51 protein-coding genes, 1 tRNA gene, 6 CRISPR repeat arrays and 1 riboswitch (1 of these 59 running past the window's edge) are annotated in these 56677 nt (G+C 70.2%); of the genes, 31 read left to right on the top strand and 21 right to left on the bottom strand.

Going from position 1 to position 56677, the window contains the following annotated elements:
- A protein-coding gene (locus ACH4S7_RS06535; protein WP_398519914.1) for an NACHT domain-containing protein crosses the window boundary here: on the top strand, positions 1-623 show its final stretch. Its footprint begins 2476 nt before the window's first position; 623 of the gene's 3099 nt are visible here — the last part of the coding sequence; its start codon lies beyond the left edge, outside the window; it ends in the stop codon at positions 621-623.
- 77 nt (positions 624-700) lie between these two features.
- Here the strand turns inward: ACH4S7_RS06535 and ACH4S7_RS06530 are convergent.
- Positions 701-772 (bottom strand) — tRNA-Cys (locus ACH4S7_RS06530).
- A gap of 172 nt (positions 773-944) precedes the next feature.
- On the opposite strand from ACH4S7_RS06530, the gene ACH4S7_RS06525 reads away from it, so the two are divergent.
- The 4 genes from ACH4S7_RS06525 to ACH4S7_RS06510 all read left to right on the top strand — a co-directional run bounded on the left by ACH4S7_RS06525 (position 945) and on the right by ACH4S7_RS06510 (position 6538).
- Entirely contained in the window at positions 945-2429 is a 1485-nt protein-coding gene (locus ACH4S7_RS06525) for an MFS transporter (RefSeq protein ID WP_398519913.1), read from the top strand.
- 230 nt (positions 2430-2659) lie between these two features.
- Positions 2660-4450 (top strand): DEAD/DEAH box helicase, encoded by a 1791-nt coding sequence (locus tag ACH4S7_RS06520; RefSeq protein ID WP_398519912.1) that lies wholly within the window; start codon positions 2660-2662, stop codon positions 4448-4450.
- Between the two features lie 574 nt (positions 4451-5024).
- A complete protein-coding gene (locus tag ACH4S7_RS06515; RefSeq protein ID WP_398519911.1) occupies positions 5025-5666 on the top strand; it encodes an IclR family transcriptional regulator in 642 nt (213 codons plus the stop codon).
- Positions 5667-5749: 83 nt separating this feature from the next.
- On the top strand, positions 5750-6538 hold the full coding sequence (locus ACH4S7_RS06510) for a S16 family serine protease (protein WP_398519910.1): 789 nt from the start codon (positions 5750-5752) through the stop codon (positions 6536-6538).
- Positions 6539-6800: 262 nt separating this feature from the next.
- Here the strand turns inward: ACH4S7_RS06510 and ACH4S7_RS06505 are convergent, their stop codons facing one another.
- The 7 genes from ACH4S7_RS06505 to ACH4S7_RS06475 form a co-directional block, all read right to left on the bottom strand.
- Positions 6801-8060: an MFS transporter gene (locus ACH4S7_RS06505; RefSeq protein WP_398520057.1), complete on the bottom strand. Its 1260-nt coding sequence runs from the start codon at positions 8058-8060 to the stop codon at positions 6801-6803.
- Between the two features lie 288 nt (positions 8061-8348).
- Complete coding sequence (locus tag ACH4S7_RS06500) at positions 8349-9035, bottom strand: ArsR/SmtB family transcription factor (RefSeq protein ID WP_398519909.1); 687 nt, start codon at positions 9033-9035, stop codon at positions 8349-8351.
- Between the two features lie 79 nt (positions 9036-9114).
- A complete protein-coding gene (locus ACH4S7_RS06495; protein ID WP_398519908.1) occupies positions 9115-10143 on the bottom strand; it encodes a glycine betaine ABC transporter substrate-binding protein in 1029 nt (342 codons plus the stop codon).
- A gap of 11 nt (positions 10144-10154) precedes the next feature.
- Complete coding sequence (locus ACH4S7_RS06490; RefSeq protein ID WP_398520056.1) at positions 10155-10952, bottom strand: ABC transporter permease; 798 nt, start codon at positions 10950-10952, stop codon at positions 10155-10157.
- A gap of 56 nt (positions 10953-11008) precedes the next feature.
- Positions 11009-12202, bottom strand: a complete 1194-nt coding sequence (locus tag ACH4S7_RS06485) for a betaine/proline/choline family ABC transporter ATP-binding protein (protein WP_398520055.1) — start codon at positions 12200-12202, stop codon at positions 11009-11011.
- Between the two features lie 169 nt (positions 12203-12371).
- Positions 12372-13019 (bottom strand): ABC transporter permease, encoded by a 648-nt coding sequence (locus ACH4S7_RS06480; protein WP_398519907.1) that lies wholly within the window; start codon positions 13017-13019, stop codon positions 12372-12374.
- 82 nt (positions 13020-13101) lie between these two features.
- Positions 13102-13578, bottom strand: coding sequence for an Lrp/AsnC family transcriptional regulator (locus tag ACH4S7_RS06475; RefSeq protein ID WP_398519906.1), 477 nt, complete (start codon positions 13576-13578; stop codon positions 13102-13104).
- A gap of 122 nt (positions 13579-13700) precedes the next feature.
- Here ACH4S7_RS06475 and hppD point away from each other — a divergent pair, with 122 nt between their 5' ends.
- The 5 genes from hppD to ACH4S7_RS06450 all read left to right on the top strand — a co-directional run bounded on the left by hppD (position 13701) and on the right by ACH4S7_RS06450 (position 19518).
- Positions 13701-14846: a 4-hydroxyphenylpyruvate dioxygenase gene (gene hppD / locus ACH4S7_RS06470; protein WP_398519905.1), complete on the top strand. Its 1146-nt coding sequence runs from the start codon at positions 13701-13703 to the stop codon at positions 14844-14846.
- Positions 14847-15070: 224 nt separating this feature from the next.
- Positions 15071-15811 (top strand): response regulator transcription factor, encoded by a 741-nt coding sequence (locus ACH4S7_RS06465; RefSeq protein ID WP_398520054.1) that lies wholly within the window; start codon positions 15071-15073, stop codon positions 15809-15811.
- 203 nt (positions 15812-16014) lie between these two features.
- Positions 16015-17937, top strand: a complete 1923-nt coding sequence (locus ACH4S7_RS06460) for a sensor histidine kinase (protein WP_398519904.1) — start codon at positions 16015-16017, stop codon at positions 17935-17937.
- Between the two features lie 123 nt (positions 17938-18060).
- Complete coding sequence (locus tag ACH4S7_RS06455) at positions 18061-18657, top strand: hypothetical protein (RefSeq protein WP_398519903.1); 597 nt, start codon at positions 18061-18063, stop codon at positions 18655-18657.
- A 189-nt stretch (positions 18658-18846) separates the two neighbouring features.
- A complete protein-coding gene (locus tag ACH4S7_RS06450; protein WP_398519902.1) occupies positions 18847-19518 on the top strand; it encodes a class F sortase in 672 nt (223 codons plus the stop codon).
- A 108-nt stretch (positions 19519-19626) separates the two neighbouring features.
- On the opposite strand, the gene ACH4S7_RS06445 is transcribed toward ACH4S7_RS06450, so the two are convergent.
- The gene (locus tag ACH4S7_RS06445) at positions 19627-21129 is read right to left on the bottom strand and encodes a tetratricopeptide repeat protein (RefSeq protein ID WP_398519901.1); all 1503 of its coding nucleotides are present in this window, start codon (positions 21127-21129) and stop codon (positions 19627-19629) included.
- Positions 21130-21237: 108 nt separating this feature from the next.
- Here ACH4S7_RS06445 and ACH4S7_RS06440 point away from each other — a divergent pair, with 108 nt between their 5' ends.
- Entirely contained in the window at positions 21238-22605 is a 1368-nt protein-coding gene (locus ACH4S7_RS06440) for an FAD-binding oxidoreductase (protein WP_398519900.1), read from the top strand.
- Positions 22606-22773: 168 nt separating this feature from the next.
- Positions 22774-23160: a VOC family protein gene (locus ACH4S7_RS06435; RefSeq protein WP_398519899.1), complete on the top strand. Its 387-nt coding sequence runs from the start codon at positions 22774-22776 to the stop codon at positions 23158-23160.
- Positions 23161-23173: 13 nt separating this feature from the next.
- Here the strand turns inward: ACH4S7_RS06435 and ACH4S7_RS06430 are convergent, their stop codons facing one another.
- A complete protein-coding gene (locus ACH4S7_RS06430) occupies positions 23174-23677 on the bottom strand; it encodes an SsgA family sporulation/cell division regulator (protein WP_398519898.1) in 504 nt (167 codons plus the stop codon).
- A gap of 157 nt (positions 23678-23834) precedes the next feature.
- Entirely contained in the window at positions 23835-24251 is a 417-nt protein-coding gene (locus ACH4S7_RS06425) for a hypothetical protein (protein WP_398519897.1), read from the bottom strand.
- Between the two features lie 61 nt (positions 24252-24312).
- A CRISPR array of direct repeats spans positions 24313-24829; the repeat unit is 28 nt; unit sequence GGACCAACCCCGCGCGTGCGGGGACCAC.
- Positions 24830-25215: 386 nt separating this feature from the next.
- Here ACH4S7_RS06425 and ACH4S7_RS06420 point away from each other — a divergent pair.
- Positions 25216-26733: an FG-GAP-like repeat-containing protein gene (locus tag ACH4S7_RS06420; protein ID WP_398519896.1), complete on the top strand. Its 1518-nt coding sequence runs from the start codon at positions 25216-25218 to the stop codon at positions 26731-26733.
- 150 nt (positions 26734-26883) lie between these two features.
- Positions 26884-27765: a CRISPR direct-repeat array (repeat unit 29 nt; unit sequence GGGAACACCCCCGCGTGCGCGGGGACCAC).
- Between the two features lie 322 nt (positions 27766-28087).
- On the opposite strand, the gene ACH4S7_RS06415 is transcribed toward ACH4S7_RS06420, so the two are convergent.
- Both ACH4S7_RS06415 and ACH4S7_RS06410 read right to left on the bottom strand, forming a co-directional pair.
- A complete protein-coding gene (locus ACH4S7_RS06415; RefSeq protein WP_398519895.1) occupies positions 28088-28612 on the bottom strand; it encodes a GNAT family N-acetyltransferase in 525 nt (174 codons plus the stop codon).
- Entirely contained in the window at positions 28609-29844 is a 1236-nt protein-coding gene (locus ACH4S7_RS06410; RefSeq protein WP_398519894.1) for an XRE family transcriptional regulator, read from the bottom strand. Before ACH4S7_RS06410 ends, ACH4S7_RS06415 begins: the two co-directional genes overlap by 4 nt.
- A 510-nt stretch (positions 29845-30354) precedes the next feature.
- Here ACH4S7_RS06410 and ACH4S7_RS06405 point away from each other — a divergent pair.
- From ACH4S7_RS06405 to ACH4S7_RS06390, 4 genes are all read left to right on the top strand, one after another.
- A complete protein-coding gene (locus ACH4S7_RS06405) occupies positions 30355-30540 on the top strand; it encodes a hypothetical protein (RefSeq protein ID WP_398519893.1) in 186 nt (61 codons plus the stop codon).
- Positions 30540-30770 (top strand): hypothetical protein, encoded by a 231-nt coding sequence (locus tag ACH4S7_RS06400; RefSeq protein WP_398519892.1) that lies wholly within the window; start codon positions 30540-30542, stop codon positions 30768-30770. Before ACH4S7_RS06405 ends, ACH4S7_RS06400 begins: the two co-directional genes overlap by 1 nt.
- A gap of 20 nt (positions 30771-30790) precedes the next feature.
- Positions 30791-31187: a CRISPR direct-repeat array (repeat unit 29 nt; unit sequence GGGAACATCCCCGCGTGCGCGGGGACCAC).
- 858 nt (positions 31188-32045) lie between these two features.
- A complete protein-coding gene (locus ACH4S7_RS06395; protein ID WP_398519891.1) occupies positions 32046-32270 on the top strand; it encodes a hypothetical protein in 225 nt (74 codons plus the stop codon).
- Positions 32176-32583: a hypothetical protein gene (locus ACH4S7_RS06390; protein ID WP_398519890.1), complete on the top strand. Its 408-nt coding sequence runs from the start codon at positions 32176-32178 to the stop codon at positions 32581-32583. The genes ACH4S7_RS06395 and ACH4S7_RS06390 overlap by 95 nt, the downstream gene beginning before the upstream one ends.
- A 161-nt stretch (positions 32584-32744) precedes the next feature.
- Positions 32745-33017: direct repeats of the CRISPR family, unit length 28 nt; unit sequence GGACCACCCCCGCGTGCGCGGGGACCAC.
- Positions 33018-33321: 304 nt separating this feature from the next.
- On the opposite strand, the gene ACH4S7_RS06385 is transcribed toward ACH4S7_RS06390, so the two are convergent.
- The 4 genes from ACH4S7_RS06385 to ACH4S7_RS06370 form a co-directional block, all read right to left on the bottom strand.
- A complete protein-coding gene (locus tag ACH4S7_RS06385; RefSeq protein ID WP_398520053.1) occupies positions 33322-34458 on the bottom strand; it encodes a methyltransferase domain-containing protein in 1137 nt (378 codons plus the stop codon).
- A gap of 69 nt (positions 34459-34527) precedes the next feature.
- The gene (locus tag ACH4S7_RS06380) at positions 34528-35370 is read right to left on the bottom strand and encodes a hypothetical protein (RefSeq protein WP_398519889.1); all 843 of its coding nucleotides are present in this window, start codon (positions 35368-35370) and stop codon (positions 34528-34530) included.
- Complete coding sequence (locus ACH4S7_RS06375) at positions 35271-35855, bottom strand: hypothetical protein (protein WP_398519888.1); 585 nt, start codon at positions 35853-35855, stop codon at positions 35271-35273. Before ACH4S7_RS06375 ends, ACH4S7_RS06380 begins: the two co-directional genes overlap by 100 nt.
- Positions 35852-36052, bottom strand: coding sequence for a hypothetical protein (locus ACH4S7_RS06370; protein ID WP_398519887.1), 201 nt, complete (start codon positions 36050-36052; stop codon positions 35852-35854). Before ACH4S7_RS06370 ends, ACH4S7_RS06375 begins: the two co-directional genes overlap by 4 nt.
- Positions 36053-36145: 93 nt before the next feature.
- Between ACH4S7_RS06370 and ACH4S7_RS06365 the strand changes: the two genes are divergently transcribed.
- Together ACH4S7_RS06365 and ACH4S7_RS06360 are read left to right on the top strand one after the other, a co-directional pair.
- Positions 36146-36985, top strand: coding sequence for a helix-turn-helix domain-containing protein (locus tag ACH4S7_RS06365; RefSeq protein ID WP_398520052.1), 840 nt, complete (start codon positions 36146-36148; stop codon positions 36983-36985).
- Positions 36982-37185: a DUF397 domain-containing protein gene (locus ACH4S7_RS06360; protein ID WP_398519886.1), complete on the top strand. Its 204-nt coding sequence runs from the start codon at positions 36982-36984 to the stop codon at positions 37183-37185. Before ACH4S7_RS06365 ends, ACH4S7_RS06360 begins: the two co-directional genes overlap by 4 nt.
- 167 nt (positions 37186-37352) lie before the next feature.
- Positions 37353-38296: direct repeats of the CRISPR family, unit length 28 nt; unit sequence GGAACACCCCCGCGTGCGCGGGGACCAC.
- Between the two features lie 349 nt (positions 38297-38645).
- Here ACH4S7_RS06360 and ACH4S7_RS06355 read toward each other — a convergent pair.
- Positions 38646-39446 (bottom strand): aminoglycoside phosphotransferase, encoded by an 801-nt coding sequence (locus ACH4S7_RS06355; RefSeq protein WP_398519885.1) that lies wholly within the window; start codon positions 39444-39446, stop codon positions 38646-38648.
- 238 nt (positions 39447-39684) lie between these two features.
- Positions 39685-40753: a CRISPR direct-repeat array (repeat unit 29 nt; unit sequence GGGAACACCCCCGCGTGCGCGGGGACCAC).
- Positions 40754-41214: 461 nt separating this feature from the next.
- Here ACH4S7_RS06355 and ACH4S7_RS06350 point away from each other — a divergent pair.
- Both ACH4S7_RS06350 and ACH4S7_RS06345 read left to right on the top strand, forming a co-directional pair.
- Positions 41215-42576, top strand: a complete 1362-nt coding sequence (locus ACH4S7_RS06350; RefSeq protein ID WP_398519884.1) for an RDD family protein — start codon at positions 41215-41217, stop codon at positions 42574-42576.
- A 200-nt stretch (positions 42577-42776) separates the two neighbouring features.
- The gene (locus tag ACH4S7_RS06345) at positions 42777-43514 is read left to right on the top strand and encodes an RDD family protein (RefSeq protein ID WP_398519883.1); all 738 of its coding nucleotides are present in this window, start codon (positions 42777-42779) and stop codon (positions 43512-43514) included.
- 89 nt (positions 43515-43603) lie between these two features.
- Here the strand turns inward: ACH4S7_RS06345 and ACH4S7_RS06340 are convergent, their stop codons facing one another.
- Positions 43604-43855 (bottom strand): hypothetical protein, encoded by a 252-nt coding sequence (locus ACH4S7_RS06340; RefSeq protein ID WP_398519882.1) that lies wholly within the window; start codon positions 43853-43855, stop codon positions 43604-43606.
- A gap of 485 nt (positions 43856-44340) precedes the next feature.
- Between ACH4S7_RS06340 and ACH4S7_RS06335 the strand changes: the two genes are divergently transcribed.
- Positions 44341-46758: an immune inhibitor A domain-containing protein gene (locus tag ACH4S7_RS06335; protein WP_398519881.1), complete on the top strand. Its 2418-nt coding sequence runs from the start codon at positions 44341-44343 to the stop codon at positions 46756-46758.
- Between the two features lie 123 nt (positions 46759-46881).
- Positions 46882-47199: a hypothetical protein gene (locus ACH4S7_RS06330; protein WP_398519880.1), complete on the top strand. Its 318-nt coding sequence runs from the start codon at positions 46882-46884 to the stop codon at positions 47197-47199.
- 15 nt (positions 47200-47214) lie between these two features.
- Here the strand turns inward: ACH4S7_RS06330 and ACH4S7_RS06325 are convergent, their stop codons facing one another.
- Both ACH4S7_RS06325 and ACH4S7_RS06320 read right to left on the bottom strand, forming a co-directional pair.
- Positions 47215-47802, bottom strand: coding sequence for a nicotinamidase (locus tag ACH4S7_RS06325; RefSeq protein ID WP_398519879.1), 588 nt, complete (start codon positions 47800-47802; stop codon positions 47215-47217).
- A 365-nt stretch (positions 47803-48167) separates the two neighbouring features.
- Positions 48168-49496, bottom strand: a complete 1329-nt coding sequence (locus tag ACH4S7_RS06320) for a nicotinate phosphoribosyltransferase (RefSeq protein ID WP_398519878.1) — start codon at positions 49494-49496, stop codon at positions 48168-48170.
- Between the two features lie 146 nt (positions 49497-49642).
- Here ACH4S7_RS06320 and clpS point away from each other — a divergent pair, with 146 nt between their 5' ends.
- The 8 genes from clpS (at position 49643) to ACH4S7_RS06280 (ending at position 56598) form a co-directional block, all read left to right on the top strand.
- The gene (gene clpS, locus ACH4S7_RS06315; RefSeq protein WP_190125735.1) at positions 49643-49957 is read left to right on the top strand and encodes an ATP-dependent Clp protease adapter ClpS; all 315 of its coding nucleotides are present in this window, start codon (positions 49643-49645) and stop codon (positions 49955-49957) included.
- Entirely contained in the window at positions 49957-50553 is a 597-nt protein-coding gene (locus ACH4S7_RS06310) for a DUF2017 domain-containing protein (RefSeq protein WP_398519877.1), read from the top strand. The genes clpS and ACH4S7_RS06310 overlap by 1 nt, the downstream gene beginning before the upstream one ends.
- Positions 50554-51201: 648 nt before the next feature.
- A complete protein-coding gene (locus ACH4S7_RS06305) occupies positions 51202-52644 on the top strand; it encodes an amino acid permease (RefSeq protein WP_398519876.1) in 1443 nt (480 codons plus the stop codon).
- A gap of 102 nt (positions 52645-52746) precedes the next feature.
- Entirely contained in the window at positions 52747-53178 is a 432-nt protein-coding gene (locus ACH4S7_RS06300) for a Mov34/MPN/PAD-1 family protein (protein ID WP_398519875.1), read from the top strand.
- Positions 53179-53292: 114 nt separating this feature from the next.
- A riboswitch (cobalamin riboswitch) is annotated at positions 53293-53452 on the top strand.
- Between the two features lie 43 nt (positions 53453-53495).
- Positions 53496-54482 (top strand): ABC transporter substrate-binding protein, encoded by a 987-nt coding sequence (locus tag ACH4S7_RS06295; protein ID WP_398519874.1) that lies wholly within the window; start codon positions 53496-53498, stop codon positions 54480-54482.
- Positions 54479-55495 (top strand): FecCD family ABC transporter permease, encoded by a 1017-nt coding sequence (locus ACH4S7_RS06290; RefSeq protein ID WP_398519873.1) that lies wholly within the window; start codon positions 54479-54481, stop codon positions 55493-55495. The genes ACH4S7_RS06295 and ACH4S7_RS06290 overlap by 4 nt, the downstream gene beginning before the upstream one ends.
- A gap of 167 nt (positions 55496-55662) precedes the next feature.
- Positions 55663-56427 carry an ABC transporter ATP-binding protein gene (locus ACH4S7_RS06285; RefSeq protein WP_398520051.1) on the top strand — a complete coding sequence of 255 codons (765 nt, stop codon included), beginning with the start codon at positions 55663-55665 and terminating at the stop codon, positions 56425-56427.
- A gap of 66 nt (positions 56428-56493) precedes the next feature.
- Positions 56494-56598: a putative leader peptide gene (locus tag ACH4S7_RS06280; protein WP_398519872.1), complete on the top strand. Its 105-nt coding sequence runs from the start codon at positions 56494-56496 to the stop codon at positions 56596-56598.
- Positions 56599-56677 lie beyond the last annotated feature (79 nt).

The raw sequence follows: 56677 nt of genomic DNA, 5'->3' as shown, positions 1-56677 counted from the left end.
ACCCCGTAAGGGAACTCGGTTTTCTCGCCGAGCTGCCGCCCCTGCGAATTCTGTGGGTGACCACGCTGCGCGAAGGCGTCGACCTGTCCGTCCTTCGGGGGCATCTCGGTCTGGAACACCTCGTCCTCTTCGGCGGCGTGCCCGTGAGAGGCGCCTCAATTCTCGGTGACCTCACAGAACTGCGCTTTCTGGAAATTCCTTGCTCTGAAGACCTTGACCTGGACGCCTTGCATCTTCTTCCCCAGTTGGAATACTTCATCCTGGATTGCGTCCGGGCGGAGACTGATCTGAGCCCACTGACCTCCCTCCCCGGCCTGCGGATTTTGCACCTGGAGGGGACAGGAAGTTCTGCGGCCCTGGGCTTCGATGAGCTCGCGGGAATGACCCGCCTCTCCGCCCTGCATCTCTACGGCTACGACGCGAACGCCTGGCTCGCGGCACTCAAAAGCGCCCCACCCTCGTTGATAGGGCTGCATCTGTATGAATGTGTCGTGCCGCTCGATCATCGCGCCTTCGCCGAGTTCGACAACCTTGCACTGGTGAGGCTTGCCGAGTGTCGTACCCCAGACGGTACGAGCATCACCGCCCTCGACATCCCGGGTGTGCGAACCGTGGTCATCTGACCACAGGAAGCCCGGCTCCCGAACGGGGCGGGTCATCCACACGCCGAGAAGCAAAAGCGGGGCTCACGCGATCAAAGAGGCCGTGACCGGAATCGAACCGGCGTAACTCGCTTTGCAGGCGAGTCCCTCAACCACTCGGGCACACGGCCGTGTGCTTGCTACTGAGGAAACCGTAGGCCGCCTCACCCCCCACCACCAAGGGAATCGGGCACCCCGCAATACGACTGCCACACCCCGTTCACAGACGTACGACCAAGGGACCACACCAGGTCCCGCCCATCGACAGGGTTCAAGCGGGTCTATGCCCCTTACCCTTGGCCCATGACCGCCCCTGATTCGCGTGACACCGATGTCACGCCGCCGCCCCCTGTCCCCGGCCCCCACCTCGGAGTCGAGCTCCCCGAGCTGGAGCCTCTGGGCGGGGTTCTTGATCGGACATATCGGGCGCTGAGTATCGGCATCATCGCGGTCGTCCTGCTCATCGCCTTCGAGGCGACCGCCGTCGGTACCGCGATGCCGGTCGCCGCCCGGGAGCTGGACGGTGTCGGCCTGTACGCCTTCGCCTTCTCCTCGTACTTCACCACCAGCCTCTTCGCCATGGTGCTCTCCGGCCAGTGGGCCGACCGGGACGGGCCGCTGCGCCCCCTCGCCACCGGCATCTTCGCCTTCGCGGTCGGACTGATGCTCTCCGGCACCGCCAGCACCATGTGGCTGTTCATCGCGGGCCGGGCCGTCCAGGGGTTCGGCGGCGGGCTGGTCATCGTCGCGCTGTACGTGGTCATCGGGCGCGCCTACCCGGAGCGGCTGCGGCCCGCCATCCTGGCCGCCTTCGCCGCGAGCTGGGTGATCCCGTCCGTCGTCGGACCGCTCGCCTCCGGCACGGTCACCGAGCAGCTCGGCTGGCGCTGGGTGTTCGTCGGCATCCCCGCCCTCGTCGTCTTCCCGCTGGCCCTCGCCCTGCCCGCGATCCGGCGCATGGCGTCGGGACCGGCCGATCCGTCCGCCACCCGGCCGACGTTCGACGCCCGGCGGATCCGGCTGGCGCTGGGCATCTCGATCGGTGCCGGTCTGGTCCAGTTCGCGGCCCAGGACCTGAGCTGGCTCTCGCTGCTGCCCGGCGCGCTGGGCGCCGCGCTGGTGGTGCCCGCGGTGCTGGGGCTGCTGCCGAAGGGGACCTACCGGGCGGCGCGCGGGCTGCCCTCCGTGATCCTGCTCCGGGGTCTGGCCGCCGGTTCCTTCATCGCCGCCGAGTCCTTCATCCCGCTGATGCTGGTCACCCAGCGCGGTCTCTCCCCCACCATGGCCGGGCTCTCCCTGGCGGTCGGGGGCCTGACCTGGGCGACGGGTTCCTTCATCCAGTCCCGCCCGCGGCTGGAGCCCTACCGCGAGCGGCTGATGGTGCTCGGCATGGTCCTCGCGGCGGCGGCGATAGCGGCGGCACCGAGTGTGCTGATCGACTCGGTGCCGGTCTGGGTCGTGGCTGTGGCCTGGGGCTTCGGCTGCCTGGGCATGGGCATGGTGATCTCCCCGTCGAGCGTGCTGCTGCTGAAGCTCTCCGCTCCGGAGGAGGCGGGCGCGAACTCGGCCTCGCTCCAGATCTCGGACGGGCTCTCGAACGTCGTGCTGCTCGCGACGGGCGGCGCCGCCTTCGCCGCGCTGGGCGGCGGCTCGATCGCGGGCCACACGGCCACGGCGGCGGGCGAGTCGCATCCGGCGGCCTTCGCGGCGGTCTTCCTGCCGATGGCGCTGGTTGCGCTGGCGGGGGCGTGGGTGGCGACGAGGCTGCGGGTTCCCGAAGCAACCTGACCCCGACTGGTACGGAACGCTTTGTGTTCGACGTCTGCCAGGGGGCTCTCGACGTGCCCAAGATCGCCGCGAGGTTGCCCGAGTTCGCCCGTCTGTGAGGCACATCTCAACCGCCGCCCCACCGGGCCCGCCCGGCTCGGGGCGGCGTCGGCGCACCGGTAGGGTGGCCCGGTTGTCATACCCGTGAGTGCCCTACCCGTGCCCCTGGACGAGCGTCGAACCCGGAGACCGTGACTACTACAGCCTCCCCCTCCCACCACCTTTCCCCCGCCTTCCCCGGCCGCGCCCCCTGGGGCACCGCCAACAAGCTGCGCGCCTGGCAGCAGGCGGCCATGGAGAGATACCTCCAGGAGCAGCCGCGCGACTTCCTCGCGGTCGCCACCCCCGGCGCCGGCAAGACGACCTTCGCGCTCACCCTCGCCTCCTGGCTGCTGCACCACCACGTGGTCCAGCAGGTGACCGTCGTCGCGCCCACCGAGCATCTGAAGAAGCAGTGGGCCGCCGCCGCCGCGCGCGTGGGGATCAAGCTCGATCCCGACTACAGCGCCGGGCCGCTCAGCAAGGAGTACCACGGCGTCGCGGTGACCTACGCGGGCGTCGGGGTCCGGCCCATGCTGCACCGCAACCGCTGTGAGCAGCGCAAGACGCTGGTCATCCTCGACGAGATCCACCACGCCGGTGACTCCAAGTCGTGGGGTGAGGCATGTCAGGAGGCGTTCGACCCGGCGACCCGTCGGCTGACGCTGACCGGGACGCCCTTCCGGTCGGACACCAACCCCATCCCCTTCGTGGCGTACGAGGAGGGCAACGACGGCATCCGGCGTTCGTCCGCCGACTACACCTACGGCTACGGGAACGCCCTCGCCGACGGCGTCGTCCGGCCGGTCATATTCCTCAGCTACAGCGGCAACATGCGCTGGCGCACCAAGGCCGGTGACGAGATCGCCGCCCGGCTCGGCGAGCCGATGACCAAGGACGCCATCTCGCAGGCGTGGCGCACCGCGCTCGACGCCCGCGGCGAGTGGATGCCGAACGTACTGCGCGCCGCCGATCAGCGACTCGGTGAGGTCCGTAAGTCGATTCCGGACGCGGGCGGACTGGTCATCGCGTCGGACCAGGACTCGGCCCGCGCGTACGCCAAGCTCATCCGTGAGATCACCGGCACGAAGGCGACCGTCGTCCTCTCCGACGACACTGGTGCGTCCAAGCGCATCGACGAGTTCAGCGAGAGCGAAGACCGCTGGATGGTCGCCGTCCGGATGGTGTCCGAAGGTGTCGATGTGCCGCGTCTCGCCGTCGGCGTCTACGCCACGACGATCTCCACACCGCTGTTCTTCGCGCAGGCCGTGGGCCGTTTCGTGCGGTCGCGGCGGCGCGGCGAGACCGCGTCGGTCTTCCTGCCCACCATCCCCATGCTGCTCTCCTTCGCCAATGAGATGGAGGTCGAGCGCGATCATGTGCTCGACCGGCCGAAGAAGGAGAACGAGGACGACCCGTACGCCGAGTCCGAGCAGGAGATGGACGAGGCCAACAAGGAGCAGGACGAGGACACCGGCGAACAGGACAGTCTGCCGTTCGAGGCGCTGGAGTCGGACGCCGTCTTCGACCGGGTCATGTACAACGGCGCCGAGTTCGGGATGCAGGCCCACCCGGGGAGTGAGGAGGAGCAGGACTACCTCGGCATCCCCGGGCTGCTCGAACCCGATCAGGTGCAGATGCTGCTGCAGAAGCGGCAGGCCCGGCAGATCGCCCACAGCCGGAAGAAGCCGGACACCGAGGCCGATCTGCTGGAGCTGCCCGCCGAGCGCCGGCCCGTCGTCTCCCACAAGGAACTCCTGGAACTGCGGAAGCAGTTGAACACCATGGTCGGCGCGTACGTCCATCAGAGCGGTAAGCCGCATGGAGTGATCCACACGGAGCTGCGGCGCGTCTGCGGCGGCCCGCCGAGCGCGGAGGCCACGGCCGGACAGCTCCGGGAGCGGATCAAGAAGGTGCAGGAGTGGGCCACTCGGATGCGCTGAGGCCCCGTACCGCGGTGGGAGTGGTGTGAGTGGCGGGAGTGGTGTGAGCGGTACGGGTGGCGAGACACCCGTGTGCCCCGGTGGGTGACCCGGCGTGTGCCCCGGTGCGGCGGCGGGGCACCGGCGCGCGGCCCGTACGGAGCGCCCCGCCCGCCCCCGGGGCCCGGTTCCGCCCCGGGGCCTGGGACCGCCGCTCGGACCGGTTCCGCCCCGGGACCGCCTCCGGGCCCGCCCGGCCCCACCCCACCTCCCCCACGCGCGCCGTTCAGGCACGACGCCCGGTTCACGCCATCACGCCCGCCCGAATTCCGTGATCGATGGCCTGAACTCCCATGATCCCGGCCGATATCACGCCCGCCCGCCCGGATTCTGGACGAGGTCTTCCGCTGAGCGGACCGGCTCGCTACTGTCCCCGACAATGCAAACGCCCCGTGGCAGTGCGGCCGCGGAGCCAAGCCGGTGTGCCATGGCCTGCCGACGGGGGGCTTCTGGGCGTGGCACCGATGGGACCGGGGCCACGCTGCCGGCCATGGGTCCGCCGTCACTCACTCCGAACTCCGAAGGAGAGGGCGTCGTGACCGCGGAGACCTCCCAGACGCTCGACCGGGGACTACGTGTCCTCAAGCTGCTCGCCGACACCGACCACGGGCTGACCGTCACCGAGCTGTCCAACAGACTCGGCGTCAACCGAACCGTTGTCTACCGCCTGCTCGCCACCCTGGAGCAGCATGCCCTCGTCCGCCGTGATCTCGGCGGCCGGGCCCGAGTGGGACTCGGTGTGCTGCGGCTCGGCCGCCAGGTGCACCCACTCGTACGGGAGGCCGCGATGCCCGCGCTGCGCGCCCTCGCCGAGGACATAGGCGCCACGGCCCACCTCACCCTGGTCGACGGGGCCGAGGCGCTCGCCGTCGCCGTGGTCGAGCCGACCTGGACGGACTATCACGTGGCCTACCGGGCGGGGTTCCGGCATCCGCTGGACCGTGGCGCGGCGGGCCGGGCGATACTCGCCGCCCGCCAGGGCAACGCCGACGACCCCGGCTACACCCTGACCCACGGCGAGCTGGAGGCGGGCGCCTGCGGGGCCGCCGCACCCCTGGTGGGGGTGACCGGGATAGAGGGCAGCGTGGGTGTGGTGATGCTCGCGGACTCCGTTCCGGAGCGGGTCGGCCCCCGAGTGGTGGACGCCGCCCGGGAGGTCGCGGACGCGCTCCGCTGACGTCCGCGCGCCCCGGCCCCCGAACAGGGTGGCCGGGGGTGGGCCGGGCGATCCGGGGGCGTCCGCCCCGCTAGATTGGCACCGTGCTTTCCAGTCTCTCGCGTACCCGTGCCCTGCTCCTCAGTGCCGTCCCCGTCGCCGCGCTCCTCGCCGTGGCCGCGTTCGCGCCGCTGCCGTATGTCATCGCGAGGCCCGGCGAGACCGCTGACGTGCTGGGGGAGTACCAGGGCAGCCCGGTCATCTCCATCACCGGAGCGCCCGTCCGCCCGTCGACCGGGGCGCTGCGGATGACCACCATCGTCGCGACCGGGCCCTCCGCCGACGTGGACCTGTCGGATGTCTCGGATAGCTGGTTCCGGGACGACCGGGCGGTGCTGCCGCGCGACTCCGTTTACCCGGCCGGCAAATCGGACGACGAGGTCAGCGAGCACAACCTCAAGGACATGGCCGACTCCCAGCACGAGGCGACCCGGGCCGCCCTCGGCTATCTCGGCGAGGACCCGGCGAAGGTGAAGGTCACCCTGCGGCTGGGCACCATCGGCGGCCCCAGCGCCGGACTGCTGCTCTCCCTCGGCATCGTCGACAAGCTCGAAGGGAACGGCTCCGGCGGCGATCTGACCGGTGGCCGCAGCATCGCGGGTACGGGGACGATCGACGCGGCCGGCAAGGTCGGCTCGGTCGGCGGGGTCGCGCTCAAGACGCAGGCGGCCAAGCGGGACGGGGCGACCGTGTTCCTCGTGCCGAAGGCGGAGTGCTCGGACGCCCGCGCCGGAGTGTCCGACGGGCTCCGGCTGATCCCCGTCACGACACTGAAGGGCACGGTGGAATCGCTCCGGGCGCTGGAGAAGGGCGGCGACGTACCGTCCTGCTGATCGCGCAGGTGTACGGACAGATGTACGGGCAGGTGTACGGGAGCCTCCCGGCCGGCCGGGACGGCCACTCGCCCGGCCGCCGCAACTGGAGCCCGATCGCTCAGTTCCGGAGCCCGACCGCTCAGCCCGGAGCCCGGCCGCCGCAACTGGAGCCCGGCCGCTCAGTTCCGGAGCCCGACCGCTCAGCCCGGAGCCCGGCCGCCGCAACTGGAGCCCGGCCGCTCAGCCCGGAGCCCGGCCGCCGCAACTGGAGCCCGGCCGCTCAGCCCGGCGCCGGCTGCTCCGCACGGTCCGCACGGGCCGCGCCCGCCACGCCACCCGGCGTCACATTCAGCTCCCGCCAGCAGGGGAACACCATGGCCGGCACCAGCGCCGCGGCGTAGAGCCCGCCCACGACCAGCAGCGCCGTCCCCAGCCCCACCCCTTCGATCAGCAGCCCCGCCGCCAGACCGCCCAGAGGCGTCGTCATCAGGGCGCCCGCCGTCCCCACACCCGCGACCCGGCTGCGCAGCTCGTCCGGGACGCGTTCGAACATCACCGTCGTCAGGATCGGGTTCAGCATCCCCGCCGCGAGTCCGCCCGCCGCCAAGGTCACCGCCAGCGGCGCCGTGCCGTCCGTCAGGGCCGCCACCACGAACCGGGGCGCCCCGCAGAGCAGGAACGCCACCGTGAACACCACCCGGCGCGGGAACCGGTGCCCGACCGCCCCGTACAACACCGCCCCCAGCAGCGCGAACCCGGCGAACAGGGCGACCAGCAGGCCCAGTTCGCCCGCGCCGCCGAGGTTGTCCTTGGCGTGCACCGGCAGCAGGACCGCGCTCCAGCCCTGGTCCAGGCCGTTGGTGAACATCACCGTCAGCAGCACGGCCAGCAGCATCCGCTGACGCAGGAGGAAGGCGTACCCCTCGCGCAGTTCGGCCCGGTACCCGGCGAACGAGACGGGCGCGGCGGACCTGCGTGGTTCGGTCGCGCGCACTCTCCGTACGCCGAGGAAGACCAGCAGCGCCGAGATGGCGAAGGTCGCCGCGTCCAGCAGCAGGACCACCTCGGCGCCGGTCAGCGCGATCAGGACGCCGGCGAGTGCGGCCCCGGCCATCCGGGCGGCGCGCGAGACCGCGTCGAAGGCGCTGGCCGCCCGGGGGAGCGGGGTACCCGCCGCCACCGCGAGGTCCGGCAGCATGACATGGCGCGCGGTCTCGCCGGGGGCGTGGAACAGTCCGGTGACGCCCATCAGCGCGCACAGCGCCCAGAAGGGCAGCGCGCCCGCGAAATGCAGCAGCGGGATGGCGAGGACGGCGAGGGCACAGATGAGGTCGGACGCGATGCTGACCCGGCGCCGGCCGACGCGGTCGATGACCGGGCCGCCCGCGATGGCCGAGACCACCACGGGGAGGGTGGCGCAGAAGGCGACCAGACCGGCCTTGGCGGGGCTGCCGGTGGTCTCCAGGGCGAACCAGGGGACTCCGACGAGGGTCAGTGAATTACCCGTGATGGAGACGGCGTTGGCGGCCAGCGCATGGATGAGCGGCCCCCGCCTCTGCCCCGGTTCCGCCCCCGAGCGGTCCCCGGAGCCCGCCCCCTCCTCCGGTCCCGGCCCAGCCGCCACCGCACGGGGTACGGGCAACGATCCGTCCGGTGCGGGCGCCGATCCTTGCGGTTGCCGTTGCGGTGCGGGCGCCGATCCTTGCGGTAAGGGCTCCGATCCGTGGGGTACGGGCAACGGTTCGGGTGGCCCGGGCATTGGCTCGGGTGGTCCGGGTATTGGCTCGGGCCCGGGTATGCCGGTGGCAGCCATGGCCGGGGGACCTCCTCAGTCGGCCGAGCGGGGGAAGGCGTGCAGATGCATCCGGACCTGGGCCGCCTCCGGTGTCCCCGGCGCCGGCTCCAGCTCCCGGTAGCTCTCGATGACCGCGTGGACCTTCTTGTTCAGCTCATTCGCCTGGGCCGGGGTGAGCCGGAGCGTGAAGTCGCTGAGGTCCGAGCTGCGCCGCCAGCTCTCGGGCCATTCGCGCGAGGTGCCGAGCCAGGTGCCGACCTCCTCGGTGTGCTGGTTCGCGACCTCGTGCAGGAAGAGGTTCGCGGCACCGCGCACCGCCGGATCGGGATCGTCGAACAGCGTGTGGTCGATGCTCGACCCATCGGCGGTGGCCTGCCACCAGCGCTCGCGCCCCTTGCCGCGCCCGGGGTCGTCCGTGACGAATCCGTACGCGGCGAGCTGGCGCAGGTGGTAGCTGGTGGAGCCGCTGGACTCGCCCAGCCGCTCGGCGAGCCGGGACGCGGTCGCGGGCCCGTCGTGCCGCAGGATCGACAGCAGCCGCATCCGCAGGGGGTGCGCCAGACCGCGCAGGGACCGCGGGTCGAGCGGCCGATAGCGGGGCTCGTCCGGGGCGTCGTGCCGGACCTCTCGCCGCCCCTCTTCCGCTGCCCCTGCTGCTCCCGCCGCTTCAGGTGTTCCAGGTGCTTCAGGTGCTTCTTCTGGGGGGTTCTTCGGGCGCATACTCCAAAGGTAGCTTTGCAAAGAAAGTGTTGCAACGGTTTCTTTGCAAGTTACGGCCTTCGCCCCTGGTAGCTCCCGCTCACCCCTCCCGGATGAACCCCGCCCCGATCAGCCAGTCCTTCGCCACCTCGTGCGGATCCTCGCCCCCCACATCCACCTTCGCGTTCAGCTCCTGCGCCACCGCCGTCGTGAGCCGCGCGCTCAGCGGGTTCAGCAGCCCCGCGATGGCCGGCCACTTCTCGATCGTCGCGCTGTGGATCGCGGGCGCCGCGTTGTAGTTGGGGAAGAAGTGCCGGTCATCGGCGAGGGTGTCGAGATCGAGCGACGCGATCCGGCCGTCCGTGGTGAACGCCTCGCCCAGCAGGCACGAGTTGGACTTCGACACCTGCGTGTAGATGATCCCGGCGTCCATCTTCTTGATGTTCCCCGGAGGGATGCTCATCCCGTACGCCCGCTCCATGCCCGGCAGCCCGTCCTCGCGGGACGCGAACTCGTTCTCCACGCAGATCGTCACCGCCGAGGGGTCCTTCTTCGCCAGCGCCGCCACATCGGACAGGGTCCGGAGCCGGTACTTCGCGTTGTTCTTCTTGCTGATCGCCAGCGTGTAGGTGTTGTTGAGCGACGACTGCGGCAGCCAGGTGACCCCGTGCCGCAGATCCTCGTCGTGCACCGCCCGCCACTGCTCCTCCGGGTCCACGATCGGCTTCTGGTGACCCAGGTAGGTGATCCAGGCGGTGCCGGTGTACTCGTACATCGCGTCCGCGTCCCCGTTGATGATCGCCTCGCGGGCGCTGATCGACCCGGGCAGGTTCGTCCGGTCCAGCACCTCCGCGCCCGCCGCCTTGAAGATCAGGCCGATCATCTGGCCCAGGATGATGTTCTCGCTGAAGTTCTTGGACGTGACGGTGAGGGAGGCGCCCTTGAGGGGCTCGCCCGCGCCGACCGACCCCGGCTTGACGTCGTCCACCAGCGGCGAACCGCTCTTGAGCCCGCAGCCGGACACCAAGGCCGATACGGCGACGAGCGACACCACCACCGCCCGCGCACCCCGTACCCGTACCCGTACGCCTCCCACCCGCGCACCCCGCGCCCGTCCATGATTAGCCACCCCACCACCCATCAGTCCGTCTCCAGTCCGCGCGGTGTCAGCACGAGTTCCGCCAGCGAGGCGAGCCAGTCCACCAGCAGCGCCAGGACCACCGTGAGCACCGAGCCGATGATCAGGACCGGCATCCGCTGGGTCTGGATGCCCGAGGTGATCAGGTCGCCGAGACCACCGCCGCCGCCGAAGGTCGCCAGCGTCGCCGTGCCCACGTTCAGCACGAGGGCGGTCCGCACCCCCGCCAGGATCAGCGGCACCGCCAGTGGCAGTTCCACTTTGCGCAGCGTCCCGGCCGCCGACATCCCGATCCCGCGTGACGCCTCCACCAGTTGGGGATCGATCGCCTTCAGACCGGCCACGGTGTTGGAGAGCACCGGCAGCACCGCGTAGATCACCATGCCGGTGATCGCGGTCGACGGGCCGATCCCCAGCCAGATCACCAGCAGCGCCAGCAGACCGATCGCCGGAGTCGCCTGACCGATGTTGGCGACCGTGGTGACCAGCGGGGCCGCGCCGCTGAGTCGGCGCCGGGTGAGCGCGATGCCCAGCGGGATGGCGATGATCAGCACCCAGAAGGTGGAGATCGCGGTGAGCTGTACATGCTGCCAGAGCCGCAGCCGGACATTTCCCCCGGTGAGGGAGTTCTCGGCGATGGTGTCGAGCGGGATGTTGGTGATCCAGAGGTAGGTGGCCAGCAGCACCAGGGCCATGGCCGAGGGCAGGAACACCAGCTTCTGCCAGGTGATCCGTCGGGCGGGCGGCCGGTTCCGCGAATCCGACGCCGAATTCGACTCCGGATCCGGGCCCGCTGCCATGGCTTCGTCGGCGTCGAGGGGCCCGAGCTCCTCCGGCGACCGCCCCGGGGCCGTACTCACGCCCCGCCCTCCAGCTCCACCTCGGTCTGATGCGTCCGCAGCTCCTCCAGGTCGTGCTGGTGCTCGATCGCCGCCAGCCGGTCGGCCTCCAGGAGTTCCTGTACGGAGTTCATCAGGGTCTCCATGTCGACAACGCCGATGAACTCGCCCCGCCGCCCCGTCACCGCGACCCTGCCGCCGGAGTCGATGAGCACCGCCTCCAGCGCGTCCCGCAGTGTCGCGTCCCGGGTCACCGTGTCGTGCACGAGTTGTCCGGCGCGGGCCAGCGAGCCCTTGGCGCGCATCAGATCGCCGCGCCGCAGCCATTTGTACGGACGGCCGCGCCGGTCCAGCATCAGCAGTTCGTTCTGGGACTCGGTGCGCAGCTTGTTGAAGATCGATTGGAGCGGGTCGTCCACCGTGACGGTCGGGAAGTCGGCCATCTGCACATCCCGTACGCGGGTGAGGTTGAGCCGCTTCAGGGCCGCGCCCGCGCCGACGAAGCCGGAGACGAAGTCGTCCGTCGGGTTGGTGAGGATGGCCTCCGGGGTGTCGAACTGGGCGATGTGCGACCGCTCCCGCAGGACCGCGATCCGGTCGCCGAGTTTGATCGCCTCATTGAAGTCATGGGTGACGAAGACGATCGTCTTATGCAGTTCGTGCTGGAGTCTGATCAATTCGTCCTGAAGATGATCGCGAGTGATCGGATCGACCGCCCCGAAGGGCTCGTCCATCAGGAGTACGGGAGGGTCCGCGGCGAGCGCCCGTGCCACCCCCACCCGCTGTTGCTGGCCACCGGAGAGGCGGCGCGGATAGCGGTCGTGGAACTCCCGGGGGTCGAGTCCCACCAGATCAAGCATTTCCTCGACCCGGTCCTTCACCCGCGTCTTCGACCAGCCGATCATCTTCGGCACCAGCGCGATGTTCTCCGCGACCGTCATATGGGGGAAGAGGCCGGAGGACTGGATCGCGTAGCCGATCTTCCGGCGCAGCCGGACCGGGTCGATGTCGGTGACGTCCTCGTCGCCGATCCTGATCCGCCCGGACGTCGGCTCGATCAGCCGGTTGATCATCTTCAGGGTGGTGGACTTCCCGCAGCCGGAGGGGCCGACGAAGATCACCGTCTCGCCGGGCCTGATCTCCAGGGAGACGTTGTCCACGGCGGGTCCGGAGGTGCCCGGATAGCGTTTGGTGAGATTCTCCAGCTCGATCCCGGCACCTGAGGTCGAACCGCGGGTGGTTCCTGAGGCGCCCGAGGTGCCTGAAGTCCTTGAAGTCCCGGTGCCTGAAGTCCCGGCGCCTGAGACCGAGGCCCCAGCGGCCCCGGACCCGCCCGCCCCCGGGGCCCCCGAAGCCCCGTTCCCGTCCTGTCCCGGCGTCTCAGTCACGGATTCCCCTCGGGATGGTCAGCCGGCCGAGCAGGACGTACGCCGCGTCGAAGAGCAGCGCGAGAATGACGATGCCGATCGTCCCGGCGAGCACCTGGTTGATCGCGTTGGCGCTGCCGAGCGAGGCGATGCCCCGGAAGATCTCATTGCCGAGACCGGGCCCTGAGGCGTACGCGGCGATGGCGGCGATCCCCATCAGCATCTGGGTGGAGACCCTGATCGCGATGAGGATCGGCGGCCAGGCGAGCGGCAGTTCCACCCGCGCCAGCCGGGCCGTACGGGACATCCCGATGCCCTTCGCCGCGTCGACCAGCGCGGGATCGACCCCGCGCAGCCCCACGATGGAGTTGCGGACGATGGGCAGCAGCCCGTACAGCGTCAGGGCGATCACGGTCGGTGGCACACCCAGTCCGACCAGGGGGATCAGCAGACCGATCAGGGCGAGGGACGGCACGGTCAGGATCGCCGCCGTGGAGGTGATGGCGAGGCTTCCGCCCCAGGCGCTGCGGTAGCTCACCAGACCGATCAGGACGCCCAGCAGGGTGGCGATCACCATGCACTGGAAGACGACGCTGGCGTGTTGATAAGCGTCGGTCAGCAACTGCTGGTGGCGGGTGCCCACGTACTCCCAGAAGCTCACCGACGCTCCCTCCACTCTCCTCGGCCGGGAGCCGGGCCGTTGCGCCCCCGGCGGTCAGCCCGGTTCAGCACGGTCGGTCCGGTCAGTCCGGTTCGTCCGCCGCGGCCTGCTCCACCAGCGGGATGATCCGCAGCGGTACGGGGTTCTCCATGACGATCGCTGTGGAGGCCCGCACGATGCCATCAAATCCGACAACCCGGTCGATCACCCGCTGAAGATCGGCGTTGGAGCGGGCCACCAGCCGGCAGAACATGTCACCGTGACCGGTGGTGGTGTGCAGCTCCAGCACTTCCGGCACACCGCCCAAATGAGCCCGTACATCGGCGCCTTGGCCCTGCTTGATCTCCAGCGTGGCGAACGCGGTGACGGGATAGCCGAGCGCGGCCGGGTCCACATCGGGCCCGAAGCCCCGGATGACTCCATTGGACTGAAGCCGGTCCAGCCGCGCCTGGACGGTGCCCCGGGCCACCCCCAGCCGGCGGGACGCCTCCAGGACGCCGATCCGGGGCTCACGCGCCAGCAGCACGATGAGCCGGCCGTCCAGATGATCGATCGCCATAGGGGCTCCTGTGATGGTCATCATGTACAGATAGCCCCACCATCCTCGGACAGCGGTCTACATATTGCCCAGTGGAAGCGCGAAGTGTTGCGCACCTTGTGGAACGGGTGGAGCCTTTCCACATGACTGAGACCATTGATCACCACCCCACCACCGCGCGCGAGGCCGACCCCTTCCCGGTGAAGGGAATGGACGCGGTCGTCTTCGCCGTGGGCAACGCCAAGCAGGCCGCGCACTACTACTCCACGGCGTTCGGCATGAAGCTCGTCGCCTACGCGGGGCCGGAGAACGGCACCCGCGAGACCGCGAGTTACGTACTGGAGAACGGATCGGCGCGGTTCGTCTTCACCTCCGTCATCAAGCAGTCCACCGACGCCGGCCGATTCCTCGCCGACCATGTCGCCGAGCACGGTGACGGAGTCATCGACCTGGCCATCGAGGTGCCGGACGCACGCGCCGCCTACGCGTACGCCACCGAGCACGGCGCCCGGGGCATCACCGAGCCGTACGAGGTCAAGGACGAGCACGGCACCGTGGTGCTGGCCGCCATCGCCACGTACGGCAAGACCCGGCACACCCTGGTCGACCGCTCCGGCTACGACGGCCCCTATCTGCCCGGCTTCGCCGCCGCCACCCCCGTCGTGGAGCCGCCCGCGAAGCGGACCTTCCAGGCCATCGACCACTGCGTCGGCAATGTCGAACTCGGCCGGATGAACGAGTGGGTGGCCTTCTACAACAAGGTCATGGGCTTCACCAATATGAAGGAGTTCGTCGGCGACGACATCGCCACCGAGTACTCCGCCCTGATGTCGAAGGTCGTCGCCGACGGCACGCTGAAGGTGAAGTTCCCGATCAACGAACCCGCCATCGCGAAGAAGAAGTCGCAGATCGACGAGTACCTGGAGTTCTACGGCGGCGCCGGGGTCCAGCACATCGCGCTCGCGACCAATGACATCGTCGCGACCGTACGGGCCATGCGGGCGTCCGGCGTGCAGTTCCTGGACACCCCCGACTCGTACTACGACACCCTCGGCGAGTGGGCCGGTGAGACCCGGGTGCCGGTCGAGACCCTGCGCGAACTGAAGATCCTGGTCGACCGCGACGAGGACGGCTATCTGCTCCAGATCTTCACCAAGCCGGTCCAGGACCGGCCGACGGTCTTCTTCGAGATGATCGAACGGCACGGCTCGATGGGCTTCGGCAAGGGCAACTTCAAGGCGCTCTTCCAGGCGATCGAGCGCGAGCAGGAGAAGCGCGGCAACCTCTGACCACGCGGTCTCCAGCGGTCGTACGACCGTCCCCGGCAGCCGTACGAGGACACTCCCGGCAGTCGTACGGGGACACCCCCGGCGGCCGCACGGGGACGCTCCCGGCAGTCGTACGGCGGTCGTACGGCTGCCGGGGCCGGAGGGACCTGAGCGGGAGGACCGGGGCCCCCGCCCGGCCCTCCGCGCGGGCCGCCTGCCACGATCAGGTCGTGTGCGCACATGTGATGATCGCCGAGGATGACGAGAAGCAGGCCGAACTGATCCGCCGCTATCTCGAACGGGAGGGCCACACGGTCACGCTCGTCCGGGACGGCCGCGCGACTGTTGAATCGGTCCGCCACCGAGCGCCTGACCTGCTGCTTCTCGATGTGATGATGCCCAAGGTCGACGGTCTCGACGTGCTGCGCATCCTGCGGGCCGAGGAGTACGGCCTCCCGGTGCTGATGCTCACGGCCCGCTCCACCGAGGACGATCTGCTGCTCGGACTCGACCTCGGCGCCGACGACTACATGACCAAGCCGTACAGCCCGCGCGAGCTGATGGCCCGGGTCCGCACCCTGCTGCGCCGCGCCGGCCCCACCACCCCGGCCGCCGCGCCGGCCCCCGCCGAACCGCTGCTGGCCGTGGGCACTCTCGTCATCGATCCGGCGCGGCACGAGATCACGGTCGACGGCGTACGGATCGACTGCACACCCGGTGAGTTCCGCATCCTCGTGGCGATGGCCGCCGAACCGGGCCGGGTCTTCACCCGCCAGCGGCTCCTGGAGGAACTGCACGGCTTCGCCCGCTATATCGGCGACCGGACCGTGGACGTCCACATCATGAACCTCCGTAAGAAGATCGAACCGGCCCCGCGACGGCCCGTACGGCTGCTCACCGTCTTCGGCGTCGGATACAAACTCGCCGACCCGGCGCGCAAGACCGATACGACGGGCAAGTCCGGTACGACGGGGCCGGCCCGGTGAGCCGAGTGAGCCGAAGGGCCGCGCGGGGGTCGAAAGGGAGAACGCGCGGAGGTCCCGAGGTACGAGGGACCGAGCACGATCGACCGTCGGGGCACGCTGAGAGCGGCCCGGAGGCGAACCGAGGCCAAAAAGAGAAAGTCCCGCTGCGGAAGAGTCTGCTGGGGCGGCTGCTCGGTGTATCCGCCCTCGTCGCCGCCTGTTCGGTGACGGCCACCGCCTGGCTCGCCGTCCAGACCACCTCCGGCGCCATCAAACAGGAGCAGGGCCAGAACCTCACCGACGACGCCCGTATCCACGACACCCTGCGCGGTTACGCCGCGACCCACCCCCGGTGGGACGGTGTACGGGCGACCGTGGACCGGCTCGCCCAGGAGACCGGTCGGCGGATCGCCCTCACGACGCAGGATCGCCGGCCCATCGCGGACTCCGCCACCGAGCCCACTCCACCCGCGCTCCCCGAGCAGGCGTCCGCCGTGGTCGACCCGCTCAGCGCGGACACGGCCCTCGTCCCCACCACCCCGCACGGCGACGGTGGCGCCACGGACGGCATCGACGCCCGCGCGGTCGGCCCCTTCCGGCTGACCAAGGCCGAGAGCGACCGGTCGCGCAAGCTCGCCGCGAGCGCCGTGACCTGCCTCCGCGAGTGGGGTGTGACGGCCGACCCGATCGCCACCCCCAGCGGCCGTTCGCGGCTGCGGATCCTGGGCGGCGAGAGCGACCGCGTCGACGGCACCCGCTGTTCGCTCACGGCACTGGACGAGCCCACCCCCACCGAGGCCAAGGCGCTCGCCGAGCTCAACCGGATGTCCGACGACTGCCTCAAGCGGAAGAACCGGGACGGTGTGAAGCTGGGTCTTGACCTGTCCTGGCGGGGCGACGCCGATTCGCCGGGACGGCCCATGCCCGCCCCCGAGGTGCGGGAGAAGAGCCCGGCCCCGGTCGTACCGTCCGCAGCCGTGATGCCACGCGCCGATCTCGGCGCCGGGGCGCGCGCCCACATCGACGACCGGGAGGTCGCGACCTGTGTGGAACGCTCCCGCCGGGAACAGCTCGACTCCCATGTCTCCCCTCCCGCGCTGCTGTTCATCGCCGCCCCCGATGGGACGACCGTCCCCGGCTTCGACCTCTCCCCGGCGAACACCGCGCGCATCGTCGGTGTCGCCGCGCTCGTCCTGGCCCTGACCGTCGGCGCGACGCTGCTGGCCGCCACCCGGCTCGTCCGCCCGCTGCGCGCGCTCACCGGCGCGGCGCAGCGGATGAAGGACGGCGCCACGTCCGAGCCCGTACCGGTCACCACGGACAACGAGGTCGGCCGACTGGCCGCCGCCTTCAACGACATGGTCGCGCACCGGGCCCGGCTGGAGTCCCAGCGGCGGGCGATGGTCAGCGATGTGGCCCATGAGCTGCGTACCCCGCTGAGCAATATCCGCGGCTGGCTGGAGGCGGCGCAGGACGGACTGGCCGACCCCGACCCGGCGTTCGTCTCCTCGCTGCTGGAGGAGGCGGTCCAGCTCCAGCACATCATCGACGACCTCCAGGATCTGGCGGAGGCGGACGCGGGCGCGCTGCGGCTGCACCCCGAACCGGTCCGGATCGGCGAACTGCTCGGCCAGGTCGCCGCCGCGCACCAGGGCCGGGCGGACCAGGCGGCCGTCACCCTGACGGTCTCCGTGCCGGACCCGGCGCCCGCGCTGACGGCCGACCCCGTCCGGCTGCGCCAGGCGGTGGGCAATCTGGTCTCCAACGCCGTCCGGTACACACCGCGCGGGGGCACGGTCACGCTGCGGGCGTACGGGGTGGAGGGCGAGGTGGCCGTGGCGGTCACGGACACCGGGCGGGGCATCCCGGCCGAGGACCTGCCGTATGTCTTCGACCGTTTCTGGCGGGCGGAGAAGTCCCGGAACCGGCGTACCGGCGGCAGCGGACTCGGCCTCGCGATCGTACGGAAGCTGATGGAGGCGCACGGGGGTTCGGTGGGCGTGGCGAGTGCGGCGGGGGAGGGGGCGGTGTTCACCCTCCGGCTCCCCGGGTCCGGCCCGGTCCCCGACCCCGACCCGGACCCGGGCTCCGGACGGCCCTCCGCCGCCGCGGTCTCGGGGGCTGATACGGGGACGACAACGAGCTGACAGGTTCTTCATATCTTCAGTCCAGCCTGGCGTTCAGGCCGGAGAGGGCACGGCGCGCACGGTGTTCGTGCGGCGAATCCCCTTCCCGGCACCACTGACCCGAGCCGGACTGGAGCACTTCCTATGCGCCTGACCCATCGACTCTCCCCGCGTGCCCTGATGATCGCCACGATGACCGCGGCGGCCGTGCTCGCCCCCGCGACGAGCGCGTTCGCAGACGCGTCCCCGACACCGTCGGCCGCGCCGGCGAAGCCGTCTGCGCCCGCGAAGGTGGACCTCTCGGTCGAGCGCCCCGGCGCCGGGGCGAACGGAGCCGTGGTCACTCCGCGCGGCGGTGTGGCGGCGGGCGACAAGCCCGTGGTGGAGAGGGGTAAGGGCGGCCCGGTCACCACTCCGCGCGGCGGTGTCGCCGCGGGTGAAAAGCCCGTGGTGCAGGGCGGTAAGGACGGCGCGGTCACTCCGCGCGGCGGTGTCGCGGCGGGCGACAAGCCCGCGGTGGACCCGAAGAGGGCCACGCCGGCGCCGGCCGTCGGCCAGCCCGCGGCGGAGAGCAAGCGCGCTGGAGCCACCCGGCCGCCCCGGGGCGGTGTCGCCGCGGGCGACCGTCCGGCCGAGGTGAGCGGGAACTCCACCGCCGCCATCGCCGGATCGGCTATCGGCTTCGCGCTGCTGGCGGGCGCCGGCACGTTCGTGGTGCGCCGCCGCGCCACCGCCAACTGACCTCCGCCGCCCGTGTGACACCCGTGTGACCCCCGTGCCGGGGCCCCTGGCTCCACCGAGAAACGGAGCCGGTGGCCCCGGCACACCGGCCGTCCGCCCCTGGAGCCCGCTCTGATGCCTCGTTCGCCCCGAACGCCCCGTACTGCACCCTGCGCATCCCACGAATCCCGTGCATCCCACGCACCCCATGTGTCCCGTGCGCGCCTCCGGACCATCGCCGTGCCCGCGCTGCTCTGCCTCGCCCTCACCGCCACGGCCTGTTCGACCACCCCGACGCCGGCCGCGAAATCCGACCCCGCGACCTACGAGACCGCGAAGTCCGACGCCACGCAATCGGACTCCGCGAAATCCGGCACCTCGCCCACATCCCCGCCCACATCTCAAGGCGAGACCCCCGCGTCACCGTCCGGCCCTGCCGCCGCCGCTCCGGTCGAGGTGTCGATCCCCTCGATCAGCGTCACCAGCGCGCTGATGCGGCTCGGCCTCAACCCGGACGGCACGGTCGAGGTCCCGCCGCCCGAGAAGGGCATGACGGCGGGCTGGTACACGGGAGCGGCCGTCCCCGGTGAGCCCGGCCCGTCCGTGATCATCGGCCATAACGACACCAAGTTCGGCCGGGCCGTCTTCCACGACCTGAAGAAGATCGGCAAGGGCGCGGACATCACCGTACGCAACGACAAGGGCGCCATCGCGCGGTTCACGGTCACGGGTACGGAGACGGTCAGCAAGAAGGCGTTCCCGACGCAGCGGGTCTACGGCCCGACGAACGGCCGCGAGCTGCGGTTGATCACCTGCGACGGGGAGTTCGACGCGGCGGGGCACCCGGTGGACAACCTGATCGTCTACGCGAAGCTGGCGTAACGGCCGCCCCGCGCGGGCACCCCGGGGACGCCCCCGGGGCCCCGAGCCCTGGCCCCGGGACCCCCTGAGCCTCGCCCCCCCCGGGCTCCTGAGCCTCGCCCCCGGGATTCACCTCCCCACCCCTCCATTCCCCGCTGTCCCTCCACTCCCCACCGTCCCGTCCAGCCTGCTCGTCCCCTCCACCCCGGCCGCATCCCGCCGCGCACCACTCCCGGACTTCCCCTCCCTGCCCTCCCTACCCGTCATCTTCTTCGGCCCGCCCGGCGGCGGCTCCCCGAGCGCCGCCAGCGCGTTCCGTGCCAGCGGAGCCAGCAGCGGGGAGAAGTACGGGTTCACCCGGAGCGCCTGGCCGATATGGCGGCGGGCGGGCCCGTACCGGCCCCGGGCGCGTTCGATCTCGCCCCGGTGGTAGAGGATCAGCGGAGTCCGCAACCCCTCCACCGCCTTGCGCGCGTACGGCAGCGCGTCCTTCGACCGGCCCGCCTTGAAGAACGCCCAGCCCAACGCGTCGGCCAGTTGCGGAGTGCGGCGGCCCGCGATCCACTCCGGCCTGAGGCGGTCGATCGCCGACTCCGGCGCGCCGTGGTCGGCCTCCCAGCGGGCCAGGGTCAGATCGGTGTCCACCCCGTTCGCCGCCGCCTGCCCGGCCGCCGCCCGCATCGCCGCGTACTGCGCCTGCGCGTCCGTGTCGAGCCCGAGCGACTCGTACAACTCGCCCGTCTCCAGGGCGTATTCGGGCAGCGGGTGCCGCGCGAACGCCGCCCGGTAGTCGCGGAACGCCTCGTCCGTACGGCCCAGGGACGCCAGCGCCCGCGCCCGCGAGGCCAGCGCCGGATGGTGGTCCGGGACCAGCCGCAGCGCGTGGTCGTAGCTCTCGATCGCCTCAGCCGGCTCACCCCGCTCCCACGCCAGGTCCCCGAGCACGCGCAGCGCCACCGCCTTCTCCATGGGCCCCTGCGCGCCGCCCACCGCGTCGTACGCGTTCGCCGCCGCGTCCTCGCGCCAGCCGAGGTCGCGGTAGATCCGCGCGGAGGCGGCCCGCGCCCGCGAACCGGAGTGCAGCCGGGTGAGCCGGTCGAGGGACTTGCCCGCCGATTCGTAGTCACCGAGCCCGCTGTACGCGTCGATCAGTGCCGGATACACGGTCCACTGCCGTGGCCGCTGCTTCTCCGCCCGCTGCGCCCAGGTGCGGGCCGCGCGGAAGTCCTGGCGCGCGTTGGCGAGGGCGGCGAGACCGAGCAGCGCGTCCGTGTTTCCCCGGTCCCCGGGGCGCAGCTCCAGGGAGCGCCGCAGTGCGGTCTCCGCCTTCGGGAAGGAGGCCCAGTCGCCCAGCCGGGTGCCCCGCTCGGCGTATGCGGCCCCCAGGACCGCCCAGGATTCGTCGTCCCGGGGGCGGGCGCGCAGCCGGCGTTCTCGGTCGGTGATGAGAGCGTTCAGATCGGGCAGGGCGGCCGGTGCTCCCGCCGCGGCAGCCGCCCGGGCGCGGGCGGCAGGGGTCGGAGCGGGTCGGTCGTCCCGTCCGTCGCCGGGCGCGAGCACGATCACCCCGGTGACGAGCGTCGCGACGACCAGCGCCCCGACGGCGGCGTTCTTCAGGTGTTCGCTGTTCATGGCGCTCACTGTGCGTCAGTAATCAGTACATACGAAGAATGCTCCCGGTTCGTGAAGCGGAATGGCTGACGGGTTCACACCGATGGCCCCGGGTGCGACGCTGGGATCATGGACGACCTTCTCGAACGGCTGCGTGCCGGACTGCCCCCCGAGGCCCTGATCACCGACCCGGACGTCATGGTGTCGTACGGGAGTGACATGGCCAGCTTCTGCGCGGCGGGCACCCCCGCCGTCGTCGTGCTGCCGCGCACGGTCGAGCAGGTCCAGCACGTGATGCGGACGGCGACGGCGCTGCGGGTCCCGGTCGTCCCGCAGGGCGCCCGTACCGGACTCTCCGGCGCGGCCAACGCCACCGACGGCTGTGTGGTGCTCTCGCTGACGAAGATGGACCGCATCCTGGAGATCAGCCCGGTCGACCGGATCGCGGTCGTGGAGCCGGGAGTGATCAACGCGGTGCTCTCCCGCGCGGTGAACGAGTACGGCCTCTGCTACCCCCCGGACCCGTCGAGCTGGGAGACCTGCACCATCGGCGGGAACATCGGCACGGCCTCAGGCGGCCTGTGCTGTGTGAAGTACGGGGTGACGGCGGAGTATGTGCTCGGCCTGGAGGTGGTCCTCGCGGACGGGCGGCTGCTGAGCACCGGCCGCCGTACCGCCAAGGGGGTCGCCGGCTATGACCTCACCCGGCTCTTCGTCGGCTCCGAGGGCAGCCTCGGCATCGTCGTCAAGGCGGTGCTGGGCCTGCGCCCGCAGCCACCGGAGCAGTTGGTGCTGGGGGCGGAGTTCGACTCCGCCGCTGCGGCCTGCGACGCGATTTGCGCGATCATGGAACGCGGCCACACCCCGTCGCTGCTGGAGCTGATGGACCGTACGACGGTACGGGCGGTGAACGCGATGGCGCGGATGGGCCTGCCGGACACGACCGAGGCCCTGCTCCTCGTCGCCTTCGACACCCCGGATCCGGCGGCCGATCTGGCGGCGGTGGGCGAGCTGTGCCGGGCGGCCGGGGCGACCGAGGTCGTGCCCGCGGACACGGCGGCCGAGTCGGAGATGCTGCTGGAGGCGCGGCGGCTGGCGCTGCCCGCGCTGGAGAAGATCAAGTCGGCGACGATGATCGACGACGTCTGTGTGCCGAGATCGAAGCTGGGGGCGATGATCGACGGCACGGCGGCCATCGCGGCGAAGCACGGTCTGACGATCGGGGTCTGCGCCCACGCGGGCGACGGCAACACCCACCCGGTGGTCTGCTTCGACCACGCCGACGCGGACGAGTCCCGGCGCGCGCGGGAGTCGTTCGACGAAATCATGGCGCTCGGTCTTGAGCTGGGCGGCACGATCACGGGTGAACACGGCGTCGGCGTACTGAAGAAGGAGTGGCTGGCCCGCGAACTGGGGCCGGTGGGCGTGGAATTGCAGCGCGGGATCAAGCAGACCTTCGATCCGCTGGGCATCCTCAACCCCGGAAAGCTCTTCTGAGCCAAGGTGGCCCGATCCGCACTCGGACTCAAGTCCCTGCCTTACTCCGACCCTTGACGGGACGGGAGTTGGGCCCGGAGGACTAAGGCGAATGCCCGATGCCCCGGCCCGGCTCCCCCTCCTACCGTGGAACCACCGCAGCAGGTGAGAACCACTGAAGGAGGAGCCGTGCCGGCTCAGCTCGACCACACCATCGTCCAAAGCCGCGACCGTTTCGCCGGGGCCCGTTTCCTGGCCGACCTCATCGGCGAGCCGGAGCCCAAGCCGTTCGGTCCGTTCGCCTGCCTGCCGTTGACCGGTGGCGTCACCCTCGACTACCTCGACGCACCGGCAGGGCGCGAGATCGTCTCGCAACACCTCGCCTTCCTGGTCTCCGAGGAGGAGTTCGACACCATCTTCGGCAGGATCACCGACGGCGGAATCCCCTACTGGGCCGACCCGGCGCACGCCGAACCGCAGCGGATCAACCACAGCCACGGTGGCCGTGGGGTCTACATCGACGACCCCGACGGCCACTCGCTGGAGTTCCTCACCCACACGTACATCGTGGACTGAGCACCGGTCGGCATCAGGCATCGCCGTCGGGCGACTCGTCCGAGGGCCCGGGGGTCTCCTGACCGCGCGAGGGGGAGTGCCCACGGGCCCACAGGCCGTCGGCCTGATACGGCGCGAGCAGCTCGGCGAGCCCGTCGTCGATGCCGAGGTAATCGGCCTCCGAGCCCGGGGGCACCACCCGCAGGGTCCGCTCCAGCCAGGCCGACACCACGGCGGCGGACGCCTCCAGCAGGGCATCACCGTCAGGCGAACTGAGCGCCACCAGCACGACACCCCGCCCGTCCACCTTCGACGGCCAGACCCGCACATCACCGTGCCCGCAGGGCCGGAAGACCCCCTCCACCAGCAGCTCACGGGCGAAGGTCCACTTCACCGGGTTCTCCGAGCCGACATGGAAGACGACATGCACGGCGTACGGGTCCACCGTCCGATAGGTCAGCCGCGCGGGCACGGGAACGCTCCGCTCCGGCGACAGGACCAGCTTCAACTCCAGCTCGCGTTCGACGATCGAGTGCATGGTGAGCCCTCTTCTCCTGTACGTGTAACGGGCCCCGGATCAGGCCCTCGCAAGGAGAGAGCGGGGTGCCGCGCGACTATGACGCGACTTTCGGAAGAATCTTGATGTGACCGCCGTCACTCCGCCTGGCTCACCGTTTTCGGCCCTCCCGCCACCATCACGTGGGCAACAGTTCGGGCCACCAGGGCGGGACATGCTCCTCCGTACACACCCCCGGGCGATCGCTGGCGACGTTCGCCGGGGTCCCCAGCCAGGCGAAGTGCACCAGCACCAGCGCGACCATCGCCACCCCGAACACCACTCCGGGCACGACGACCCGCACCCCCCGAGACCTCCGTCGCACCACCCCGGCCGGTATCCCCCACGCCACCAGCCCGAGGAACATCCCGAAGACCACGGTCAGCAGCGGCTCCCACGTCCACCCGTCAAACAGACTCGGATGCTCCCGCAAAATCACCGCACAACTCCGCCGCGCCTCCCCCGACACCCACTGCGCCCCGTACCCGACACCGGCGCCACCGATGATGACGAGACAGCCGGTGGCCCAGGGGGGTTCTGATCTTTGTTGCTTCATGTTGGGGAGGGACGGCGGGGGGTGGGGGACGGGTTCCCGGAGGGGCGGAAGGCGGGGGGCGGGGGAGGCCCCGCGTGCGCGGGGACCTCTGCGTCGGTTTCCTTGGGCGAGACCTCGGTCGGGGACCAACCCCGCGCGTGCGGGGACCACCTGCGGGGCGGTCGTACGCAGCACGCCGCTATCGGACCAACCCCGCGCGTGCGGGGGCCACGCAGGGATGGGCGCTCAGATGCCCCTGTGGCAATGGACCAACCCCGCGCGTGCGGGGACCACCACACAGACCAGAACGCCTGAGCGAGTTGTGGGGGACCAACCCCGCGCGTGCGGGGACCACAGGCGGGCGAGGTTGACGGCGTTTCCGGTCCTAGGACCAACCCCGCGCGTGCGGGGACCACGGCAGCAGCAAGGGCGGCGCCGTCGGCAGGCTGGGACCAACCCCGCGCGTGCGGGGACCACTCCGGGCCACGGTGCCTGCGGTGGCCGCGACCGGGACTAACCCCGCGCGTGCGGGGACCACTATTGGAGGGGGATATTCCGGACTGGACAAGCGGGACCAACCCCGCGCGTGCGGGGACCACTCTTCGTGACCTGCGGCTTTATGCAGGCGGGGGCCGGTTTTTGCCCACTTCCCGAGATTCGGACATAGCTCTCTTCCCGCGTGTTGAGGGAGCATTCGGGGACCGTCATGGCCGAGTCACGTCGCCCAAAGAGCATGTCCAGCAACAACAATAGATGCTGGGCATGGCGCAGTTGGGCCGTGTACCTGACGGACCGCACCCCGCTGACCGGCGCCCCTATCACCGGATGGCCCGGGTGATAACCATCATGCGGAAACCGGGCGCCCCCTCCGTACGTTTGTCGGCAGGACGGGAGAACGCCACCCGCGTCCCTCCCGCACCGCATCGCCGTCCCTGTCGGCTGGCGGCCCGGCCCGGCCGGCGCCGCCCGCATCGAGGAGCACGACATGACGTCACAGCGAACCATCCTGGGGTGCGCCCTGGTCGCCGCGGCCACCACCGCGACCCTGCTCATCTCCCCCGCGGCGACGGCCGCACCCGCCCAGGCCCCCGCGTCCGCGCCCGGGGCATCCGCCGCCGCCCTCCCCGGGGACTTCGACGGCGACGGCCATCGCGACCTCGTCGTCGCCGCGCCCCTCGCCCAGGTGGGCCAGGCGGCGCGGGCGGGCAGCGTCGCAGTGCTTTACGGCTCGCCGAACGGCCCCATCACCGCGCGGAAGCAGACGTTCCACCAGAACGCGCCCGGTATACCCGATGAGGCCGAGCAGGACGACCGCTTCGGCGAGTCCCTGACCGTCGGCGACTTCGACCGGGACGGCTACAGCGATCTGGCCGTCGGCGCCCCCGGCGAGACCGGGCCCGTGGGTGGCCCCGAGGGCGTGGTCATGGTGATCTGGGGCGGCGCCGGGGGGCTGACGGACGCGGCGGCCGCGATCGTCGGCGCCTATCCCGGCGCCGAGTCCGGGCGGACCCTGGTGAACGGGGACTTCGACGGCGACGGGGACGTGGATCTCGCGTTCAACGAGGAGGACTCGACCGTGCGGGTGCTGTCCGGCCCGCTCCTGCGGAACGGCACACCTGCGGCGACCTACCGCCGGTGGGAGCTGGACCACCGGATCACCGATCTCGCCTCCGGCGACTTCAACGGTGACGGACGCGACGACCTCGTCGCCGCGCGGACACCGACGAGACCGGAGGAGGGCATCACCAAGCGCCAAACGGTCCATCTGACCGGCGGCCCCCAGGGCCTCTCCTACGAGTTCGCGTATGTGCGCACGGCGGACGACGCCCAGCCCCAGCCGTTCGTCGAGGCCGACGAGGTGGCCGTCGGCGATGTCAACGGGGACGGGTACGACGACATCGTGGCGGCCCGTCCCCGGGAGGGCACGGGAATCCCCGACCCCGAGCCGCCCGCCGCCCTCGGTGGCGGCGTCACCTATGTCCCCGGCTCCGCCACGGGCCCCCGCGGCGCGCTGGCCGTCCCGCTCAATCAGGACACCCCCGGAGTACCCGGCGCGGCCGAGGCCGGGGACCGCTTCGGCAGCGGCATCGCCGTCGCGGACCTCGACGGGGACGGCTATGCGGACCTCGCCGCGGGCGTCCCGGGCGAGGACTTCGCCGGGGTTGCCGGGGCCGACCACGGTGCCGTGGCGTTCCTGCGGGGCGGCGCCGGAGGGCCGACGGGCGCCGGGGCCGTGACACTCCACCAGAACACCCCGGGCGTCCCCGGCGCGGCCGAGGCCGGCGATCTCTTTGGGCGGGCCCTTCAGCCGGTCGACACCGACAGCGACGGAAAGCCCGAGCTGTACGCCGGGGCGCCCGGTGAGAACGCGAACGCCGGCGCGGTATGGGCCTTCGACGGCACCGCAGCCGGCCCGGTCGCGCCGGGCTCGGTCTCCTTCGGGCCGGGCGCCGTGGGCATCGCCCCCGGCCCTGGCGAGTTCGGGGCTGCGTTCCGGGACTAGGGAGTTTCTTTGCTCGGAGTTTCTTCGACTAGACGTTGCTGGACCGGGTGAGGGAGACCAGTCCAGCGAACGCCGAGGGGGAGAGCGGCAGGGCCGGTCCGGTCGGCGAGACAGCTAGCGGCTCAGGGGCTGATCTCTGTTGCTCCATCTGGGGGAGGCCCCGCGTGCGCGGGGACCACGACGCCAGGACGGTCTGCGCCGGCGACATCCTGGGAACACCCCCGCGTGCGCGGGGACCACGCCCCCTGCTGCGGGTTGTGGGCGATGGACCAGGGAACACCCCCGCGTGCGCGGGGACCACTGGGCACGTCACGGGCTGGCGAATCGTGGCATGGGAACACCCCCGCGTGCGCGGGGACCACGACGGTCCGCTACTCCGTATGCGGAGGGGGGCGGGAACACCCCCGCGTGCGCGGGGACCACTTCGGTGACGCGGTGGGGGAGATCAACCCCTGGGGAACACCCCCGCGTGCGCGGGGACCACTGAGACTCGCCGGGGTCCACGCCCGGGTGGAGGGGAACACCCCCGCGTGCGCGGGGACCACCTGCTGCCCTTTCCCCTGGGCCTCCCGGGTCTGGGAACACCCCCGCGTGCGCGGGGACCACGTGTAGAGTTGGGCGTCCTCGTAGGGCGCGATGGGAACACCCCCGCGTGCGCGGGGACCACCGCCCGAGCCTGGGCGGCGGTCACGGCTTCCCGGGAACACCCCCGCGTGCGCGGGGACCACCCTTCTTCGCCCGGAGCCTGCCCTGGATCGGGGGAACACCCCCGCGTGCGCGGGGACCACAGGCGGGCGGCGGCCACGTTCGGGTGGGTGGCGGGAACACCCCCGCGTGCGCGGGGACCACAGGCGGGCGGCGGCCACGTTCGGGTGGGTGGCGGGAACACCCCCGCGTGCGCGGGGACCACTCGCAGGTACACCCCGCCGAACGCGGCGGCCAGGGAACACCCCCGCGTGCGCGGGGACCACGACCAGATCGCCGTTCCACGTCACCCGGGCGCGGGAACACCCCCGCGTGCGCGGGGACCACCTTTCGCGACCTGCGGCTTTATACAGGCGGAGGCCGGTTTTTGCCCACTTCCCGAGATTCGGACATTGCTCTCTTCTAGTGCATTGAGGAAACGTGCGGGGTCGTCACCGCTGAACCACATTGCCCAGAGAGCAGGTCCAGCAACAACGATAGATCGATGAGGCCGTCCAGATGGCGGCATCACCGAGAAGCGCAGAGGTGAGTCCAGCTCCGGGCTGCCATCCCAGGCGGGGGCCTGGTCATCCGCTCGGCTATGGACCACCAGCAGCGACGTGCACGGCCAGGGCGGGCCGTTGCGGTCGGCGCGTATCAAGCCCCCCAGTCACGGCTGCCGCATGGCCAGGTGGCGGAGCATGACGGAGAACAGGGGCGAGTCCGGGAACGGCTGCTGCTCGCCGATCTTCCGGTAGTGCCAGGACTCGTACAGGGCCTGCACACGCGGGTGGGTGGTGTCGACCGTCAGGACGGCCAGGCGTTCGTCACGGTCGGCGAGAAGCGCTTCGTGCAGGCGCTGGGACGCACCGGTCTTGCGCCACTTCGGCCGCACCATGAGTTCGGACACCGAGAAGGTCGATGACTGCTCGGGGGTGACTTCCAGATGGCCGCGCCACCATTCCCGGCCCGGGGTTGCGGGCGCGCCGTAGGCATAGCCGACCGGTTCGCCGCCGTCGTAGCCGATGACGCATGAGAAGCCGGGGTTGCCTCCCCAGTGGTCCACGAACCAGGGGAATCGCTGGACGAAGGGGTCGTCCATCTGGTCCGCGTAGGCGTCCGCGTGGACATCGATGAGCGTCTGCCGGATCGTCGGCAGGTCGTCGTGGGTGAAGTGGCGCAGGTCGAGGGTCACGGTCGGCTCCACTGGTCGCGGTATCGGTCGCCCCACTCCCGCGTCACCGCCGCCGTCGGCGCGAGCGTGATGAGGTCACGGTAGAAGTCCCCCATGAGCGAGCGCATCCGTCCCGGCAGCGGGGCCTGGGCCATCAGCTCGAATGCACTACTCGCGGTGGCACATGCCTGTTCGGAGTCCCGCTGATGGAGTTGGGCGAGCGCCAGCCGCATGGTCGCCATGGCCCGGTTTCGGCGGAAGGGCGGGGGCAGAGCCGCGAGGGCCTGGTGGGAGGCCGCTTCCGCCTCAGCCGAGAAGCCGAGCTTGTCGTGGACGATTGAGGTCAGCGCGTGTAGTTCGGCGGGGCCGTAGAAGGCAATCCAGGTGGGCCTGGGGATATCGGCTTCGGCCTTGCCCAGCAGGTCCTCCGCGAATCCCAGTGATCGTAAAGCGGACTGTCGGTCATTGATCGTTGCGTGGCTGACGGCGGTACGGGCGTGGGCGAGAGAGGCGAAGAGGGGGTCGCGGCGGGTGATGGTAGTGGCCTGGGCGGCGTAGGCGGCATCGATCGCGTGGCCGTATTCCTTGCGTTGCCGCGCGAGTATCGAGGTGAGGTTCCATACGCCCATCTCGGCGGTGCTGTCGTTCGCCAGTCGCGCCAGATAGAGACTTTCCTTGAGCTGGCTCTGTGCGCGTTCGGTCTGCCGGTTGTCGATGTTCGACCAGGCCGCCGCCCTGTTGAAGTCGCTGGCGAGACTGAGAAGCCGTTGACGAACGCGTTGTGAGGCCGCTCGGTCGAGTTTGCCCAGACAATCGGCCGCCCCCGTGAGGGCGGCTCGTTCCAGTGCGGCCTGACCTCCGCGTGCCTGGTCCAGGCCGATGAGTCCGTCCAGGCTGGAGCGGAGCATGGCCACATCGGACCCGCCGACCCGGCCCGAATCAGCGGCGGCAGGGAAGGAAAGAGCGGCGCTGGCCGCGGTTGTGGAAGAGAGGAAGGCTCGACGCAACAAGGGCACCTCCGGTGGTGCAAAGCCGAGTTCGACGGACGGGCGTCCGAATACTGCCTCCAGGGCGCTCCGTTGGCGCTGCTGAGGCCATCGGGTTTTTCCGGTCAGCCAGTAGCGCACGGTCCGATCGCTGACGCTGCCCTGATACCCGGCGGCCATGAGCTTCTCGTTCAGCTTTTCGACTAACTCGGCCTGTGTAAAGCCGTCTTCCATCATCGCGGCCTCAAGCCGGTGATTTCGGTCCACTCGCTCACGGTAGCGGAGCCGTCATCGAGTGTTGAGCCTGTTGTTGCGCCGGAAGGCCGTGAATTTCCGATCCCGCTGAACCATCGTCCGCCCGCGATTTCCTGCCGTGTCCGGAAGATCGCCAGTTACATGAAGGTCGGCCGCACTGCTGAGCGGTCCTCACATTGTCTCGCCCAAGCCTTGTCCGCTGGGACTGGGACCCTCTCTCTACTCGTCGTGAGGTCCTGATGACGACCATCGCACGGTCAAAGACCACCAACAGAAGGGAGGCCGATCGAGAGGGCGTCCCTTGCGCATCCGATCTCGGTCTGCCCGGTGACGGGAGGTACGTCCCGTGATGACGCTCAAGGTGTATCGGGTCAGTCCGGACGGGGTGCGCCGCCCGATCAGGCGCACGATCACGGTTCCCTCTGGTCAACCGCCCGCCCCGGTCGCGAAATCCCTGCGCTATCCACCGTGCGCCTGCCCGCGCTGCGTCGTGGGTGACGCTCATGAGAGGGAGGCGACGCTATGACGGGCATGTCCTCGGTCGATCTCCAGTTGCCGTTGTTGCCGCCAGTACCCGTCGCCGGCTGCGGGGTGTGCGCGGTGCTCGCCGAGCGGCGCACCGCACATCTCCGTGTCGGGGACTTCTCGGGCGCCACGGACCGCAGCGTGCAGATCCGTCGTCACGATGCCGGGCACGGTGGTGAGTGATGGACATGCCGGTGTGGCGAGACCGTCGGGCGCGGGCGGTGGCGTCGGCCGAGGCACTCCAGTCGGCGCTGGCCGGGCTCGGGTTGCCTGAACGGGTGTGGACGTCAATCAGGCCGGTCGTGACCGCGTCCGGGAACACGTTCGTGGACCTGGGAATGCTCCGCCCGGAGACGGCGGACCAGATCACCGCGGCCCTCAACCCAACGCCGGGCATCAGGCCACCCGACTGATGCCGACGCCTCCTGGCTCGCGCCCCACCCCCGCGTGCGCGGGGACCACATCATCCCGCCGAGCGCGGCCCGGTTGACGTCGGGAACATCCCCGCCTGCGCGGGGACCACCAATTCGCACGGCATCGTCAAGGCTCGCGATCTGGGAACATCCCCGCGTGCGCGGGGACCACGTCGGTGCGGACCGCATAGGCGAGAGCGGCGAGGGAACATCCCCGCGTGCGCGGGGACCACAGGTCAGGCGGGTGCTCACTGGTCACCCCCCCTGGGAACATCCCCGCGTGCGCGGGGACCACACGCGCGGAACATCTACGCCGACGTGAGGTCGGGGAACATCCCCGCGTGCGCGGGGACCACGCCGCGATGGAGTGGGACGAGCGTGGCCGGCAGGGAACATCCCCGCGTGCGCGGGGACCACCCTCCGTCACCTGCGGCTTTACCCGAGCAGATGCCGGTTTTTGTCCACTTCCCGAGATTCGGACATAAGCCTCTTCTGTGGTTGGAGTGACTCTTGGGGCAGGTCATTGGTCCTCAGCCGAGCCTTGGTGGTCCCTTCTGCCAGACCAACCTCCTTCGGAGGGGCCACCTCGTACGGTGCCGGGCGGGCGGAGGAATGTCCGGGGTCGCCTGTGCGTCTAGTTCGTACCGTGTCGGTGCACAGCTCTCGCGTCACATCCTGCCCTCCGATGCCCAGTTCGGCGAGGACTGTCCGGACGCGAGGACGTCCAGCCGTCGCCGCATCCCCTCGGGCGCGTGGACCAACGCCTTCAACTCCGCCTCGATCATCCGCCACTGTCCCTCTCAGACCGCGCGCTCCGCCGCCGCTGGACTGTATCTGTCGGTATTCCACATGGCGACCGCCCCTGGTGGGAGCGGGGACCACCGCATTGGCCGCGAGGCCCTGCCTCCGGGGAACACCCCCGCGTAGCCGGTCGCAGTTCATCGCCATGCACCACGCCAGGCGGAAGGCGAACGCTGAGCTGCACCGACTCGCGGAGATGCTGGTCCGGCGCCATGATCTCTCTGACCCTCCCTGCCGGCACGACCGAGCCCCACCGCTCCGGAAGATGGGAAGCGGCGGGGCTCGGGGGCCGTTCGCCTAGACGTTGCCGGACCAGGCGAGGGAGACCAGTCCGGCGAACGCCGAGGGGGCACCGGACGCGTGGCAGCGCGTTGTAATGTCGCTGAACCTGGCTGCCTGATTGCTGTAGCTCGATCAGGCGGTTTGCCCCCGCCCGGCAGCGTGCCACGTCGTCGACGCGTAAGACGTGATGCCATGGCACTTGGAGACCGGCACCAGAAGAAAGACGTTGAGGCGGCGCTGAAACGCGCAGAGCGAGCGGGTCTGAAGGTGACGCGCAAGCAGAACGGACATACGTGGGGTCTCGTCGTCTGCTGTCCCTGTAATGGATCCCACCGGGTGGACTGCACTCCCAGGAACGCGGGAAACGCGGCGAACCGAATCGACCAGTTCACAGAGAGGCACCGAAACTGTGCGTAGCTGGTATTTCGCTCTGAACCTTCAAGAGCCACTGACATCAGAGCAGTCCGACACCGTGGACCACCTTGACCGCTTCAACGACGGACGTATCGGGGTGGAAGAGGGCCCGGGGTGGACCAAGTTCACGTGCCTGTTCGATGCTGAAACCCTGACCGATGCCATTGCGGAAGCTCTCAACTTCTTTGAAGACTTGCCCGGTGTCCTGATCCGAAGCGTCGAGATCGACCACTTCGATATCAGGGCGAACGGCATGTCGACCCCGGCCGTGGTCCCTGCCCCGCCTCCGGTGGGGACAGTCCCGGCAGTCTCGTGACCCTTGTTGCCTGACATGACCGAGCCCCACTGCTCCGGAAGATGGGAAGCGCCGGGGCTCGGGTTTGTTCGACTAGAAGTGGCTGGGCCGGGCGAGGGAGACCAGTCCAGCGAACGCCGTGGCAGGAGAGCATCAGGGCCGGTCCGGTCGGCCGCTTGTTGTCTTAGCCCCCGCGTGCGTGGGGACCACAGGTCGTCTCTGAGACCTGCCTGTCTCAGAAAAGGACCACTCCCGCGTGCGCGGGGACCACCCGGGCCCACGCCTACGCGTCCCCGAGCGGCCGGGACCACCCCCGCGTGCGCGGGGACCACTGCGAGGACGCGGTGGAGGTCCTGGGCGGGGGTGGGACCACCCCCGCGTGCGCGGGGACCACTCATCTGCGGCCACTCCGCGCCCGAATTGACCAGGACCACCCCCGCGTGCGCGGGGACCACCCTTCGCGACCTGCGGCTTTATACAGGCGGGGGCCGGTTTTTGCCCACTTCCTGAGATTCGGACATTGGTCTCATTTGGCGTTATAGGGCGTGTGAGGGCGGCGATGGAGAGCCACGTCGCCCGGAGGGCGGGTTCAGGGACAACGATAGACAGGTGACGCTGTCCAGATGATCGCATCGTGGTGATCTGAGGGTTCGGGCGTCGGCTGTCGTGGTGTCGGCCGGGGTGGGAGCGGGTGGTGTGCCCGGGGGTGGAGGGTGACTTCCTCCGTATCGATGCGGAGGGAGCGGGGCTCCCTGGGGGTCATTCGGGGTGGGGGTGGGGGATCTCCCAGGGGTGGTCCGGGGTGTCCAGCCAGGCGTACTGGGCTGACCCTGTCACGGTGAGCCCGAACCGCTCGTGGCCCGGCCTCCCCTCGTTCTCCCACCACCGGTGCGCGGTCTCCGCCTCCTCCCACAGCCGGCGCGGGCCCGCCTGCCAGACGCGGGCCGGGGTGCCGTCGCGGAACAGGACGCACGCCCAGGAGCGATCGGTGAGCCCGTAGAACCACACCGGCGTCGCTCCGCCCCGCCGCTCGGCGACGACGCTGTGGCAGTTCGGGACCCGGAGACCAAGGGCGAAGCGCTGGGGACTGAACCGGCCGCCGAGGAAGGCTTCTTGCGTGATGCCGGTCCATGACTCGACGCGCTCGGCGGGACCGCCCGTGACGTAGTCGCCGTGGACGACGGATGGGAGGCGCTGTGACCGGAGTTTCATGAACTCCACCGGCCCGGTGAAGTGCCCCGAGGCGCTGGCGCCGTCCCGGGCGACGACCAGTCGTGCCACCGCGTCGTCGTTGCTGTGGTGCGTGCCCCAGGGGGCGACGATCAGGCCGGTCGGCCGGGTCTGCTCGATCCAGGCGAACGGAATGTGGCGCACTCCGGCGGTTGCGATGATCCGGTCGTACGGGACGGTCACGGGGTGCCCCTCGTATCCGTCACCGTGGACGACCTTCACAGCGAACCCGAACCGTTCGAGGCGGGCCCGCGCCCTCCGGGCGACCGTGTCGTCCACCTCCACCGTGACGACGTTCTCCGCTCCGAGCCGGTGGGCGAGCAGCGCGGCGTTCCAGCCCGTACCCGTACCGATCTCCAGTACGCGGTTCCCGGGTTGGACGTCCAGGTCCTGGAGCATCCGGAACACCACACTCGGCATCGACGCCGATGATGTCGGCACCAGCCCGGGAGCCGTTCCGGTGTGCGTCCCGTCGTCCCACTGGGTGACGACGGGTACGTCCGAGTCCGCGTACTCGAACCATGTGCGGGGGGTGTCTGTTCTGGACACGGCGACGCTCGTGCCCGCGGCCATGTCGAAGGGCCACATCAGATCGGGCAGAAAGGCCGACCGGGGGACCGCCGCGTAGGAGGGGGCCCAGTCCGAGGAGAGGGCGCCGTCTGCCATGAGGACCCGCCCCAGCTCGGTGCGGCCGGGGCGGTCCGGGTGGGGGCTGGTGGTCACGGGGTGACTGCCCTACTTCTTCGGCGGGTTGGGGACGCCGGGACCGCCGTCCGGGGTGGGCGGGGTGGGCGGTCCGGGCCACGGCTGGCCCGGCAGGCCGTCGCCCCCGTTGCCGCCGCTGTTGGCGGGAGTGTTGGAGGTCATGACCTTCTCCTTCGGGTCCGGGGTGCTGGTGGGCAGGGTCATCTTCGGCGGGGTGTGGGGGTGGTTGCGGATCTCGATGTTGCAGTCGACGGCGCGGGAGGGGTCGTGCGCGGGGTGGTCTGGGTCGTTGTGCGTTGCGCGCCAGGTGTCGAGGAGGGCGCAGAGGGTGCAGCCGTCGGTGGGGGCGGGGGGAGCCGGCGTCGGGAGCATGGGCAGCTCGATCGGTCGTTCCTGGCAGCCGTTCGGTCCGATCATCGGTCGCTCACTCTCTGGTGGGGGTCTGCGGAAGAGGTGTTGGTACTGCGGGTGGGTGGCCAGGAACTGTTCGTGCTCGGGGTCGGTCAGGGTGAAGGAGCAGCGTCCTGGGTGGTGGAGGAAGAGGGTGCAGTGGTCGTCCTGGCCGGGTGGTGTGTTGTTGCCCCTGGGGCAGTCGGGCAGGACGAGGACGGTTTCGGGGTCGTGTCCGTCGACCCATCGGGTCCATACGGCGTCCGGGCGGAAGGCGTAGAGGAGCCGTACGACGGCGAAGTGTGGTCCGGTGTGGTGCTGCTGGATCTCGCAGCGCAGGCCGGTCATGACGTCGATGTCACCGCCGTCGACCGGCGCGGCGGTCAACGCGTCCAGGACCAGAGCGGGCGGCAGCGCCTGCGTGACTCCGCAGAGGAACGCCTCCCGCGTCGGACGGTGATCGCTTCCGTGTTCCGGGGACACCGAACCACTCCTCCGGGCTGAGGGGAGACCGTCTTCGGACGAGCGAGAGGGGGATGGTCGGTGGATATCTCCGGCTCGGGACCCAGTCGTACGGTCACGGGCCAGATCGCCAGCCGGAAGACGCCGTTGCTCCCGTCGTCCACGGTGAGGGTGAGGGGAGCGCCGGTTCTGAGCTGGTCGCGGACGGTGGTGCTGCGCTCGACGGCGTCGGCCCAGACGCGGAGCCTGGTCGGTCCGTCGGGCCGGGTGCTGTGTCCGTGTGTGGTGACCGGTCGCGCCCAGGGGGCGGACCTCGGGTCGGGGTCCAGCCGGTCCGCGATCCGCCGCGCCTGCCCGCACATCCACGCCAGCGCGCGGCGCGGGGAGATCTCCGACCTGGTCGCGAGAACGAAGGCGACGGATGCGCCGCCGCCTGTGCCGGTGCCCGTGGGGCCTTCGGCGATCACATCGCAGTAGTACTCCCGCCGCGCGTACGGCCGGGTCACGACAGCCCCCGCCAGTGCTCGTGCTCCTCGTTGACCTCACGCACCCGTTCGCGCAGGTCCTGGAGTACGGGCGAGTCGTCCTGAGGGGATTCGGTACGGGGTCCATCCGGGCAGATCGCGTTCCCGCAACGGCAGGGCGGCCACGCGAGCACCGACCGGACTGGTAATTCGCCGGGGGCAGGATAGTCGAAACTCACCGACGACTCCTCTCCGTAGTGGTTTCACTACCAAGGCGGCTCAGCGTGACTTACAGTCGAGAACCATTCAACGTGGCGGAGGCGGAGGAAACGTTGGTAAACCGCAAGGAGTTGAACCCTGAAAGCAGTCCGGAAGCGGCGTTCGGAGCACGCCTGCGCAGCTCGCGAGAGTTACGTAACTGGACGCAGGACGAGCTTGCTGAACGGATGGGGTATACGGGCAGGCACATCTCAGGGGTTGAAACTGGCCGCAAACCCCCAACCCGCCGATTTTCGATCAGCGCTGACGTGGCACTCGGACTCGAAGGTACGGCCGACACGTTCGAACGAGCGTGGAGTGAGATCCGGCACGGAAGCTTGCTGGAGGGATTCCCGGAGTACGTCGGGTATGAGAGCCGGGCGGCAGAGATCAGGGTGTACGAGGTAGGAATCATCCCTGGGTTGCTGCAAACGTCGGGCTATGCGCAGGTCCTGGCGGAGAGCGCGATACAGAGGGGCGCCATCACGGCTGAACAGGCCCGCGAGCGGGTCGAGTTCCTGGCGGAGCGACAGGCCGCTCTAGTGCGAACCAAACCACCCATGGTTCTTGTGGTGATGGACGAGAGCTGCATCCGCCGCCCAGTCGGTGGCCATGAGGTTATGGATGCGCAGCTCGACCGGCTGGTGGCGTTCGCGGCGCTTCCCAACACCGTCTTGCATATCGCTCCGTACGACATCGGAGAACGCAGGACGCTTGATCGCCCGGTCAACTTGCTTACCTTGCCCGATTGCTCCGTAGTCTCGTACGTCGAGTCGCAGACTCAGGGGCACCTAGAGCGCGAGACCACTTCTGTTCGGCCCCTGATGACGGCCTACCATCAACTACAGGCCGTCTCACTGGCACAAGCGGCATCAGTGGACATGATCAATGAGGTACGAAAGGGCACCCCATGACGACCACGATCGAATCCCGCTGGGCTAAATCCTCCTACAGCAACAACGGTGGCACTTGCGTCGAATGGGCCCCCGACCACGCGTCCGCGAATGGTGTCGTCCCTGTCCGGGACAGCAAGCGGCCGGCTGGCCCCTCCCTGATGGTCAGCCCTTCCGCATGGGCGGGGCTGGTCGTCCTCGCCCGGTCCGCCGACGTGTGAGCCTTCCCCGCATCGCCCCGAGCCCCGCACTCCATTTCCGGAGTCGCGGGGCTCGTTCGTTTCAGGCGGCGAAGCTGGCTTTGATCACAGCCCATCCATCAGCCGGTCAGCATGGGCCACCCGCGCGCGGGCACTACACCGGCATCCAGAGCGTGGGCACGTGTATGTGGAACATCCCCGCGTGCGCGGGGACCACGGCGCGCTCTGCGCGCACGGCTCCCCGGGGTGGGGAACACCCCCGCGTGCGCGGGGACCACTCACCCCCCATGCTGCTACCTCATGTCCGGCAGGGAACACCCCCGCGTGCGCGGGGACCACAGCCTGGCGAGGTTGACAGCGTTGCCGGTCCGGGGAACACCCCCGCGTGCGCGGGGACCACAGCGTGCAGTGCCAGCGCCGCTACCACCCCGGGGGAACACCCCCGCGTGCGCGGGGACCACGCCCAGACGCACCGGATGGCCGTCGTCGGCCAAGGAACACCCCCGCGTGCGCGGGGACCACGCGGCCGCCCAGGGGTTCGGCGTGCCGACCTCGGGAACACCCCCGCGTGCGCGGGGACCACTGTTTCTTCAGGATGGTCTGGGCCTTGTCAATGGGAACACCCCCGCGTGCGCGGGGACCACGGTCCCGTGTGTCTCCGGACCGAGGTTGGATCGGGAACACCCCCGCGTGCGCGGGGACCACCCGATGGGGACGAGTAGGCGGGTGGCCGGCGTGGGAACACCCCCGCGTGCGCGGGGACCACAAGGTCGTCGTCTTCGATGAGTGCCACGAGCTGGGAACACCCCCGCGTGCGCGGGGACCACCCGGCTACCGGCCGAGCACGGGGCTCATCGGAAGGAACACCCCCGCGTGCGCGGGGACCACTACGCGGCGGTGAGGTGGTCGGGGGCGCCCGTGGGAACACCCCCGCGTGCGCGGGGACCACGCGGTGGTGGAGTCCTCGGTTGGGAGTTCGTAGGGAACACCCCCGCGTGCGCGGGGACCACGATCCGCGCGTCCAGCAGGTCGACGGCGGCCAGGGAACACCCCCGCGTGCGCGGGGACCACCGATTGGCCTGCCGGAGCTGGGTCACGTAGGCGGGAACACCCCCGCGTGCGCGGGGACCACCCTCCGTCACCTGCGGCTTTATCCGAGCAGGTGCCGGTTTCTGTCCACTTCCCGAGAATCGGACATAGGTCTCTTCTGCCGCATTGAGGGAATCCGTGACGGTCGTTCCGAGTGAACCACCGCCCCCCATAGGCAGGTTCATCGACAACCATAGCTAGGGGTGCCTCTGTCCGGATCGCGGCACCCGTGGAAGAGCGCCCCGCCCAGAGTCCTGTCGGTGAGGCTGGCGGCGATGGGATGGGGTGCTTCCTGGGGGTCCGTCCCTCTCCAGACGGTGCCCCTGACGCCTCGCACGTCATCCGGACAGGGGGCACCTGTCCAGGGTCGGACGCTGCCTCACTCGTCATCCTCAGCTCCAGAAGTCGGCCCATAGGCGGGCGGCCTCGACTGTTGATTCGAGCCCCGCTACGCCGTACTCGCTCCAGTCCTCCCATGACCGTGCTTCTGCCTCCGCGAGCACTCGCACGCCGTCGCGGGGTGCGTCAGCGAAAGCAGGCACGGTCGAGGCCCACTCTCCTGCTTGCTCCGGGGTCTGCTTTCCGTCCAGGACAAGACGGAATCCCCACAGGGCCGCGTCAATCCATCCCGGTCCCCGTGCCGCCCACGCCCAGTCGACAAGCCACGTCCGGTCGCCGATGAGGAAGTTCGTCGCTGCGGGGTCGGTGTGCAGGAGGCATTGGCCGGTCAGCAGCGGTTCGGCCTCGGGGTCGCAGTAGGGCCCCCACCTGTCCCAGGCCGTCATCAGCCCGACGTCCGGCGCCGGGCGGGTACTCAGATCCTGCAGAACCTTCGCCACCGACTCCAGGTGGTCGCCGTCGGGTGTGAAATCTGCCCACGGGGTGGCGGTGACACCCTCGAATCCCAGCAGACTCCACCCGCCCGCCGACACGTGCCACAGCAGCTTGGGGGCGTAGTCGGGCAGGAAGGGATTGACCTTCGCTTCCCTCTCCAACTCCCCGGCCCGTTCATGCCCGGACGGCAGACCCTTGCAGAAGACCCTTCCGCCGTCCGGGAGGAAGAGCAGCGTGGCGATGCCGGAGCTGTCCCCCGTGGTCATCTCGGCCGTCTCGCACGCGGCCCCCACCTGGCTCTCCACCGCCGCGCGGGCCGGGTTGGGGAGCTGGTCCCAACCAATGTGTTCGACGCGCATGGTCAGCGAGGCCCCGGAGGGTTGGGAGGGAAGGGTGGATTCTTGTCCGGGGCCGGCCCGGTTGGGGGACGCCCCGGTGGCGGTTTGGTGGGAGGACGAGGCGGAGGAGGTCTCCGTGCTTCGATCGGCATCGTCATGGGACGAGAGTAGGGCGGCGGCGAGCTGTGCCGCTAGAAGGCATTGATGCTGCTGACTCTCGCTTCGCCGTCCGGGGTAGTCCTCACCGAGATGTCCGGTCAAGAACACCCCCGCGTGCGCGGGGACCACCAGGGCGCGGAGGAGACGGTCGGCGGAGAGTGGGGAACACCCCCGCGTGCGCGGGGACCACGCCACCTGGTCCTGCATGTAGACCATGCTCCAGGGAACACCCCCGCGTGCGCGGGGACCACGGCGTCGGTGATCGCGAGGCGGGTTCCGCGGGCGGGAACAACCCCGCGTGCGCGGGGACCACTCTCTGTCCACAGGCCAGCAGATCCAGGATCGGGGAACAACCCCGCGTGCGCGGGGACCACCCAGTTGCCGTACTGGTCCATGACCGCCCAAGCGGGAACACCCCCGCGTGCGCTGGGACCACAAGCCCGGGGATCTGCACCACCCAAATACCGGGGGAACACCCCCGCGTGCGCGGGGACCACCCTACGCCCCAGATGGTGATCCGCTGGCCGCGGGGAACACCCTCGCGTGCGCGGGGACCACACGATCTCGGAGGTTGTCTGATGCCCATCTTCGGGAACACCCCTGCGTGCGCGGGGACCACAAACCTCTTGCTCTGCGCCTGGAGCACCTGCGGGGAACACCCCCGCGTGCGCGGGGACCACAGCGAGAAGTTCGCAGTGGGGTGCGACCGCGTGGGAACACCCCCGCGTGCGCGGGGACCACAGTCACACATAAGGGGCCGGGCGACCACTGCGGGGAACACCCCCGCGTGTGCGGGGACCACGGCAGCGATCTGGTGGTCTTGGCTGCCATGGAGGGAACACCCCCGCGTGCGCGGGGACCACGCTCTCTTACCGTTCACCTTCGGTTCTCTTCTGGGAACACCCCCGCGTGCGCGGGGACCACGCTCTCTTACCGTTCACCTTCGGTTCTCTTCTGGGAACACCCCCGCGTGCGCGGGGACCACGTCAGACCCTGCTGGAGCGGGCCGGACAAGGCGGGAACACCCCCGCGTGCGCGGGGACCACCATCTCAAGACCAAAGCTGTTGTGCGGCACAATGGGAACACCCCCGCGTGCGCGGGGACCACTCCTGCTGGAACGCGGCGTAGCAGGCGGCGGCGGGAACACCCCCGCGTGCGCGGGGACCACCCTTCGTCACCTGCGGCTTTATCCGAGCAGGTGACGGTTTCTGTCCACTTCCCGAGAATCGGACAAAGGTCTCTTCTCTCGCATCGAGGGAATCCATGACGGCCGTTCCGACTGAACCACCGCCCCTCATAAGCAGGTTCATCGACAACCATAGACAGGGGCACCCCGTCCCCACGGCAGCACCCCGTGGACGGGCACCCCGCCGCCCCCACTACCCGTCCGACGAGACCAGCGACAGGCTTCCCAGCGATCCGTTCCGGCCGGGCGGCGCCCCCGTCAAGGCTCGCCCCCGGTCTGGCCCACCACCCCCGAAACTGAACCCGTGCGGATGAGTCCATCGGCGAGGCCGAAACCTCCACCGCACGATGGCCGTTACAGTCGGAGCGGCACGGGGGTGTCTGAGGGTCTGGTAGATGTGGATCCTTGCAGCGAGGCTCTCTAGGAGATACGGGACCACGGTGATGAGCGCCCCAACCCCGGTCAGCGGTGACGGCAGTCCTACCCCCGGCTACTATCCGGATCCTTCCATTCCTGGCTATGTCCGGTACTGGAACGGTGCGGCCTGGGTTCCCGGTACGAGCAGGCCGGCGCCCAAGGGTGGTGAGGCGGCCGGGCCGAGTGCCCCCGAGGTCGTGCCGCCGCCGGTGGCCGCGGTGGAGGAGACCGGGCCCGTTTTTCTCGACGAGGAGCCGGTGGTCGATCAGGCCGTGCGGCCCGAGCCCGCCACCGTGTGGCAGGCGGACACCTCGCGGCAGAACGGCTTCGGCGGTGAGCGGGACCACCGGGTGTCGTGGCGTGGTGCGGCGGAGCCCCAGGTGCCCGGTGACCCGAGCCCGCGGGTGGTGGGGCAGGGTCCCGACCCCAGGCAAGCCCCCGAGGTCCGACAGGGCCCCGACCCCCGGTTGCCCGCGCAGGCCGTCGACCCGACCGGAGGCGCCCTCCCCGGCGCGCGGACCCCGGGCCCGGTGCTCCCGCCCGTCGAGGGAACCGTCACCATCCGGCCCCGTACGCCCTCCGAGCCGCAACCACAGCCCCAACCGCAGCAGCTTCCCGCCGTAGGCACCATGACCATCCGGGGCCGCCAGCGGAACGACACGGAGCAGCCGCCCCCGCAGCGGCAGGCCCCGCCCGAGCTGGCCCGGAGCCCGCAACCCCACGCGCAGCCGCTTCAGCTCCCGCCGCAGCCCGCACCCGGCGCCGCCTCCTGGGCACAGCAGGCACACCAGGCACAGCAGGTGCCGCAGCCCGGGCCCGCGCAGGGTGGGGTCGAGCCGCCCGTCGTGCCCTGGAAGCCCCCGGTCACCGACCCCTTCCTACAGGCGGCGCAGGCGCAGGCCGCCGCCAGGCCCGCGCCGCTGGGCAAGCGGCTGCTGGCCCGGCTGATCGACACCCTGATGCTCGGCGCGCTCGTCGGCGCCGTCGCGTTCCCGGTCGGCTCCCAGGCCGTCACCCATGTGGACGACAAGATCGAGGCCGCCAAGCAGTCGGGGCAGACCGTCACCGTCTGGCTGGTCGACTCCACCACCGCCGTCCATCTCGCCATCATCCTCGGCGCCCTGCTCGTCCTCGGTGTCCTCTACGAGGCGCTGCCCACCGCGAAGTGGGGCCGGACGCTCGGGAAGAAGCTCTGCGGGCTCACCGTGGTCGACATCGAGGCCCATGAGCCGCCGACGTTCGGCGCCGCGCTGCGCCGCTGGCTGGTGTACGGGGTGCTCGGGATGATCGCCATCGGGGTCGTCAACGTGTTCTGGTGCCTGGTCGACCGGCCGTGGCGGCAGTGCTGGCACGATAAATCCGCCCACACCTTCGTCAAGACCGGCTGAAGCCCGCACCTTCGTCAAGACCGGCCGAGGATCGACCTTCGTCAAGACCGGCGGAGGGAGAAGGCGGCAAGACGAAGGGCGAAGGCGGCGAAACGGAAGGCGGACAGGAAGGCGCGTGGGCTCCCCCGACCGAGGGGCTCGGTCCCCCGAACGGCGCGTCAGCTTTTGCGGGTGGTCCCCGGCCGGGATGCACTGCCCTCATGAGCAACGATCAGCCGCCGCCCCCCGGCCCCGGGGGTCCCGAGGACGACCCCTTCCTCAAAAGGCCGCAGGAACCGGGCGGTACCGGAGGCCAGCAGCCGCCGCCGGGTGACCCGTACGGAGGCGGCGGTCCGCAGCAACCGCCCCCGGGGTCCCCGTACGGAGGCGGCGGCGGCCGGATGCCCCCGTACGACCCCAACGCCTATGGCGGCGGACCCTACGGCGGTGCGCCCGATCCGCTCGCCGGGATGCCTCCGCTCGCCGACTTCGGCAAGCGGCTGGCCGCGCGGATCATCGACGCGCTGATCGTCTTCATTCCGCTCGCGCTGCTCTCACTGCTCATCGGCGGACTGGGGGTCGGCTCCGACGGCAACGGCAGTTGGGACGACATCGCCAGTGAGGTGAACAGCGGCCGACAGTGGCTGTGGTCGCTGATCTCCCTGGTGGCGTACGTCGGCTACGACACCTTGATGGTGAAGAAGAACGGCCAGACCGTAGGCAAGCGTCTGCTGAAGATCCGGGTCGCCATGCTCAACGACGGCAGCATCCCGGACACCCGGTCGGCGCTGCTGCGCGCGGCCGTGCTCTGGGTGCCGGCGCTGCTCTGCTGCTTCTGCGTCTGGTGGATCGTCATCATCATCACGATCATCGCCGACAAGCCGTACAAGCAGGGCCTGCACGACAAGGCGGGACGGACCGTGGTCGTGATGGCCCCACCGGAGCCCGACCGGACGTAGGGAAGACGTAGGGCAGACGTAGGGATGGCATGGGGAGGGACGTAAGGGGATACAGAGCGCAGGGGTGATCCAGGAAGGGGTGGCGCGGCTCAGTGCCTGCGGGAGCCGTCGCCCACCCCGGCCGGTTCGCGCTCGGCAGGTGCCCGGGTGTCCGTCGAGGCCGCCCGCCCACCCCGGCCGATCGGCAGCGCGGCGACCAGCAGGCCGAGTGCCATCGAGGCGATGCCGATGGCGGCGACCCCGAGGCCGTGGGTGGTGCCCGTGAGCAGCAACAGGGCGAGTGCGGAGAGCACGACGGTCGCCGAACCGTAGGCGAGCTGTGCGGCAGTCGGACGCGGCATGGCGGTATCCGTCCTGGGGGCATGTCGGGACATGGTCGGGGATGTCTCTCAACATCACTCGCGACATCGGGGGATGTCTCGTAGCGCGGTCGAACGGTCACAAGCGCGGTCGAACGGTCACAGCGATCGAACAGCAAGCGCGGTCGAACAGTCACAGTCGAACGGTCACATGAGTCTACGAGCGTCCATGTCTTTCGGGAACCAGGGGTAAGCGCCGCATCACCCATGGTTCCGATGCATGAGGGGCGCACTGGGTCATGGCGTCACCCTGGCGGGCGGTTTTATGCGCCCGGCACGGGGGGAGGGCCACTGTCCGAATATCGGAACCGGGGTACTGCATAGTGCAGTTGGGGATTCCCCGTCAAGGACTGTCTTTTCCGGCCGCGCTGCGGTCGAATGCCGTCACTTGTGACGCGCGCGAGCTTCGCTCGGACGATCCCGTATATGGTCCGCGGCGAAGGAGCGCGGGGGAGGAAACCATTCAAGTGACCATGAAGCGAAGGACGATCAGAGCATCCGCTCTGCTCGTCGCGCTGGCCGCGACCACCGCGACGGCCTCGGCGTTCAGTACCGCTCAGGCGGGGAGCCAGGGGAATCAGGGGTCCCCGGCGATCGAGCGACAGGACCCGGCCACGCCGAAGGGCCATGTCGATCACGACCTGGACGGCCCCTTCACCAAGCAGCAGCAGCAACAGCGCCAGACCGCGCTGGAGCAGGTCATAGCCGGGGACGCGGTCGTGCAGCAGCGCGGCGCGTCCAAGGTCGTGAAGCTCGACGAGCGGAAGTACGTCGAGCTGGGGCGGGAGAAGACCGACAAGATCTTCACGATCCTGCTGGAGTTCGGCGACAAGGTCGACGACACGACGATGTACGACCCGGACGGTCCCGACGGACCCAAGCCGCCGGTCAAGAAGTACGGCGGTACCGCGGGCCCGGCGCACAACCAGATCGCCAAGCCGGACCGTACGGTCGACAACTCCACGGACTGGCGGGCGGACTACAACCGCCAGCACTTCACCGACCTCTACTTCGGCACCGGCAACGACGCCACCGGCAAGCCGAAGGAGTCCCTGAAGAAGTACTACGAGAAGGCTTCGTCGGGCCGGTACTCGGTCGCGGGCACGGTCTCCGACTGGGTCAAGGTCGACTACAACGAGGCCCGTTACGGCTCCAACTTCTGTGGCGCCTCGACCTGCAAGAACGCCTGGGACGCCGTCCGTGATGGGGTCAACGCCTGGGTCGCCGACCAGAAGGCCCAGGGCCGTACCGACGCCGAGATAAAGGCGGCCCTGGCCGAGTACGACGTCTGGGACCGTTACGACTTCGACGACGACGGCAACTTCAACGAGTCCGACGGCTACATCGACCACTTCCAGTTCGTGCACGCGGGCGAGGACGAGTCGGCGGGCGGCGGCGCGCAGGGCACCGACGCGCTCTGGGCGCACCGCTGGTACGCGTACGGCCCCGACGCCGGCCGGACCGGCCCGGGTCAGAACAGGGCGGGCGGCACCCAGATCGGTGACACCGGTGTCTGGGTCGGCGACTACACCGTCCAGCCGGAGAACGGCGGGCTCGGCGTCTTCGCCCATGAGTACGCCCATGACCTCGGTCTGCCCGACCACTACGACGACACCAACGCCGGCGAGAACTCCACCGGCTTCTGGACCCTGATGTCGTCGGGCTCCTGGCTGGGCACCGGCAAGGACTCCATCGGGGACCTGCCGGGCGATATGACCGCCTGGGACAAGCTCCAGCTCGGCTGGCTCAACTACACCAAGGCCAAGGCGGCGACGAAGTCGACGCACACCCTCGGGGTCTCCGCGTACAACACCAAGCGGCCCCAGGCCCTGGTCGTGACGCTGCCGAAGAAGCCGGGCACCACCCCTGTCGTGAAGCCCGCCGAGGGCGCCAAGCAGTGGTGGAGCGAGATGGGTGACCAGCTCAGGAACACCCTGACGCGTTCGGTGGACCTCACCGGCAAGTCCACGGCGTCCCTGGAGCTGTCGGGCTGGTGGGCGATCGAGAACGGCTACGACTACCTCTACACCGAGGTGTCCACGGACGCCGGAGCCAACTGGACCCCGCTCGACGGTACGGCCGACGGCAAGCCGATCACCCGTGACGCGAGCGAGCGGCCCGCGCTGACCGGCCGTTCGGGCGCGTACAAGAAGCTCGTCTTCGGGCTCGACGCCCACGCGGGCAAGAAGGTCGATGTGCGGTTCCGCTACCGCACCGACAGCGCCACGGCCGACAAGGGCTTCGCCGCCGACGCGATCACTGTCAAGGCGGACGGCGCGCCGCTCTTCGCGGACAACGCCGAGGGCGATGACGCGGGCTGGACCGCGAAGGGCTTCAAGCGGATCGGCGAGTCCGTCACCAAGGACTACGAGCAGTACTACATCGCCGAGAACCGCCAGTACGTGTCGTACGACAAGACGCTGAAGGCCGGCCCGTACAACTTCGGCTTCAAGGCGCCGAAGGACCAGTGGGTCGAGCGCTACCCGTACCAGAACGGTCTGCTGATCTGGCTCTGGGACACCTTCCAGCGGGACAACAACACCAGCACCCACCCGGGTACCGGACGGGTGCTGCCGATCGACGCCAACCCGACGCCGCTGAAGTGGTCCGACGGCACGCTGATCCGGAACCGGATCCAGTCCTTCGACTCGACCTTCAGCACCCGGCCGTACGACGGCTTCACGCTGCACCGGGCCGATGTGCCGACGCGGATCCCGGCGAAGCCGGGCAACCCGGTCTTCGACGACCGCAAGGGCGTCTACTGGTACGCCGAGAATCCGACGGCGGGTGTGAAGGTAACTGACACCAACACCAAGATCTCGATCGTGAATGAGCCGCGCAGCGGTGAAACGATCAAGGTGAAGGTCGGTCCGTCGACCAAATAATTGGTAAAGCACCAGGTCAGAGCATGATCGGCCGTCGCCCACTAGCGGGCGACGGCCGATCGTGTTTAGGTGCGTGGTGCCAGACCGTTATTGACACTACGTCTCACGGGGGAGTGGTTTCTTATGCCCGGCGGAGGTTTCAGCACCTTGCCGAACGGCCGTGTGGTCGTCGCGCTCAGCCTGCCCAACACCATCGGGGACGGCCATCCGGCCCGCTTCCTCGTCCACGCCGCGAACCGGTCCCGCGCCCTGACCAGGCTGCGGAACCTGGGGCTGCGCGCGGTCTACCTGCGGGGGAACGCGGAGCCGCCGACCCCGGACGAGATCACGGCCGTGCTGCACCACCCGGACGGCCTGCTCTGGCGGCGCCAGCCGCAGCGGGGTGCCGAGCTGTGGCATCCGATCAGGGCGCTGCTGAGCGAGCCCTCGCGACCCTACTGATCCGAGGGCGGGCGGTCAGACCAGCGGCTTGCCGGTCAGCTCCACGCCCGCGTCGCGGAGCTCCTCCAGCACCCGCTCGGTACGTTCCTTGGAGACGCCCGCCGTCAGGTCCAGCAGCACCCGGGTGGTGAAGCCCTCCCGGACCGCGTCCAGCGCCGTCGCCCGGACGCAGTGGTCGGTGGCGACGCCCACCACGTCGACCTCGGTGATGTCGTGGTCGCGGAGCCACTGGGTGAGCGTCGTGCCGTTCTCGTCGGACCCCTCGAATCCGCTGTACGCGGCGGAGTACGCGCCCTTGTCGAAGACGGCGTCGATCGCGCCGGACGCGACCGCCGGCGCGAAGTTCGGGTGGAAGCCGACGCCCTCCGTGCCCGCGACGCAGTGGGGCGGCCAGCTCGTCTCGTAGTCCGGGGTGTCGGAGAAGTGGGCACCGGGATCGATGTGGTGGTCACGGGTGGCGACGACGAGCTGGTACGCGGCCGGGACGGCCTGGCCGATCAGATCGGTGACGGCGGCGGCCACCTCGGCACCGCCCGTCACCGCGAGGCTGCCGCCCTCGCAGAAGTCGTTCTGTACGTCGACGACGATCAGTGCGCGGTGCATGGGGCTTTCCTTTGGCGGTATGGGGGGTGTTCGGCGGTATCGGGGAGACCGGGCGTCGGGGGCGTCCGGCGAGGTCAGCGGGTGGTGGGCCGGCCGAGGTGGGTGGCCACGGCCCCGAGCCTAGAGACTTCGGCGGCGGTACGGGAGGGAGCGCGTGGTGCGTCCCTCAGGGCGTCTCCGCACCACACCTACCCCGTACGTGGGCGTTCACCACACCGGACCCTGACCGATGGGCACCCCGGACCCTGACCGGTGGGCACCCCCGGACCTTGATCCGTGGGCACCCGACCCCCGGGCCGGCAGGTGCCCCGGCCCCGACCGGTGGGCACCCGACGCCTCGACCGAGGGCCCCCGGTGCCCCCGGCTCAGACGTATTCCGTGGGCAGCACCGGCTCGCCCCGGGAGAGCTGAATGGCCGACATCGGCAGCCCCGCGCGCGCCGCGATATGCCGGTCGCGGGCCGCGTCCAGCGTCTCCCGGGCGACGATCTCGCCGCCCTTGACCAGCTCCACCAGGAGCTGCCGGTCCGCCAGCCCCTCCGGTACGGGGCCGACGCCGACGACCTCCGCCTCCGCGACGCCCTCCGCGTCCAGCCGCCGCGCGGCCCACTTGCGCCCGCCGTGCGAGTACTTCGCGCCGAGCGACTTCTTCGCCACCGGCTCCAGCGGTGCCCCGGGGTCGGCCGAGCGGGCGCGGGCGACCAGTTTGTAGACCATCGAGCAGGTGGGGTGCCCGCTGCCGGTGACGAGCTGGGTGCCCACGCCGTACGCGTCGACCGGGGCCGCCGCGAGGGAGGCGATGGCGTACTCGTCCAGGTCGGATGTGACCGTGATCCTGGTGTCCCGGGCGCCCAGCTCGTCCAACTGCTGCCGCACCCGGTGCGCGACCAGCAGCAGGTCGCCCGAGTCGATCCGGACGGCGCCGAGGCCGGGGCCGGCGATCTCGACGGCCGTGCGGACCGCCTCCGTCACGTCATAGGTGTCGACCAGCAGGGTGGTGCCCCGCCCGAGCGAGTCCACCTGGGCCCGGAAGGCGTCCCGCTCGCTGTCGTGCAGCAGGGTGAAGGCGTGGGCGCTGGTGCCGACGGTGGGGATCGCGTAGCGGAAGCCCGCCGCCAGGTCGGACGTGGAGTCGAAGCCGCCGACGTACGCCGCGCGGGAGGCGGCCACCGCGGCCAGCTCATGGGTGCGCCGGGCGCCCATCTCGATCAGCCTGCGGCCGGCCGCCGCCGCCGACATCCGGGAGGCCGCCGCGGCGATGGCCGAGTCGTGGTTGAGGATGGAGAGGATCACCGTCTCCAGCAGGACGCACTCGGCGAAGCCGCCCTCGACGCGCAGGATCGGGGAGCCGGGGAAGTAGACCTCGCCCTCCGGGTAGCCGAAGATGTCGCCCCGGAACCGGTAGCCGGCGAGCCATTCCAGCGTGGGCTCGTCGACGATCCGCTGGTCCCGCAGGAAATCGAGGACGCCCGCGTCGAAGCGGAAGTTCTCCACCGCGTCCAGCAGGCGTCCGGTGCCCGCGACGACCCCGTACCGGCGCCCCTCGGGCAGTCGGCGGGTGAAGACCTCGAAGACCGAGCGCCGGTGGGCGGTGCCCGCCTTGAGGGCCGCCTGGACCATCGTGAACTCGTACTGGTCGGTGAAGAGGGCCGTCGAGGGGACGTCCACCGGCAGTCCCAGGTCCGTCGTGTTCACGGTCACGAGAATCGACCCCGCGCTTTCGTCTCGGCCGCCGGGGGGCATCCCGAGCGATCCAGCCATGGCCAGGATGCTACCCCACATTTCGTCAGAGTGACGAGATGGGATGTCCGTTTGTGCGATCCGCCCCCTTGAGTGGCAGCATGGACCAGGTGAGTGTTGCTCCCACAGAGATCGAACGTCCTGAATCGGCCGAGGAGACCTTCGCCGTTCCCGAGCCTGATGTGCCGTGGGTGACGCTCGTCCACAACGACCCCGTCAATCTGATGAGCTACGTCACCTATGTCTTCCAGGCGTACTTCGGATACTCCAAGGACAAGGCGCGCAAACTGATGCTCGACGTCCACCAGAAGGGCCGCGCCGTGGTCTCCAGCGGCAGCCGCGAGGAGATGGAGCGCGACGTGCAGGCGATGCACGGCTACGGGCTCTGGGCGACCCTCTCGCAGGACCGCAACTGATGCCGGGGCACTTCGAGCCGGCTCCCGGCGGTGGCGCGACCGTCGCGCTGGACGAGGTCGAGATCTCCATTCTGCGCTCGCTGGCCGTCCAGCTCATGGAGCTGATCGGGCCCGGCGACGAACCGGCCGAGGACGCGGACCCGCTGGCCGCGCTCTTCGCCGAGGGGCCGTCCGAGGCGCCGTCCGACCCGGCGCTGGCCCGGCTCTTCCCGGACGCGTACGCGGGTCCCGGTGCGGGCGAGGAGAGCGAGCGGGACGAGGAGCTGCGGACGGCGTCGTCCGACTTCCGGCGCTTCACCGAACTCGACCTGCGCTCGCGCAAGCGCGCCGACGCCCACCGGGTGGTCCAGGCCCTGGACTCGCTCACCCCTTCCGGGGAGGACGAGGCGGTGCTGAAGCTGACCGTCGAGGACTGCCGGTGCTGGCTCGGCGCCCTCAATGACCTGCGGCTGACCATCGGCACCCGGCTGGACGTGGCCGATGACGACGAGACCCTCTACCGGCTGCCGGACGACGACCCCCGCAAGCCCATGGTGATGGCCTACCTCTGGCTCGGGGTGCTCCAGGAGACCCTGGTCGAGACCCTGATGCCGTAGCGAGGGCATCGCCCCGGGTGCCCCGGGTGTCCCTGCCGCCCGTGGCGGCGGCACCGTCTCCGCGCCCGGGCCTGGACGCTTCGGAGCCCCTGGTGCCGTAGCGGTGGGACGGTCTGGGCGCCCGGGCTCGAGGCTCCGGGAGCCCCTGAGGCCGTGGCGGCGCCGCCTACGCGCGCCCGCCCCCGGGTGCTCCGGTAGACCCTGATGCCGTAGCGCCGGGGCGGTTTCCGGGTCGGGTCCCGCACGCTGGCGCATGCCCTCCGCACCCCCTGCCGGGGGCGCGCGACGGCATGTCCACGACCGGCCCGGGACCCGGACCTCACGGCGGCTTTCGCCCGTCTCCGTACGCTCAGCGGACGCTCAAATCCGGATAACGATCCCGTCACCACCCCCGCAGGGATTGTTGGGGTGGGTGCGTTTTGTCCGACTTTCCTTGTGGTGTGCACCACATTCTCCGTAGATGATCTCACTTAACGGCGTGATAGATCTGCACGACCGCCAGGGGCGCCACCCATGCCCCTGGAGGCGCTTGAACCGGCGGATCGCCGGTGGCACTCCATCCATATCCGGGGGGATCAGGACCTGATCCGCCTCCGCGCGCCGGGCGTCTGCGGAGAGCGGATCTGCATGGAGAAAGGGCGCACAACGATGACCACAGTGCGGGTCGACAAAGAAGACGGGCACGAAGGCGAGGGCGTCGCCGGACCATCGGGCGGTGGCGACAGCCAGGGCTACCACCGCGCACTAGGCGCCCGCCAGATCCAGATGATCGCGATCGGCGGAGCGATCGGCACCGGCCTCTTCCTGGGCGCCGGCAAGGCCATCTCCAAGGCCGGACCGAGTCTCATCCTGGCCTACGCCATCGCGGGCCTGGTGATCTTCTTCATCATGCGGGCGCTGGGCGAGCTGCTCATGTACCGCCCCGTCTCGGGATCCTTCTCCGAGTACGCGCGGGAGTTCATCGGCCCCTTCGCGGGCTTCGCCACCGGGTGGACGTACTGGCTCTTCTGGGTCGTCACCGGAATGACCGAGGTCACGGCGGCGGCGCAGTACATGACGTACTGGTTCGACATTCCCCAATGGGTCTCCGCGCTGATCTTCACGCTGATCCTCTACGGGGCGAACCTGATCTCCGTGAAGCTCTTCGGTGAGCTGGAGTTCTGGTTCTCCATGGTGAAGGTCACCGCCATCGTCGGCATGATCCTCATCTGTATCGGCATCCTCACTCTGGGCTTCTCCGACGCGGGCGACACCGCCTCCGTCTCGCTGCTCTGGAGCGACGGCGGCTTCTTCCCCAAGGGCATCGGCGGCACGCTGATGACGCTCCAGATCGTGATGTTCGCCTTCCTCGCCGTCGAGCTGGTCGGTGTCACGGCGGGCGAGTCCAAGGACCCCGAGAAGACCCTGCCGAAGGCCATCAACACCGTGCCGTGGCGGATCGCCGTCTTCTACATCGGCGCGCTGACCATGATCCTGTCGGTGGTCTCCTGGACCAACTTCCAGCCGGGCATCTCCCCGTTCGTCGCCGCCTTCGACAAGATGGGCCTCGCCGTCGGCGCGGGCATCGTCAACTTCGTCGTCCTCACGGCCGCGCTCTCCTCCTGCAACTCCGGTATGTACTCCACCGGCCGGATGCTGCGCGACCTGGCGCTCAACAGCCAGGGCCCGAAGGTCTTCACCCGGCTGACCAAGAACGGCACCCCGCTGATCGGCACGACCTTCTCGGCCTGCCTGATGATGTTCGGTGTCTGGATCAACTACCAGTGGCCCGGTGAGGCATTCAACAAGATCGTCTCCTTCGCCACCATCTCCGGTATGTGGGCGTGGGTGATGATTCTGATCAGCCAGATCCGCTACCGGGCCAAGGCCGACCGGGGCGAGCTGCCGCAGTCCACCTTCAAGGCTCCCGGCGCGCCCTGGACGAGCTGGTTCGCGCTGGCCTTCATCGGCATGGTGGTCGTGCTGATGGGGATCGACAAGGACGCCAGGGTCTCGCTCTACTGCGCGCCGGTCTGGGCGCTGCTGCTGGGTGTGTCGTATCTGATGCTGAAGCGGCGGAACCCGGACGGCACGGCCTTCGCCAAACGCTGACCGGCCGGCAGGTGCCCCCAGCCGGAGGGCCCGGTGTCCGGCATGCGGACCGCCCCGTACCACTCCTCGGTACGGGGCGGTCGCCTGTCTATCCTGATCGGCATGTTGACGCTCACCCAGGTTCTCTTCGACAAGATCGTGGCGCATGCCCGCGCCGACCACCCCGACGAGGCGTGCGGCGTCGTCGCCGGCCCTGAGGGCACCGGGCGCGCCGAGCGCTTCATCCCCATGCTGAACGCGGCCCGCTCGCCCACGTTCTACGAGTTCGACTCGGCCGACCTGCTGAAGCTCTACCGGGAGATGGACGACAACGACGAAGAGCCGGTGATCATCTACCACTCGCACACCGCGACCGAGGCGTACCCCTCCCGTACGGACATCACCTACGCGAACGAGCCCGGCGCCCACTACGTCCTGGTCTCCACCGCCGACAGCGACGATGTGGGGTCCTTCCAGTTCCGCTCGTACCGCATCGTGGACGGCGAGGTCACCGAGGAGGAAGTGAAGATCGTCGAGCGGTACGCGGAAGTGTGAGACGGGCGGTACGCGGAAGGGCACGGCGGGCGGTACGCGACAGTGTGCGGCGGGCGGCGGGTGCTGGGCATCAGGGGGTGCGGCGAGTGGCGCGGCGGGCAGTAGGCGGGGGCGTGAAGATCGTCGCGCGGTGGTCCGGGGCATACTGACCCCCGGACCAACTGAACAGGGCGGCAGGACCCAGGAAGCCGGTGTGAATCCGGCGCGGTCCCGCCACTGTGACCAAGCGTTCCCGCTTGGCAGCCAGGAACTGACCCGCCGCCCTTCTCCCACCATCTAGGGGACGTGGAAATCCCCGGAGGAGGCCGTACCCCGTCATGTCCAGGCGCCGTTCCGCACTCATAGCCGCCCTGCTGCTCCCGCTCCTCGCCGCCACCACCGCCTGCGGTGCGGGCGACGACGACAAGAGCGAGAAGGGCTCCGACGCCGCCCAGCCGGGCGCCTCGTTCCCGTACACCGTCGACAACTGCGGTGTGAAGACGACCTATCGGGCCGCCCCCGAGCGGGCCGTCACCATGAACCAGCACGTCACCGAGATCATGCTCGAACTCGGTCTGGCGAAATCCGTCGTCGGCACCGCCTATCTGGACGACGCGGTCCTCCCGCGCCACAAGAAGGCGTACGACGCGATCCCCGTCCTGGCCAAGGAGTACCCCTCCAAGGAGAAGCTCCTCGCCGCCAACCCCGACTTCGTCTACGGCGGCTACGGCAGCGCCTTCGAGGCCAAGGACGGCCGCACCCGCGAAGAGCTGAAGAAGTCCGGCATCGACACCCGTCTCAACCTGGAGTACTGCACCAAGAAGCGGACCACCGTCGACGACCTCTACCGCGAGGTCGAGGAGATCGGCCGCACCTTCGGCGTCGGGCCCCGCGCCCAGGAGTGGATCGCCGGCGCCCGCGCCACGCTCGCGAAGACCGGGGAGTCGCTGAAGGGCCGCGCCCCGGTCCCCGTCTTCGTCTACGACAGCGGCGACAAGACCGCCTTCACGGCGGGCGGCAAGGGCATCGGCAATGAGCTGATCACCCGTGCCGGCGGGCGCAATGTCTTCGCCGACCTCGACAAGTCCTTCGGCGACGCCACCTGGGAACAGGTCGTGGCGCGCAAGCCCGAGATCGTCGTCATCTACGACTACGGCGCCACCACCGTCGAGCAGAAGAAGAAGCGGCTGCTGAACGACCCGGTGCTGCGCGACGTCCCGGCGATCAAGAACAAGCGGTTCGCCGTGCTGCCGCTCTCCGACGCCGTGCTCGGGGTGCGCGCACCCGACGCCATCGCCAAGCTCGCGGGGCAGATCACCCGGTGAAGTCGCGCCTCCGCTACGGAGCCGTGGTCGTCGCGCTGCTGATCGCCCTCGCGGTCGCGGTCGTCGCGGGCCTCGGCCTCGGCTCCGTACGCATACCGCCCGGGCAGGTCATCGACGCCCTGCTGCCGGGCGCCGAACCCAGCCCCTTCCGCACGATCATCATCGACGTACGGCTGCCCCGCGTCCTCCTCGGCGCGCTCGTGGGCGCCGGGCTCGCCGTCGCCGGCACCGTCCTCCAGGCCCTCGTCCGCAACCGGCTCGCCGACCCGTTCCTGCTCGGCATCTCCTCCGGCGCGTCCACCGGGGCCGTCACCGTCCTCGTCCTGGGCATCGGCACCACCACCGCCGTGGCCACGCCAGCCGGGGCGTTCGTCGGGGCGCTCTGTGCGCTCTTCCTCGTCTACGGGCTGGCCAGGCGCGACGGCGCGATGACCGGCACCCGGTTGGTGCTGGCGGGCGTGACCGTCTCGTACATCTTCACCGCGCTCACCACCCTCGCCCTGGTGGCGTCCGCGCGGCCGGAGCACTTCCGGGAGGCCCTCTACTGGTCGCTCGGCGGTCTCGGCAGCGCTCGTTGGGACAGTGTGCTGCTGCCCGCGATCGTCCTCGGGTTCGCCCTGCCGCTGCTGCTCGCGCTCGCCAAACCGCTCGATCTGCTGCTGGTGGGGGAGGAGGGCGCCACCGTGCTCGGGCTGGACGTGGCCCGTTTCCGTGCCGCCGTCTTCGTGCTCGTCTCCCTGGTCACCGCCGTGCTGGTGGCGGTCAGCGGCGCGGTCGGCTTCATCGGTCTGATCGTGCCGCACGCCGCCCGGCTGCTGGTCGGGGCCACCCACCGGACGCTGCTGCCGGTCGCGGCGCTCGGCGGGGCGGTCGCCCTGGTCGTCGCCGATCTCGGTGCCCGTACCGTCGCGTCCCCGCAGGACATTCCCGTCGGAGTGCTGACCGCGCTGCTCGGCGGGCCGCTGTTCCTGTGGCTGATGCGCTCCCGTACCGCGAGAGGAGCCGTCCTGTGAAGATCGGCGAACCCCGTAAGCCGGGTGAGTCCGCTGAGCCTGGTGAGCCCGGTGGACCCCGTGAGCCCGGTGGGCCCCGTAAGCCAGGTGAGTCCGGTGAGTCCGGTGGACCCCGTGCGACTGACGAGTCCCCCGGGAGCGGTGGGGCACGTCCGGTGAGCGCCGCGCTGTCCCTGACCGGCATCGGGTACGAGACCGACGGCCACACCCTCCTCACCGATGTCGGCCTCGACGCCCGCCCCGGTGAAACCGTCGGCCTGGTCGGCCCCAACGGCAGCGGTAAGACCACCCTGCTCCGCTGCGTCTACGGCACCCTGCGCCCGACGGCCGGCCGCGCCCTCATCGACGGCGACGATCTGGTCGCCCTCGGCCCGAAGGCGCGCGCCCGGCGGGTGGCGACCGTCCCGCAGGACACCCGGGGCGAGTTCGAGCTGACCGTGCGCGAGATCGTCGCCATGGGACGCGCCCCGCACCAGCGGTTCTGGGAGCAGGATTCGGCGGCCGACGACGCCGTCGTGGCCGAGGCACTCGCCCGGCTGGCCATCAGCGACCTCGCCGACCGGGCCTTCCCGTCGCTCTCCGGCGGCGAACGCCAACGCGCCCTGGTCGCCCGCGCCATCGTCCAGCGGCCCGCCCTGCTCGTCCTCGACGAGCCGACCAACCATCTCGACATCCGATACCAACTGGAGATCCTGGGCCTGATCCGGACCCTCGGGATCACGAGCCTGCTGGCGCTGCACGACCTCAACCTGGCCGCCTACTACTGCGACCGGCTCTATGTCCTGAAGGCCGGCCGAGTCGTCGCGTCCGGTGCCCCCAAGGAGGTTCTGACCTCGGAGCTTCTCGCCGATGTCTATCAGGTGGACGCGGAGGTCACGGTCCACCCGGTGACCGGAGCCCCCACTATCACCTACCTCCCGTCCGCATGGTGAGCTGAGAAGGTCCGCGATGCGAGACGGTATTCCGGAACCGTGACCGGGAATCGTTACGATGAGCGCATGGTTCTCCACGGCATGAGCGACAAGACGCCCAGCGGCACCGTGCTGCTCGTGGCGCGGCTGCATGTCGACCTGTGCCGCCTCGCCAGCGCGATCTGTATCTGAGCGGTCGGCTCTCCGACGTACGACCCCCTCGCGCGGGGGCCCGAGCCGCGCGCCCACTGTCATCGAGCGGCCCGGCACG

Source organism: Streptomyces sp. NPDC020965, from assembly GCF_044333555.1.
Taxonomy (GTDB): Bacteria; Actinomycetota; Actinomycetes; order Streptomycetales; family Streptomycetaceae; genus Streptomyces.
The sequence above is the reverse complement of the archived record's forward strand: the minus strand, read 5'-3'. Positions and strand labels throughout refer to the sequence as shown.

What these genes read in the sequence shown, in the direction of transcription:
- ACH4S7_RS06430 (WP_398519898.1), bottom strand. Translation starts at nt 23,677, where the DNA reads ATGCACTCGATCGTCGAACGCGAGCTGGAGTTGAAGCTGGTCCTGTCG.
- ACH4S7_RS06390 (WP_398519890.1), top strand. Translation starts at nt 32,176, where the DNA reads ATGGATCCCACCGGGTGGACTGCACTCCCAGGAACGCGGGAAACGCGG.
- ACH4S7_RS06330 (WP_398519880.1), top strand. Translation starts at nt 46,882, where the DNA reads ATGCCCGGCGGAGGTTTCAGCACCTTGCCGAACGGCCGTGTGGTCGTC.
- ACH4S7_RS06400 (WP_398519892.1), top strand. Translation starts at nt 30,540, where the DNA reads ATGGACATGCCGGTGTGGCGAGACCGTCGGGCGCGGGCGGTGGCGTCG.
- ACH4S7_RS06350 (WP_398519884.1), top strand. Translation starts at nt 41,215, where the DNA reads ATGAGCGCCCCAACCCCGGTCAGCGGTGACGGCAGTCCTACCCCCGGC.
- ACH4S7_RS06280 (WP_398519872.1), top strand. Translation starts at nt 56,494, where the DNA reads ATGGTTCTCCACGGCATGAGCGACAAGACGCCCAGCGGCACCGTGCTG.
- ACH4S7_RS06355 (WP_398519885.1), bottom strand. Translation starts at nt 39,446, where the DNA reads ATGCGCGTCGAACACATTGGTTGGGACCAGCTCCCCAACCCGGCCCGC.
- ACH4S7_RS06490 (WP_398520056.1), bottom strand. Translation starts at nt 10,952, where the DNA reads ATGGCAGCGGGCCCGGATCCGGAGTCGAATTCGGCGTCGGATTCGCGG.
- ACH4S7_RS06310 (WP_398519877.1), top strand. Translation starts at nt 49,957, where the DNA reads ATGCCGGGGCACTTCGAGCCGGCTCCCGGCGGTGGCGCGACCGTCGCG.
- ACH4S7_RS06445 (WP_398519901.1), bottom strand. Translation starts at nt 21,129, where the DNA reads ATGAACAGCGAACACCTGAAGAACGCCGCCGTCGGGGCGCTGGTCGTC.
- ACH4S7_RS06455 (WP_398519903.1), top strand. Translation starts at nt 18,061, where the DNA reads ATGCGCCTGACCCATCGACTCTCCCCGCGTGCCCTGATGATCGCCACG.
- ACH4S7_RS06420 (WP_398519896.1), top strand. Translation starts at nt 25,216, where the DNA reads ATGACGTCACAGCGAACCATCCTGGGGTGCGCCCTGGTCGCCGCGGCC.
- ACH4S7_RS06500 (WP_398519909.1), bottom strand. Translation starts at nt 9,035, where the DNA reads ATGCGCCCGAAGAACCCCCCAGAAGAAGCACCTGAAGCACCTGGAACA.
- ACH4S7_RS06465 (WP_398520054.1), top strand. Translation starts at nt 15,071, where the DNA reads ATGATCGCCGAGGATGACGAGAAGCAGGCCGAACTGATCCGCCGCTAT.
- ACH4S7_RS06340 (WP_398519882.1), bottom strand. Translation starts at nt 43,855, where the DNA reads ATGCCGCGTCCGACTGCCGCACAGCTCGCCTACGGTTCGGCGACCGTC.
- clpS (WP_190125735.1), top strand. Translation starts at nt 49,643, where the DNA reads ATGGACCAGGTGAGTGTTGCTCCCACAGAGATCGAACGTCCTGAATCG.
- ACH4S7_RS06525 (WP_398519913.1), top strand. Translation starts at nt 945, where the DNA reads ATGACCGCCCCTGATTCGCGTGACACCGATGTCACGCCGCCGCCCCCT.
- ACH4S7_RS06395 (WP_398519891.1), top strand. Translation starts at nt 32,046, where the DNA reads ATGGCACTTGGAGACCGGCACCAGAAGAAAGACGTTGAGGCGGCGCTG.
- ACH4S7_RS06360 (WP_398519886.1), top strand. Translation starts at nt 36,982, where the DNA reads ATGACGACCACGATCGAATCCCGCTGGGCTAAATCCTCCTACAGCAAC.
- ACH4S7_RS06440 (WP_398519900.1), top strand. Translation starts at nt 21,238, where the DNA reads ATGGACGACCTTCTCGAACGGCTGCGTGCCGGACTGCCCCCCGAGGCC.
- ACH4S7_RS06325 (WP_398519879.1), bottom strand. Translation starts at nt 47,802, where the DNA reads ATGCACCGCGCACTGATCGTCGTCGACGTACAGAACGACTTCTGCGAG.
- ACH4S7_RS06305 (WP_398519876.1), top strand. Translation starts at nt 51,202, where the DNA reads ATGACCACAGTGCGGGTCGACAAAGAAGACGGGCACGAAGGCGAGGGC.
- ACH4S7_RS06405 (WP_398519893.1), top strand. Translation starts at nt 30,355, where the DNA reads ATGACGGGCATGTCCTCGGTCGATCTCCAGTTGCCGTTGTTGCCGCCA.
- ACH4S7_RS06295 (WP_398519874.1), top strand. Translation starts at nt 53,496, where the DNA reads ATGTCCAGGCGCCGTTCCGCACTCATAGCCGCCCTGCTGCTCCCGCTC.
- ACH4S7_RS06385 (WP_398520053.1), bottom strand. Translation starts at nt 34,458, where the DNA reads ATGGCAGACGGCGCCCTCTCCTCGGACTGGGCCCCCTCCTACGCGGCG.
- hppD (WP_398519905.1), top strand. Translation starts at nt 13,701, where the DNA reads ATGACTGAGACCATTGATCACCACCCCACCACCGCGCGCGAGGCCGAC.
- ACH4S7_RS06475 (WP_398519906.1), bottom strand. Translation starts at nt 13,578, where the DNA reads ATGGCGATCGATCATCTGGACGGCCGGCTCATCGTGCTGCTGGCGCGT.
- ACH4S7_RS06425 (WP_398519897.1), bottom strand. Translation starts at nt 24,251, where the DNA reads ATGAAGCAACAAAGATCAGAACCCCCCTGGGCCACCGGCTGTCTCGTC.
- ACH4S7_RS06300 (WP_398519875.1), top strand. Translation starts at nt 52,747, where the DNA reads ATGTTGACGCTCACCCAGGTTCTCTTCGACAAGATCGTGGCGCATGCC.
- ACH4S7_RS06345 (WP_398519883.1), top strand. Translation starts at nt 42,777, where the DNA reads ATGAGCAACGATCAGCCGCCGCCCCCCGGCCCCGGGGGTCCCGAGGAC.